This window comes from Stieleria tagensis, from assembly GCF_024129865.1.
GTDB lineage: Bacteria > Planctomycetota > Planctomycetia > Pirellulales > Pirellulaceae > Stieleria > Stieleria tagensis.
Window position 1 is genome coordinate 57,672 of the sequence record NZ_JAMYFE010000060.1, and the last position, 57,671, is coordinate 115,342.

General features: G+C 55.1%; 32 protein-coding genes (2 of these 32 cut by a window edge). 20 read left to right on the forward strand and 12 right to left on the reverse strand.

What is annotated here, in order from left to right:
* Window positions 1-1,914, forward strand: partial view of a PVC-type heme-binding CxxCH protein gene (locus NHH03_RS15210; RefSeq protein WP_253157540.1) — the 3' portion only. The gene continues 1,248 nt to the left of window position 1, outside the view; 1,914 of the gene's 3,162 nt are visible here — the last part of the coding sequence; its start codon lies off the left edge, out of view; the stop codon is at window positions 1,912-1,914.
* 76 nt (window positions 1,915-1,990) lie between these two features.
* On the opposite strand, the gene NHH03_RS15215 is transcribed toward NHH03_RS15210, so the two are convergent.
* Complete coding sequence (locus NHH03_RS15215) at window positions 1,991-2,779, reverse strand: lysophospholipid acyltransferase family protein (protein ID WP_253157543.1); 789 nt, start codon at window positions 2,777-2,779, stop codon at window positions 1,991-1,993.
* A 278-nt stretch (window positions 2,780-3,057) separates the two neighbouring features.
* Here NHH03_RS15215 and NHH03_RS15220 point away from each other — a divergent pair, with 278 nt between their 5' ends.
* The gene (locus tag NHH03_RS15220; RefSeq protein WP_253157546.1) at window positions 3,058-3,840 is read left to right on the forward strand and encodes a carbohydrate-binding family 9-like protein; all 783 of its coding nucleotides are present in this window, start codon (window positions 3,058-3,060) and stop codon (window positions 3,838-3,840) included.
* Window positions 3,841-4,139: 299 nt separating this feature from the next.
* Window positions 4,140-4,445, forward strand: a complete 306-nt coding sequence (locus NHH03_RS15225) for a cation transporter (protein WP_390895573.1) — start codon at window positions 4,140-4,142, stop codon at window positions 4,443-4,445.
* 234 nt (window positions 4,446-4,679) lie between these two features.
* Here the strand turns inward: NHH03_RS15225 and NHH03_RS15230 are convergent, their stop codons facing one another.
* The 7 genes from NHH03_RS15230 to NHH03_RS15260 form a co-directional block, all read right to left on the reverse strand.
* A complete protein-coding gene (locus NHH03_RS15230; protein WP_253157551.1) occupies window positions 4,680-4,868 on the reverse strand; it encodes a glycogen/starch/alpha-glucan phosphorylase in 189 nt (62 codons plus the stop codon).
* A gap of 55 nt (window positions 4,869-4,923) precedes the next feature.
* On the reverse strand, window positions 4,924-5,799 hold the full coding sequence (locus NHH03_RS15235; protein ID WP_253157553.1) for a hypothetical protein: 876 nt from the start codon (window positions 5,797-5,799) through the stop codon (window positions 4,924-4,926).
* A gap of 117 nt (window positions 5,800-5,916) precedes the next feature.
* The gene (locus NHH03_RS15240) at window positions 5,917-6,810 is read right to left on the reverse strand and encodes a V-type ATP synthase subunit B (RefSeq protein ID WP_253157760.1); all 894 of its coding nucleotides are present in this window, start codon (window positions 6,808-6,810) and stop codon (window positions 5,917-5,919) included.
* On the reverse strand, window positions 6,708-7,259 hold the full coding sequence (locus NHH03_RS28190) for a hypothetical protein (protein WP_253157556.1): 552 nt from the start codon (window positions 7,257-7,259) through the stop codon (window positions 6,708-6,710). Before NHH03_RS28190 ends, NHH03_RS15240 begins: the two co-directional genes overlap by 103 nt.
* Window positions 7,260-7,266: 7 nt before the next feature.
* Entirely contained in the window at window positions 7,267-10,350 is a 3,084-nt protein-coding gene (locus NHH03_RS15250; protein WP_253157557.1) for an efflux RND transporter permease subunit, read from the reverse strand.
* Between the two features lie 88 nt (window positions 10,351-10,438).
* The gene (locus tag NHH03_RS15255) at window positions 10,439-11,686 is read right to left on the reverse strand and encodes an efflux RND transporter periplasmic adaptor subunit (RefSeq protein ID WP_253157559.1); all 1,248 of its coding nucleotides are present in this window, start codon (window positions 11,684-11,686) and stop codon (window positions 10,439-10,441) included.
* A 15-nt stretch (window positions 11,687-11,701) separates the two neighbouring features.
* A complete protein-coding gene (locus tag NHH03_RS15260; protein ID WP_253157561.1) occupies window positions 11,702-12,988 on the reverse strand; it encodes a hypothetical protein in 1,287 nt (428 codons plus the stop codon).
* A 160-nt stretch (window positions 12,989-13,148) separates the two neighbouring features.
* On the opposite strand from NHH03_RS15260, the gene NHH03_RS15265 reads away from it, so the two are divergent.
* The 4 genes from NHH03_RS15265 (at window position 13,149) to NHH03_RS15280 (ending at window position 18,475) form a co-directional block, all read left to right on the forward strand.
* Window positions 13,149-13,820, forward strand: coding sequence for a mechanosensitive ion channel family protein (locus NHH03_RS15265; protein ID WP_315861459.1), 672 nt, complete (start codon window positions 13,149-13,151; stop codon window positions 13,818-13,820).
* 172 nt (window positions 13,821-13,992) lie between these two features.
* Window positions 13,993-14,388, forward strand: a complete 396-nt coding sequence (locus tag NHH03_RS15270) for a rhodanese-like domain-containing protein (protein WP_253157565.1) — start codon at window positions 13,993-13,995, stop codon at window positions 14,386-14,388.
* A 263-nt stretch (window positions 14,389-14,651) separates the two neighbouring features.
* A complete protein-coding gene (locus NHH03_RS15275) occupies window positions 14,652-15,938 on the forward strand; it encodes a DUF1552 domain-containing protein (RefSeq protein WP_253157568.1) in 1,287 nt (428 codons plus the stop codon).
* Window positions 15,939-15,946: 8 nt separating this feature from the next.
* Window positions 15,947-18,475 carry a DUF1592 domain-containing protein gene (locus NHH03_RS15280; RefSeq protein WP_253157571.1) on the forward strand — a complete coding sequence of 843 codons (2,529 nt, stop codon included), beginning with the start codon at window positions 15,947-15,949 and terminating at the stop codon, window positions 18,473-18,475.
* Between the two features lie 89 nt (window positions 18,476-18,564).
* Here NHH03_RS15280 and arsB read toward each other — a convergent pair whose 3' ends face one another.
* Together arsB and NHH03_RS15290 are read right to left on the reverse strand one after the other, a co-directional pair.
* Window positions 18,565-19,632: an ACR3 family arsenite efflux transporter gene (gene arsB / locus NHH03_RS15285; protein ID WP_261364295.1), complete on the reverse strand. Its 1,068-nt coding sequence runs from the start codon at window positions 19,630-19,632 to the stop codon at window positions 18,565-18,567.
* An 83-nt stretch (window positions 19,633-19,715) separates the two neighbouring features.
* Window positions 19,716-20,060, reverse strand: a complete 345-nt coding sequence (locus NHH03_RS15290) for an ArsR/SmtB family transcription factor (RefSeq protein WP_253157574.1) — start codon at window positions 20,058-20,060, stop codon at window positions 19,716-19,718.
* 178 nt (window positions 20,061-20,238) lie between these two features.
* Between NHH03_RS15290 and NHH03_RS15295 the strand changes: the two genes are divergently transcribed.
* The 11 genes from NHH03_RS15295 to NHH03_RS15345 all read left to right on the forward strand — a co-directional run bounded on the left by NHH03_RS15295 (window position 20,239) and on the right by NHH03_RS15345 (window position 28,650).
* Window positions 20,239-20,889 (forward strand): protein-tyrosine-phosphatase, encoded by a 651-nt coding sequence (locus tag NHH03_RS15295; protein ID WP_253157576.1) that lies wholly within the window; start codon window positions 20,239-20,241, stop codon window positions 20,887-20,889.
* A gap of 240 nt (window positions 20,890-21,129) precedes the next feature.
* A complete protein-coding gene (locus tag NHH03_RS15300; RefSeq protein ID WP_253157579.1) occupies window positions 21,130-21,612 on the forward strand; it encodes a Na+/H+ antiporter subunit E in 483 nt (160 codons plus the stop codon).
* Window positions 21,609-21,890, forward strand: coding sequence for a monovalent cation/H+ antiporter complex subunit F (locus NHH03_RS15305; protein WP_253157582.1), 282 nt, complete (start codon window positions 21,609-21,611; stop codon window positions 21,888-21,890). Before NHH03_RS15300 ends, NHH03_RS15305 begins: the two co-directional genes overlap by 4 nt.
* Before the next feature lie 83 nt (window positions 21,891-21,973).
* Window positions 21,974-22,222, forward strand: coding sequence for a cation:proton antiporter (locus tag NHH03_RS15310; protein ID WP_253157585.1), 249 nt, complete (start codon window positions 21,974-21,976; stop codon window positions 22,220-22,222).
* On the forward strand, window positions 22,219-22,767 hold the full coding sequence (locus NHH03_RS15315) for a DUF4040 domain-containing protein (protein WP_253157587.1): 549 nt from the start codon (window positions 22,219-22,221) through the stop codon (window positions 22,765-22,767). Before NHH03_RS15310 ends, NHH03_RS15315 begins: the two co-directional genes overlap by 4 nt.
* Window positions 22,764-23,201 (forward strand): Na(+)/H(+) antiporter subunit B, encoded by a 438-nt coding sequence (locus tag NHH03_RS15320; protein WP_253157590.1) that lies wholly within the window; start codon window positions 22,764-22,766, stop codon window positions 23,199-23,201. Before NHH03_RS15315 ends, NHH03_RS15320 begins: the two co-directional genes overlap by 4 nt.
* Window positions 23,198-23,647 (forward strand): sodium:proton antiporter, encoded by a 450-nt coding sequence (locus NHH03_RS15325; protein WP_253157593.1) that lies wholly within the window; start codon window positions 23,198-23,200, stop codon window positions 23,645-23,647. Before NHH03_RS15320 ends, NHH03_RS15325 begins: the two co-directional genes overlap by 4 nt.
* Window positions 23,647-25,128, forward strand: coding sequence for a monovalent cation/H+ antiporter subunit D family protein (locus tag NHH03_RS15330; RefSeq protein WP_253157596.1), 1,482 nt, complete (start codon window positions 23,647-23,649; stop codon window positions 25,126-25,128). The genes NHH03_RS15325 and NHH03_RS15330 overlap by 1 nt, the downstream gene beginning before the upstream one ends.
* Window positions 25,125-26,639 (forward strand): monovalent cation/H+ antiporter subunit D family protein, encoded by a 1,515-nt coding sequence (locus tag NHH03_RS15335; protein ID WP_253157599.1) that lies wholly within the window; start codon window positions 25,125-25,127, stop codon window positions 26,637-26,639. Before NHH03_RS15330 ends, NHH03_RS15335 begins: the two co-directional genes overlap by 4 nt.
* 30 nt (window positions 26,640-26,669) lie before the next feature.
* Window positions 26,670-26,939 carry a hypothetical protein gene (locus tag NHH03_RS15340; protein WP_253157602.1) on the forward strand — a complete coding sequence of 90 codons (270 nt, stop codon included), beginning with the start codon at window positions 26,670-26,672 and terminating at the stop codon, window positions 26,937-26,939.
* A complete protein-coding gene (locus tag NHH03_RS15345) occupies window positions 26,929-28,650 on the forward strand; it encodes a Na(+)/H(+) antiporter subunit D (RefSeq protein ID WP_253157604.1) in 1,722 nt (573 codons plus the stop codon). Before NHH03_RS15340 ends, NHH03_RS15345 begins: the two co-directional genes overlap by 11 nt.
* Window positions 28,651-28,730: 80 nt before the next feature.
* Here NHH03_RS15345 and NHH03_RS15350 read toward each other — a convergent pair whose 3' ends face one another.
* The gene (locus NHH03_RS15350; RefSeq protein WP_253157605.1) at window positions 28,731-29,381 is read right to left on the reverse strand and encodes a hypothetical protein; all 651 of its coding nucleotides are present in this window, start codon (window positions 29,379-29,381) and stop codon (window positions 28,731-28,733) included.
* Window positions 29,382-29,914: 533 nt separating this feature from the next.
* On the opposite strand from NHH03_RS15350, the gene NHH03_RS15355 reads away from it, so the two are divergent.
* Window positions 29,915-31,537 (forward strand): DUF1254 domain-containing protein, encoded by a 1,623-nt coding sequence (locus NHH03_RS15355; protein ID WP_253157606.1) that lies wholly within the window; start codon window positions 29,915-29,917, stop codon window positions 31,535-31,537.
* 163 nt (window positions 31,538-31,700) lie between these two features.
* Window positions 31,701-34,163 carry an arylsulfatase gene (locus NHH03_RS15360; protein WP_253157608.1) on the forward strand — a complete coding sequence of 821 codons (2,463 nt, stop codon included), beginning with the start codon at window positions 31,701-31,703 and terminating at the stop codon, window positions 34,161-34,163.
* A gap of 112 nt (window positions 34,164-34,275) precedes the next feature.
* Here NHH03_RS15360 and NHH03_RS15365 read toward each other — a convergent pair whose 3' ends face one another.
* A protein-coding gene (locus NHH03_RS15365; protein ID WP_253157609.1) for a CARDB domain-containing protein crosses the window boundary here: on the reverse strand, window positions 34,276-57,671 show its 3' portion. Its footprint extends 7,276 nt past the window's final position; only the last 23,396 of its 30,672 coding nucleotides appear in the window; its start codon lies beyond the right edge, outside the window; it ends in the stop codon at window positions 34,276-34,278.

The window sequence follows — 57,671 nt, forward strand, 5'->3', positions numbered from 1 at the left end:
AAACTCAATTGGTCGGATTTATCCGCTTTGGATCTTGCTGCATTGCTGGACGATGCACGACCGGCGGTGCAACGACGAGCAATTCAGGAACTGGCGAACCGTGACGCCGCTGCAATTGGCCCGCTCAGCGACGTGTTGAGATCTGGCAAGCGTTCGGAGACCTCGCGCTTGGGCGCGGTCTGGGCGTTGACGCGAATCGATCACCGGCGGGCGCGCGACACCGTCAGAATCGCGTTTGACGATCGTGATCCGACCGTGCGGCAAGCGGCGATCCATTCCGCTAGCGTGCACCGTGATCCGGATGCGTGGAAAGAACTGGTCGAACTTCTGCAAAGCGAATCGGCACACAACCGACGCGCCGCTGCAGAAGCACTGGGCCGTATCGGCAACAAGGCTGCGGTCCCCGCCTTGCTGGCGGCGGCGGGCCAAGCGAATGATCGCATCAGTGAACACTCGTTGATTTTTGCGCTCATTGAAATTGCCGATGCCAAAGGGACTCGCGATCAACTCACATCCGGAAACGCTGGCTCGCGGAGTGCCGCCTTGATGGCGTTGGATCAAATGGACGGTGGCATGCTTCAGGCAGCCGATGTCGCGCCACTGCTTTCCAACCGCGATGCAACTCTGAAAGAAACCGCTGACTGGATCGTTGATCAACATCCCCAATGGGCCGCGGAACTGGCTCCCCACTTTCGCAAGCAAATCCAAGGGTTCGAATCGCTCTCACCCCAGGAATTGAAATCACTGCAAGCGAGTTTGTCTCGCTTTGCAGTGACCGATTCGATGCGTGAATTACTGGCAAAAAACCTGACTGACGATCAACTGCCCAGCGGCGCCAGGCAACTTGTGTTGCGTGCGATGTCGCAATCGAAACTGAACGAATTGCCGTCGTCGTGGGTGTCTCCACTCGCGAGTCTGTTGCGCCGCGACGATCAGACCCTGGCAGCGGAGGTGGTCAGTGTGCTACGGAACGTTCCCGCCCCAAAGACCGGAGCGGATCAGATCGTGGATGCACTGGTCCACATCAGCGCCGATCCCAAATGGCCCGATCATCTGAGACTGGAATCGCTGTGGGCGGTGCGTGAACGCGTCAGCGTGATCAACGCCGATCAATTCGATTTCGTTGCGAAACGAGTGGACGGCTCACTGCCGGTCGACACACGTGCGACGGCTGTCGAGATTCTAGCCAACGCTCAACTCGATCCCCAGCAACTGACACGGCTGACGGCACTGTTTGAAAAAGTGAGTCCGCTGGATATCAATCGGTTGTTGGCTGCCTTCGGACGATCGCGCGATGAGCAGGCCGGATTGGCGTTGGTCGAATCACTGGAACGGTCACCAGCGCGGTCGGCGCTCGATTTAGAAACGCTCAAGCGAATCCTAAAGAATTATCCGTCATCCGTTCAGCAGCACGCTGGCAAACTTTACACGTTGATCGAATCCGAAACGGCTGAACAGAGCGCTGAACTACAAAGCGTTCTAGCGTCATTGCCTGCGGGGAACGCACGCCGCGGTCAGGAAGTGTTTCACAGCGCTAAAGCGGCCTGCTCCGCCTGTCATGCGATTGGATACTTGGGTGGTCGCGTGGGACCCGACCTGACTCGCATCGCGCGAATCCGCAACCGTCGTGATCTTTTGGAGGCCGTGATCTTTCCCAGTGCATCGATGGTCCAAAACTACGAGTCCGTCACGGTGCTGACCCTCGATGGACAAATTTACAACGGACTGATTCAGCGTGAGACCGACAAGGAACTCGTACTGGCCACCGGTCCCGACAAAGAAGTTCGAATCGGCACAGGTCAGATCGAAGAAGTCAAACGGAGCAGTGTTTCCATCATGCCAACCGGCTTGGACAAGCAACTGACTTCGCAGCAACTGGCTGACCTTGTTGAGTTCCTGACGACTCGGAAATAGATCTGACGCAACAAACGAAACGCCCCATCGTTGTCGAAGGCTCCTGTTGTGCGCGTGGGATCTTTGGCAAGATCCACTACGCGAAGGTTGCATCCCATTGCTCCAGCTTGGACTGGATAAAACGGATGACCTCTTGATGTTGTTGATCCCCGCGACCTTGGAGATCGAGCGCAGGACCGAAAGCAAATCGAACGGTCTTGCTGGAATCGATCGGCCCCAGATCCTTGATCAGTTTTCCGTTTCCCCAGGCATCGGTTCGCAACGCCAGCGGGATCACCGGCACTCCGGCACGTGATGCCAGCTTGACGCCGATCGTGTTGAATTGCGCCGGATCAAAGGTTGATGCGCGCGTGGTTTGAGGAAACACGACAATCGAGATCCCGCTCTCAAGACGCTTGACGCCCTCGGTCATGACCGTCTTGAAATCCGATCGCGGGTTGTCGCGAGTAACCGCAATCGGATCCCGAGATCGAACGATGTGGCCAAAGAACGGGTAATCAAGCAAGCTTTGCTTGAGGACAAAGGTCACATTGCGAATCGGTTGAATGATCGCGGGCAACACGATGGTTTCCAACATGCTCATGTGATTGCCGACAAAAACACAGGGTGTCTTTAACCGACGAACGTGCTCGATTCCCTCGATCTCAAACCGTACCCCCACCGCCTCCAGCGCTTGCATGACTTGAAAACTGCTGCGACTCCATTCTAGCGGATCATATTTGCCTCGCTTGGCCGTTCTGCTCGACCGAAAAACGTTCGCGCAAAACTTCGAATAGAACACCGCGGTTGGAATCATCCGTTCCAGCCCGTTTGTCTTTTGTGTCGGTGTCAGGTAGTGGTCGTCTTGGTAAGCGATCAGGTCCATCGATCAATTCTGTCTGTTAAATTTACAAGCCGTCGATCAGCGTAGGCGCGATGGTAGCGGACACGCCATTCGACGTAAATGATTCCTGTTCGCTGCGAGCTTGGCGTCGCTCGCAAGTTCACGCGGCCTTTTTCTCCATTTATGATCGGCAGGCTGCGAGACGCCTCCGCTGAGATAGAATTGCGACGGTTGTTTGCGAGGACGTAAATCATCGCAACCGTCCCTGTCATCCATTCACTCGCCTGCAACCGTAAACGCCCACACAAACGGAGCCCCCAATGACGTCTTGGCCCACATGCATCCGACGCAATTTTCAACGACTTTGCGCTACGCTTCCTGTCGCCGCAGCCACGCTTGTGTCGATCGCGTTTTCGGGAATTGCACCGGCAGCGGATCCTCCCTCTCTGATCGTGCAAAAGTGCGACGACTTCGACGTGTCCGGCAAAGGAGATGCCAAGGCCTGGGAAACATGCGACTGGGTTTCGCTGAATCGTCGCGGCGACGGACAACTCGATTACACAGCTCAATTCAAAATCCTGTATTCGGACAACGGCATCTACGTCTTATTTGACGGCAGTGACAAGACGCTGACGGCAACCATGCAGGAAGATTTCCTGGACCTGTGGAACGAAGACGTCTTTGAGTGTTTTTTCTGGACCAACCCAAAGGACCCTGTTTACTTCGAGTACGAAATCTCACCACTGGGATACGAATTGCCAATCCTTGTTCCGAATCTTGGTGGAAAATTTCTTGGTTGGCGACCGTGGCACTACGATGGTGCAAGAAAGATCCAAAAGAAGGTGTCTGCTACGGGAGGCCAGAACAAGTCAATGGCGAACGTCACCGCATGGCGTGCCGAGGTCTTTATTCCGTACGCCGTTTTGGAACCGCTGCGGAACGTGCCGCCAAAAGAAGGAACGCAGTGGCGAGCCAACTTCTACCGAGTGGATTACGACGATCAAAAGGACACGGGCTGGGATTGGGCGCCGGTTGGGCCAAGCTTTCACGATACGCAAAACTTCGGCACGCTGACCTTCGGCAAGCTTGTGGAATCCGACTAGTCGGACGACTGGAACAAGGCGTTTCCGCTGTTCGAAACATTTGCAGTCAGGGCGGAGTTCTTCATCAACCGAAAGATTGGCGGCCCAGCGGGGGACGCTGTTTGAACAACGGAGAAGAGCGGTCAATGAATCCGATGTGGCATTGTCACACGTTTTAGCTTCCTGTTAGTTGCCGTTGCTCGGTGCTGCGCACGATGCCGGTGCGTGGTTGAGTGATGCGATTCCCTGGTGCCTTTCCAATAAGGAGATTTTGCATGTCAAACTTGTTTCGTAGTTCTGGTCTTGTGATTGCACTGATGATGCTGGCCATCACTTGCTTCGACAGTTCGTCTGCCCAGGCGGCGGAGGTTGAAAAATCAAACATCGTGATGTCGGTGGGTGAGATGTGTGGCGGTTGCGTGAAGAAAATCAACAAGCGTTTTGAGGGTGTGAAAGGTATTGCCAAAGTGCAGTGCAGCATCGAAAAACGCTCTGTCACTCTTGTCCCCCAGCAAGACGTTCGGCTAAGTCCGAAGGGTGTTTGGGAAATTATGGAGAGCATTGGCAAAACGCCAATGAAAATGGTGACCCCATACGGCACGTTCACTTCAAAACCGAAAAAATAGTTTCGTGCGTCGGGAGTGGGAGAGACAAGAAATCGCCCTGTCTATTTCCCGCCCCCGCGATCAGCGCTACCATTGGCGAATCGGACTTCCCCGAATCGATCGATTGGCGCCCATCGAGTCAGGCGATGCGTTGGACCGCTGTCTTGCGCCGTGACGCCTCCGTCCGGATCAGGGACACCGTCGATCGGGGAGCATGCCGCCCAACCGTCTCGGTCAATCAAGCGTTTTTAGAACTCAATCGACCACGCATGGCGCAGCATTCCAGATTTCTGCGGCATATTCAGCGATGGTGCGGTCACTCGAAAACTTTCCGCAACACGCGACGTTAATGATTGCCTTTCGCGTCCACGCTTCGGTGTCGGCGTAGAGCACGCCCAGTTTTTCCTGCGCCTCTGTGTACGACCTTAGGTCGGCTAGGTGCATGAAGAAATCTCCCTTCTCCAACAGCGCCTCTCGGATGGGCTCAAAGAGTCTCGGTTCATCCCACGCCGCCGCCGATCGCTTTCAAAAAGGCAGCCGACGGGGCCGCGAAGCCCACGGCAGCGAGCACTCCACCGCCAACCGCGGCAGCCCATCCCCATGACGCCAACCCGTCGCGCCAGTCCGCGTAGCGTCGAGCATCCATCACATTGGCCAGCATCACATGGGACGCGCCAACCAGAACGGAAACTCCCATCATCATCCGTGAGTTGGTCATGTCGAGCAGGTGGAGATGGCCGAGCAGGGAATCCGCTGGCGGTGTGAGACCGAAATAACTGCCGACCAAAACGCCATAGACGAGAGAGGTCACCGCAATCAGAAGCAGCATCGGCCGGAACCTTTGTCCCGCCGTTTGCTGCGTGACCGGTTCCCCTTGCTCCAAGTCGGCCGCTTTTGTCAACCGCGCATCTGCAGTCGTCGGACGGCCTAGCTTTCGCCACATCAATAGCAGGCCCACACTCAGCAACGCCGCGTAGCCCGCGTCAGCCAAAATCATCGCAAAGAAGATGGCGAATGAGACGAAGATGATCGACGACGGATCCCAAGTCCAATAGCCCGGCGTCATGTAAAAATTCACAAGGTCCTCGCCCGCCTCGACACGCGGCGTGTTGCGCATCAGCGTCGGTGGGTTCTCGTCAGGGGCCGGCGGTCGGCACTCGAAAATGAAACCCTGCTGTTTTGCATAGGCGGCAAGTTCATCGACATGCTCGCTCGGGGCCCAAGCTTCCATCGCAAAGATGGGGTCGCAGTCGCGGGTCTGACCGGCCGCACCGGCACGAGCCGCCGCGTCTTCCAACATCGCTTGACTGCGCGCAAACAACAGACACCATCGCGTCAGATATGCCCGTTCGGCCTGTGCGTCTTCGATCGCCAACTCGACTTCCTGCTGCCGCAGTGAGCGATGGCATCAGTTTCTGATACAGCTTCAATTGCTGTTGCTGTTGCTGGAGCGAGTTTTTGCTTAGTCGAAGTTTGGCCATGATGCGTTACTCTAATTCACCGAATCATTAGCGGTTTTGGGGAAGTACTTGTCGACGAGTTGTTGTTTCATCAGCAACTCCTGCGGTTGGAAACACTCGGCCAATGTCTGCCAGCACAGGTCGAGTGCTTCGGTGACCCCCATGGAAACCCGAATGTCCATGAATCGCTCGCGGAACAATGCTCCGTATTTCAACAGTTTTTGATCAAATGCAGACAACTCGAACGCCATCGCTTGCTTGCGTTGTGCTTCGACCGCTTCGGAATAGAAACGGATCATCGTGTTCATGATTTGCGAGTGGTCTTCGCTTGTCGCTTTGCCGACGACGTGTTGCTTCAGTCGCGAGAGTGAACCGAACGGATCAATGATCCCACCGTGCAAATAAAACTGACCTTCGGTGATATAGCCGGTGTTGTCTGGCACTGGGTGCGTGACATCGTCACCGGGCATCGTGGTCACCGTCAGAATGGTGACCGACCCCGCACCCTTGAAGTCACAGGCTTTTTCGTAGCGCTGAGCAAGCTGGGTGTATAAGTCACCCATGTAGCCGCGAACGGCCGGAATACGCTCTTGTGCGACGCCGATTTCCTTCATCGCGTCGGCATACGCGGTCATATCTGTCAGCAGCACGAGCACGCGTTTGTTTTGTTCGACGGCGAACTTTTCAGCGACGGCAAGTGCCATGTCGGGGACGAGTAACCGCTCGACCAATGGGTCCGACGCCTGGTTCACATACATCACCGTCCTCCCAAACACGCCGTGCTCTTCGAACGCCGTTCGGAAGTAGTGATAGTCGTCGAAGATCAGCCCCAGTCCTCCGAAAACCAATACGTCGGCATCGGCTTGGAAACCGATCCGTGCGAGAAGCTCATTGTGCGGTTCGCCGGCAACTGAAAAGATCGGAATTTTTGGCTTTCGACCAGGCAATTGAACAAGTCGATCATTGGAACGCGAGTTTCAATCATTTTGGTCGGCATGACGCGCATGACCGGATTGACCGTCGGCCCGCTGACGTTCACGTGGGGGTCAGCCGACAGATCGGGACCGCCGTCCATCGGCTCACCCGAACCGCGAAAGATGCGGCCCAGAATGTTTGGCGAATAGACCACGTCGAGCGGCCGGCCGAGAAACTGAACGGTGGCATCCGTTGAAAGTCCCTTGCCGCCGGCAAAGACCTGCAGGCTGGCCAGATTCCGATCCAGCCCAATCACGCGAGCCAACGAAATCTCACCATCGGTGTTTTCAACTTCCGCCATATCGCCCAGCGCCACACCGGACGCGTACAGACGAATCACATCGCCAACGATTTCGTGCACGCGGGTGTGGCGAACCAGTTGTTGCAATTCAGAATTCATTGTCTTCTTATTGATTGGAGGGCACTTCTTGGCCGTCGGAGGGAATTCGGTACAACAGCGCGTACAAGGTCGGAACCATGACCATCGTTAACAGCGTGCCCACGATCAGACCAAAGAAAATGGTGACCGCCAGCGCAACCCAGAACACGTCCTGCAGCATCGGCAACACGCCAAGCACGGTTGTCCCTGCGGCATTCACGACAGGGTTCAAACGCGAGACAGCCGCCTCGACAACCGCGTTGTAGGGCGTCAGACCTTTGCCAAGGTTTGAATTCACTTCGTCCAACAAAACGACCACGTTCTTAATCATCATTCCCGACAGACTCATGGCGCCCAACAGCGCGATGAAGCCGAACGGTGTTTGAGTCATCAGCAAGCCGCTCGTAATCCCGATCATCACAAAGGGAATCACGCCGATACACAGCAGCATCGGGCGGAAACCATTGAACAAGGCGACCAAAATAAACAGCATGATAACGACCGCCGGCACGATGCCTGGCGCCAATGCTTCCTGCGACTGCTTGGCACTCCAATACTCGCCGTCCCAATCCAGACGGTAGCCAGGCGGAAGTTCGATTGCATTGAACTGGTCCACAACCGCATCGCGCAACGTCGGCGCAGTGACGTCATTCGGTGAACATTGCACCGTGATGGCACGCCGACGGTCCCAACGCCAAATAATGGGGTCTTCCCATGTGGTTTCGATGCCGTCGATCACCTGCGAAACGGGAATCGCATGTGTCGACAGCCTTGGCGAAATTTGCAGTTCGTCCAAGGATGCCGCGGCACGCTCACGTTCGGACACCATGTTCCGAGCCACAATGGGAATCAGATCGTCCTCCTGCCGGTACTGGCCGACAATCACGCCATCCGATGCACGCTTCATCACCCGAGCCATGTCGTCACGGGAAACGCCGGCCCAGCGAGCTCGTTCTTGGTTGTACTGCGGTGATAAAGCCTGCACACGTTCACGCCAATTGATGCGGACCTCCTTGGCCAGTGGCGACTCCCGAAGGATGTTGGCGCCCTCGGAGGCCAACCGCCGCAAGGTTTCAGGATCGGCATTTGCCGGGCCGCTGAAACGAGCTTCGATCTTCCAATCATCAAACGCCCCCACCGCATACTTGCGAACCCGCACCATCGCCTCGGGAACATTTTCCTTCACCCATTTGTCCGTGTCGGCGACCAATTGATTAACGCCGTCGAACGATTTCGTGTTGACGATGATCTGCGCGTAGGACGTGTAAGGGTCTTCGGCGCTGACCGGCAGATAAAATCTTGGTGGCCCCTTGCCGATGAAGGCGCTAACCGACGACGTCGCGTCATGCTGCTGGACAAACTCTTCAATCCGCTGCAAATTCGCGCTGGTTTGCTGCACTCGCGTTCCTTCCGGCGCCCAGTAATCGATCATCACCTGCGTGCGGCTTGAATCCGGAAAGTAGAGTTTTGGCACCCAACGGAAACCGAACACAGAAAGAGCGAGCAGACCGACCATGCTTCCCAAAAACAGCAAGCGGTAGCGGATGGTGACCGACAACAGCTTGCGAAACAAATTGTAAAACTTGCTCTGGTAGGGATCAGACATTTCTTGATTCTGTTTTGCCGCCGGCAACATGGCGATGCACAACAGCGGCCCGACAGTCTGGCAGAAAACCCAACTCAGAAGCAGCGAAATAGCAACGACCGTGAACAGGCTGCCGGCGTATTCTCCGGTGTCATAACTCGAAGCGAAAATGGGATAAAAAGCCATGCTCGCCACAATCGTGGCACCTAACAGCGGTATCGCCGGGCCGCTGGCCGCCTCAATGGCTGCCTGTTTGCGATCCATGCCTTGGGAAATACGGATCATGATGCCGTCGGTCACGACAATGGCGTTGTCGACCATCATGCCCATGGCAATGATCAACGCTCCGAGTGAGATTCGATGCAGGTCGATACCCATAATCGCCATCACGACGAAGGTTCCGAGAATCGGAAACACCAACCCACTGATGCCAATGATGATGCCAGGCCGAATGCCCATGGTGATCGCCAGCAGCGCCAATACGATTGCAACCGCTTCGATCAAGCTGACCATGAAAGCACGAATCGACTCGCTCACTTGGTCAGACTGCCAGGAGATGCGTTCGACCTTGATGCCGACCGGCAGATCGGCCAATAGCTCTTTGATTCGCCTGTCGACCCGCGTCCCGACTTCCACCACATTCTCGCCGGCGGCCGGTGCAATTGCCAATGCAATCGCTTGCTGTCCGTTGTGCCGAAGCATGTGACTGGGCGGATCGACGTAACCGGTTTTAACAGTCGCCAAATCGCGGATACGAACAATTTCATTGCTTCCGTTCACCACGCTGGTGATCGCCAGGTTGCCGATTTCCTCGGGCGTACGAAACTCGCCCGTCGGCGCGACACGCAGTCGCTGCGATTGGTAGTCGACCTGCCCCGCATCCACGACCAGGTTTTGCGACTTTAATGTGCCGATGATCTGGTCAGGCGTAAGGTTCAACTCAGCAAGTTGCGGCGAGGAAACCTCCAGGTAAATACGTTTTTCCTGCACTCCCCAAAAATCGACACGGGCTACGCCTTTGATCACGCTTAATTCTTTGCGCATGTCTTTGACATAGCGTTCCAATTCTGCGTAGGAATAGCCGTCGCTGCTGACTGCCAGAAGAAAGCCGAACACATTGCCGAAATCGTCGCCGACGTTTGGTTTACCAGCTCCCGGAGGCAATTCGGGTTCGATATCAGAAACCTTCTTTCGCAACACGTCCCAAACCTGCGGCAGGCGTTCGGACCAATAGTTGCTTTTAATGTCAACCTTGATGATCGAAAGTCCCGGACGCGAGTTGGAGTAGACGTTTTTTAACTCCGCCATCTCCTGCAACTTGGTTTCCAACCGATCGGTGACCTCCAGTTCAACCTGTTCAGCGCTCGCGCCGGGGTAGCTGGTGGTGATGACCGCCGTCTTGATTGAGAATTCAGGATCTTCCAATTGGCCAAGCTGGAAGTAACAAAAGATGCCTCCAGCAACAACCAGCGCGATGCCGAAATAGGTGATCGCGCGCTTTTCAATCGATATCGCTGCCAGATTCATTGACGTCTCGCTACTGCTTCGCGAATGCTCGCGGGGGCTAACTCGTGGTGGTTCCACTTGGTAGTGGTCGTGGTGGCAAATTCCAAGTTCACAACAGCTTCACTTCCTGTCCTTCGCGGAGCGTGTTTACGCCGGACGTCACGACGAACTCGCCCGCCTTGAGACCTTCGCTAATCCGTTGCCCCACGGGCGTCAAATCGCCAGTTTTCACGGCGCGACGCTCGACTGATTTGTTTGCTTCATCAAACACCCAGACGTACGTTTGCGAACCTTCGGCCGTGGTGAAAACGGCACTGAGCGGCACGACTAAATCTGCGGACGCTAACGGTTCACCTTCCTCCACATGATTCCGGACCGTCGCCGCCATGCCGGGAAGAATTTTGGCGCCGTCGGGCTGTTCGATCTCGACGGTCACTGGATAGGTGCGCGTCGTCTGTGACGCTTCGCGGCCGATCTTGGTGACGGTGCCATAAAATTCCTGGCCCGCAATCGCATCGAACCTGCAAGCAACCTTCTTCACCTGTGGCACGATTCCAATCAAGCTTTCTGGGATTTGTACCGTGACCTCAATTCGTGACACATCCAACAATCGAATGATCGGTTGCTTGGCTTGAACCGTCTGGAAATTATCGACAAACCGCGCCGCGACCTCACCATCAAACGGAGCGACCAGCGTCGCGTATTCCAATTGGTTCTTGGCTGCCGCGACTGCTGCGTCGAGCGCACGGATCTCTGATCGTTTGGCTTCCAAGTCCTCCTCACGAGCTCCGCTCATGCCAATATTGAGTGCTTCCTTCGCGCTTTTCACTTCCGCAACACACCGCTCTTGGCGCGCCAATGTGATGTCAAACTCCGACTGCGACGCAGCATCGCTGGCCATCAGCTTGACCGTCCGGGCGTGCTCGGCGGTTGCCTGCCGCAGCGACGCTTCGGCCTGGGACAAATCCGCCTTCAACTGCTCGATCTCCTCGGCACGAGCACCGCGTTCCATCGCCATCAAGTTTGCTTTGGCACGTTCCAGATTGCCTTGCGCGCTGGCAAGAGCCGTTTCAAAATCCCGCGGGTCGATGGCGGCGATCGTGTCGCCCTTTTTAACCGTGGAACCGACATCAACAGGCAGCGAAACAAGCGGTCCGGAAACCTGAAGCGAAAGATCCACCTCCGCCTTTGCAGTGGCGCGCCCTGGGAACTCCCGCCCCTTGGCCGCCAGCAAGTCACCCACCTTAATCGCGCGGACGGGCCGGATCGGATCAGGTTCGGCAGGCGGAGTGCCGCACCCAATGATTAACACCGCGCACACGACAACAGCCAACGGCGATCTAATTTTCTTACTCATTGGAAATGCGCTCTATCATGATTGTGGGCCTTGCGGGTCATCCAGACGCACCATCAACCATTGCTGCGTGGCACCGTCTTCAAAATGAACCAGCACAGGAACTGAGTCCTGAGTTAGATTTTGGATGCCAGTCTCCATCAACGGTCGCGTCTTGTCGACCACGTTCCAGGCAGAACGCTGTGACTCCTTGTCGACCATTCCCTCGATCGTTTGCGTGGTGTTGGTCGCAGTGTTGTTCAGCGTCCCGGCGATCACGCCTTGCTTACTGATCACCAACTGAAGGAATAGGGTGGGCTCCGGCCCGGATTCCTGGCCGTCAGGCGTCAATGCGAATACCCCAAGCGACATCCACTCACTCTGGTCGGCAGGAACGTCCGGCGCACTCGCAGCGATGGCCTCCGCCTGGGCCGCATATTCCTCATCGGTCGCGATCACCTCGCCTTCGTAGTAGACGGAACCATCTTCGTAATAAAGGTTTTCGCCATAGTTGTAGGGGATCGGATCAGTCCATCCATAATCCACCCAGCCGGTGACCCCGCCCCACGATGCCCAACGGAAGGGACGGGTGATCGCCCAAGCGCCCCACAGGGGATGATCCGACCAAAAATCACGGATCGGATGATCATGGACGTGGTCTCGAATTTCATCACGTCGATCAGATCGGATTTGTTGGCGTTGGCCGCGATCCTCAATTCGCTCCGGACGATTATCCACCAACGGACGGTCACCCACACTGGGACGGTCACCAACGCCAGGACGATCACCAACGCCAGGACGATCAGCGGGAAGATTTCCAGGCCGTGCGCCCGAATCACGCAAGAAATCAGCCGCTGCGCTTCCCGCCAATCCGCCGGCAACACCACTTGCAATATTGCCGGGTAAATTCGAAGGACGATTGGACGGCAAGGTGCCGGGCCGAGTACCGGTCGATGGGCCAACGTCCAGGAATTTCTTCAGGTCGCCAGCGCTCGGTCGCCCACCGGGTCCCGTGCCGGGTCTCGTGACGGCACCCGTTCCTGGCCGCACACCGGTTCCCGTGCTCGGCCGCGTCCCCACACTCGGTCGAGAAATACTCGGCGTCGAGACGCTGGGCCGTGAGACACTGGGACGACTCATTGAAGGGGCGCGGCTGACTGCTGGTGTGCGACTGACAGCCGGACGTGAATAACCACCCCCTCCACCGCCAAACAATCGCCCGCCACCCCCACCGCCACGACCGCCGCGGGCCCACACATCGCCCACGACCAACAGGCTAACGCCCAATACAGCCGATACGGCCAACAACAGATAAGCACGTTTCATGATGCACCTCCTTCCAATTGGATTGTTTTTCATTCAGGACGCTGGGCCATGCACGGTGCAAATGAAACGCTTTTGGCACCGGTCATAGCGACATCACTCACTCCGCCGCTTCTTGACGAACCACGATGACTTCATCGACGTTGGGCAGTAAATCGGCGGGATCAATCTATTCATGGATCGCCCCATTCGTGTCGGCGACTTCTGCCGCTTCGGAACCCGGATCGGCACCGTTCAGGAAATCGGCTTGCGTTCGACGCGTATCCGCTCTTTGGATGATACGGTGATCGCGATTCCCAATTCGACCTTTTCAACCATGGAACTGGAAAACTTTGCCAAGAGAGAAAAGATCTGGTACCACCCACGCATCCAGTTGGCGAAGAATGTCACACCAGATCAGGTCCGGTACGTCTTGGTGGAAGTTCGTAAAATGCTTTATGGGCACCCCAAGGTCGATCCGCAGCCTGCCCGGATTCGCTTCGTCGAATTCGGCGCGCACTCGCTGGATCTTGATATTTTTGCCTACGTCAATGTGACAGACTACGGCGACTATCTTGGCGTGGCCGAAGATCTTAATCTGCGCATTTTGGACATTCTCAATGAGGGTGGCGTGAGCCTTGCCGTGCCGGTACAGCGAACCGTCCTCGAGCGAGCCGCCCCAGCTGGTGAGGACCGCATCCAAAAAACGGAGGAACACGTTCAACATTGGCGCGAAGAAAACCAACTTTACCTTCCTTCGTTTCCAGAGGAAGTCGTAGAACAGCTTCGCAATACACTCCAATTTCCGCCCGCCGGAGCGCCGGCCAAACCCGCGGACCAGCAACAACCAAAATAAGAATCCATCAGGGCAGCGGATTGAGACAAGCCGGCCAACCCGTTACCAGTACAACAAGCAAATCTTGCACGTTTGCCCTCCAGGCAAGGTCGATTCTTTGACCAATTCCAGCGACCTTGCCACACTGATACCACCTATCCATCGAACCGTGACGCGATACAGGGAACCATCCATGCGATACGCCTTTCTCTTTCTGTCTGCCTCCCTGCTCCTCGGATGCTCGTCGGAGCCGACTACCAATCTGACTGAAACGGATTCAGCAACGTCAACAGAAACCATCGATCCGCAGACTGCCAGTGGACCGGTCAGCGAATCCGACGCGATCGTGATCGACGTCCGCTCTCAAGAAGAGTGGGACGATGGCCACGTCGAACAGGCGGTGCACATTCCCCATACGGAAATCGCTGATCGAATCGGCGAAGTCACGGACGATAAAAACGCAAAGATCGTCGTCTATTGTGCCGTGGGTGGCCGAGCGGGAAAAGCCAAAACGAAACTGGAAGAACTCGGTTTCACCAATGTTGAAAACGCCGGCGGCTATGACGACATCAAGCAGCAATACGAGTAATCGGCCGGTGTACCCCAGTTTGGTTTTCAGATTCAGACACACTCAGCAGCAGAGGCCGAGGTACAACCGCGAAAAATGCCAAAGACGCGAAAGACAACCCGTCCTGAACCAGCGCCACATCCGCTCATTTTCGCCTGTTTCGATTTTCGTTTCTTTCGCGGTTGATCAACTCTTTGGCTCGGTGGTTGGATCGGGAGTGTGTTTTTATGCTCCCCAGGCATGCTGTCTTGGAAAATTGCCGGGCGACCGGCTAGAATTACAGCATGTCAAAATCAAATAAACTGAGTCGCCGATTTGTGCTCCGGAGCGTTGCCGGATCCCTTGCCCTTCCTGGACTTCCTTCGCTGATGTCGAAGTCGCTCGGAAGCGAATCCGCAGTGCGTCAAACAGGTGGTGCGGGTGCCGAATCACGTCGATTCGTCGCGGTGGGCAATCTGCTTGGCTTTCAACAAAAGCAATTCTTTCCGGAAACGACCGGAAGCGAATTTGAAGAAACGACTCTCCTGAAGCCGCTGGCGGAAAATCGTGACCAGATCACGATCTACCGCGGACTCGACCACGGATTGCGTGGAGGACACTTCGCCGTTCACACCTTCCTTTCTGGCGTGCTCCACCACGAATCCAAAAATCGCCGTGATGGCAACGTCACTCTTGACCAGTTCATTGCCGACGAGATTGGAACGCAAACACGTTTTCCCTCGCTGACCGTCGGGTCCGAAGGAGGCATTCATGGTGGGTGCCAGATGTCTTGGACCAAGTCGGGCGTTCGCGTGCCGCCGATCACTGGGCCCGCAGAATTATTCAACAGACTGTTTGTGACCGAATCGAAAGAGCGACGGGCTCAACAGGTCAAAGAAAATTCGCTGCAGGCTTCGATTCTGGATTCGATTCGAGAAGAGGCTGGCTCACTTTCCAAACGCGTCAATCAAGAAGACAAGAACAAGTTGGACGAGTATTTCAGCTCGATCCGCGACGTGGAAAAACGGCTCGAAGGCCGTCGACGGTGGTCAGATCAACCCAAACCGAAAGCCCCGTTTGAGCAACCCGCCGACAGCAACACGGTGGATGATCTTCCCATGTTGTATGAGTTGATTGCGTTGGCATTGCAAACCGACTCGACACGCGTCGCGACACTGGAAATCGGCGGCAGCTTCCTCCCCCAGAACCTTGGAATCGACAAGTCGTATCATAGCCTTTCCCATCATGGCAATGACGAGGATGCGATCGCGGATCTGATTACGCTGGAGACGTATCAATTGGAACAATTTGGAAAGTTCCTGACACGTCTTGCTGGAATCCAGGATGGCCAGCAGAACTTGCTCGACTCGACAACAGTGCTGTTCGGCAGCGGAATGGGCAACGGCAGCTCTCACACCAACAGTGATTTGCCAATCCTGTTGGCCGGTGGCGGCTACGGCAACGGTCAGTTCAAAAAAGTCGCTTCCGACGGCGTCGGCAAGGTGCCACTGTGCAACCTGTTTATCGACATCGCTCAGCGAATGGGTGTCGAAAAAGACTCGTTCGGAACCAGCACTGGCACGTTCTCTTGAACGCGATCATGATGCATTCATTCAGGCGAATACCAACAACGGCGCTGATTGCCGCGTGGACGTTTTCCACTTGCATGAGCGCAGGGCCAACTGCCGTCGCGGCAGAAACGGACTCCAAACCGGAGACGAAACCTGGTTTTGCGGCAACTGAATTCGTCAGCCAATACTGCATCCAATGCCACGATGCTGATTCAGCCGAGGGTGAGCGTGAGTTCGACTCGTTTACGCTCCCCATTACTTCGCTGCAACAGCTGATCACGGCCGATGAAATCATCGATCAAGTGACGTTGAAGCTGATGCCGCCCGACGACGCAGATCAACCGACCGACGAGGAACGTCTGGCCGTCATCGCGGAACTGCGCAGCAACATCGGCCAGGCCCGTGACCGGTTTAGTAGCACCGGTGGCCGCACCGTGATGCGACGGCTTTCGAATCGTGAATATGAAGTCACGCTGGCGACCCTGTTCAATCGCCGCGTCGATACCCTAGGGCTGACAGCAGAATTCCCCAAAGACAACACCAGCCATCACGTGGACACGATCGGCGAGTCCCTGGTGACGTCGGGCTTTCTGCTGGACCAATACTTTCAAGCCGCATCGCGTCTGGTCGAAGCTCGTCTGGGTAAGCCCGCGACGGAGCCACAGTCGTGGCACTTCACTGACAATTTCCGGCAATACGAAGAACTGACTGGCTCTCACCAAAGCGTGTTCAAGTTCCAATTCCTATGCCTGTACGAGCAACCAAACACGGACACGCGACAGGGCGGCTACGGGCACATCGAGGACTTTCTTGACGGAGTGCCAGTCTCGGGACTGTACGACATCGAAGTCCACGCCCAGGCAATGCACCGCGACACCCATTACGACCCCAAGATTTTCCGCATCGATTTTTCCGAGCCCTTTCAACTGGCCGTCGTACCAGGCGACGTGACGAAGGGACACATCCATTATCCACAAGCGATCGAACCGATCTTGGGAAACACCGTCGTACCAGACGACCAACCCGAGTGGCTTCGCTTTCGCGTGTGGCTCGAGGCTGGACAGACGCCGCGTTTCACTTTCCCCAACGGCCCCTACGAATCACGGGCATCAGTGATCGAAACCAACAAGCGGTACAAGGATGAATTCAAGAATCCGAAGGAGGGTGTTAGCCGCTCCACATTGCTTCGCGAAGGAGCGCTGCCGCATATCCGAATCGGAGAAATCAAGATCCGTGGCCCGCTGGAGGAGACCGGCGGAGGAAACGAAGAACAGGCCGTTTTCGGAAGCGAGGGGTTCCAGCCAGATCATGCACTGGAACAACTGTACGCGTTTGGCCAACGGGCTTTCCGGCGTCCGCTGGATGAATCCGATCACAGGCGAATCGAGGCCATCTACCAAAAACGCTTGTCCGAAGACGCCACCCCGCGCCAGGCCGCCCTGGACACGTTGAAGATGATCCTTTGCTCTCCCTCCTTTCTGTACCTAAGCGAAATCACGCCGGAGGAAGAAAGCGAGCTACGGCCGTTCGATCTCGCTTCACGACTTTCCTACGCGCTCTGGTCAGCGCCGCCAGATGACACACTTTTCGCAGCCGCCGAGTCAGGGCGACTGAGCAAGCCTGAGGAATTGACGAAGCAAATCCAGCGTCTGCTCGACGATGATCGCTCTGGTGAATTCGTCAACGGCTTTCTCGACAGCTGGCTGAACTTGCGAGACATCGGCAATTTGCCGCCGCCCCGCAAAGAGGCATCCGAGTACTACGCCGAGAATCTGCCGGAGTCGATGAAGCAGGAAGCACGCCTGTTCTTTCGGAACCTGCTGGAGCAAAACGGATCGGTGACAGATTTCCTGGACGCCGATTACACGTTCGTCGACAAGAAACTGGCGAAGCTGTATCGGCTGCCCCAGCAGGACACAATCCGGCTGGCGGACGGTTTTCAACGAGTCAGTCTGGCTGAGAGTAAACAGCGTGGCGGGTTACTGGGAATGGCCAGCGTGTTGACCGTCAGCGCCAATGGCGTGGACACATCGCCCGTCACTCGCGGCGTGTGGGTTCTCGAAAACATCCTGGGAACCACACCTCCCCCGCCGCCCGACGAAGTGCCCGCACTCGATGCCGACGTGAGCGGTGCGCAGACGATCCGTGAAAAACTGGCGAAACACAGCGAGGACAAGACGTGCATTGTCTGCCATCGAAGCATTGATCCGCTGGGCTTTGCACTCGAAACATTTGATCCGATCGGTCGCTGGAGAACCAAATACCCAAAACCCAAGGGCAAGTCCAAAGCAGCTAGGATCGATGCGTCCGGCGAGTTTCCATCCGGCCAGACGTACGATGACTTTGCGAGTTTCAAAAAAGTGCTGGCCGAAGATCGCCGCGATGACTTCACTCGCCATCTGATCGAGAAGCTTCTCACCTACACAACAGGACGACACATGGAGCGGGCCGACCAATTCGAGATCGACGATATTCTCGCTCGCGTCAAATCCGATCACTCTGGACTGCGAACCATGGTGACCGAAGTTTTGACCAGCGAGATCTTCAGATCCCGGTAGTCCACCAGGCGATTCACGTTAGAAGCCTTGCGCTTGCGTGAGACGTGAGCCCTAGGTCCGAGCCGTTGTTGATCGATCGCGTCCCGGAATCAGGTTTCGCTCGTGGCTTCGAACTTCGAGAACCAACCGCGGGTTCGATTGGCATAGGCGACCAGGGCTAGCATCACTGGAACTTCGACCAGCACACCCACAATCGTCGCCAGCACGACCGGTGAAGATGCGCCAAACAAGGTGATTGCGACAGCGACAGCGAGCTCAAAAAAATTGGAAGCGCCAATCATTCCCGCCGGGGCAGCAACGTTGTGATGACAGTGAAGCCGATAGCAAGCTCCATAGGCCAGAAAGAAGATCAGCACCGTTTGGATAATCACTGGAATGGCAATCAGCACAATGTGCAGCGGATTGTCAATGATCACTTCGCCTTGAAACGAGAAGATCAAAACCAGTGTTAACAACAACCCTGCAATCGTGATGTTGTTGAACTTGGGGATAAACACATCCTGAAAATACTCTTCCCCCTTGGAGCGAATCACAATGTTTCGCGTGAGCACGCCACCGACCAAAGGCACAACCACGAACAGGACCACGGAGACGATCAGCGTGGTCCATGGAATCGTAATCCCGCCAATGCCAAGCAACAAAGCCACGATGGGTGTGAAGGCAATCAGAATGATCAGGTCATTGGTTGCCACTTGAACGACGGTATAGGCGGCGTTGCCACGCGTTAAATGACTCCACACGAAAACCATCGCCGTACAGGGCGCGGCGCCCAACAGAACGGCCCCCGCCAGATAATCCTTCGCCAGCTCCGGCGAGATCCAGGGCTTGAAGACAACATAGAAAAAGAACGCGGCAATGCCGAACATGGTAAACGGCTTGATCAACCAATTCACGACCCAAGTGACAAAGAGCCCCTTGGGATTCTTTCCAACGTTTTTCACACTGGCAAAATCGACCTTCATCATCATCGGGTAGATCATCAACCAGATCAAAATTGCGATCGGGATCGAAACGTTGGCATACTCAAACTTGGCCAGAAACGCAGGGATTTGCGGGAGGAATTTCCCGATCAGGACCCCGATCACCATGCACAGGGCGACCCAGTACGTGAGGTTCTTTTCAAAGAAGCTGATGGCGGCCTTTTCAGTTTTGTCCATGTCGATTTACTTCGAGGTTCATTGATTTGTAAACGCTGCTGATTGCAGCAGGTGCTTGTGGTCCCGGAGACGGCTTGCCACCACTACTTTTTCGCGGATCTACGCTTGGGACGACAATCCTCGATCGACTTTGCCAATGCACGGAACGCTTCCGTGAGATGCTTGTATCGAACGGCGTAAAAAACGGTGCGGCCTTCTTTCGTCGCGGTCAGAACGCCAGCCTTCTGCAGCAAACTCAGGTGACGTGACACCACTGAAAAGTCGACGGCGCAGCATTCGGTCAACTCGGTGACCGAGCAGGGGCGACCACATTTCGCCAAGCAAGAAAGCAGCTTCAATCGCGTCGGTTCCCCCAACGCCTTGAAAAGCTCGGCGTCCAGCAGGTCGTCGATCGGCCCGCAGCATTCAGAGGCCTCCTGTGGTTTCATGTCCAACCTTCTTTTTTGTGCATATTTGCGTCGACATGCAAACTTACCGACTTACACAAGCGAGGTCAAGCTGTTAATTTGACCGCGCTTTAAAGCCGAACGCACCGAGCAATCCAACAACAGAGACTGTTCTTAGGCGATCGATTTGTAACAACGTGAATCACAACAGGGACTTCCGATGCCCGTCAAGCAACCCGCCCCGTCAGCCAACTCCCTTTACCCCGAACTGCGGCGATATCTGGACGACCGAGCAGCGTCCTTTGATACGATCCCCAGCGATCGAAAGCCGGACCTGGCCAAGGTCGCGGACTACATTCGCCGACGCGGCACAAAATCCGAGCCCGCGAAATTGACCTTCATCTGCACCCACAATTCGCGCCGCAGCCACCTATCGCAGATCTGGGCACAGGTTGCTGCGGAATACTATGGCCAGGACAACGTCGTGACATTCTCAGGCGGCGCGGAAGCCACGGCGTTCAATCCCCGCGCTGTGGCAGCGCTGCAGCGGTGTGGATTGCAGATCACCGCCGACGAGCCTCAGTCGACGAATCCACACTACAGCGTCTCGACCTCCGACAACTCGACTCCGCAAGTTTGTTTTTCCAAAGTCTACGATGCAGCCCCCAATCCAACCGAGGGCTACTGCGCGGTGATGACATGCTCGGAAGCCGACGATGCTTGTCCGCTTGTGATGGGCTGCGACCTGCGCATGCCAATCCGCTACGAAGATCCCAAAGTCGCCGATGACACTGATCTGGAATCCCAGCGATACGACGAGCGAGCCGCCCAAATCTGCTGCGAAATGCTTTACATGATGTCTCTGGTGTAGAGCAACAAAGACCAGCCCCTCCCTTTGCCGTACCAACCGGTGCTGGACAGCGGACAGGCCAAAGCTGCAAATTACCCAGCATCTCTGCCGCCAGGCCGGCCCTTTCCTGACGGATTAGGTGAACCAGCGGGACGCTGCGGGCACTGCCCTTCTAGATCAGCACACACGGGGCTATATTCTGCGGCTTTGGTAATGCGAATCTTTTGGCGGGAGTTCGCCCCCCAAGGGCTGGAGACCAACTTGAAGTATTCGTTAACACTCGGCGCCGCACTGGTAATGAACTGGCTCTGTTGGTCGGGACACTTTGAGAGCCCTTTTCTGCTGACATTGGGACTGCTGTCTTGCCTGGTATGCCTGTGGATTTCATCGCGGATGAAAATCATCGATGAGGAAGGTGCGCCGATCCAGCTAGGGATCCGCCCCTTCACTCGATACGCGCCGTGGCTGATCAAAGAAATCGTGCGTTCGAATTTCGAAGTTGCCGGCATCATCTTGTCGCGTCAAATGAAGTTACAACGAAACATGGTGACCGTGCCCACGCGTCAAAAAACCGAACTCGGCCGCGTCATCCTGGCGAACTCCATCACGCTGACACCCGGTACGGTCGCCGTCCAGGTGGTGGGTTCTAAAATCAGGGTGCACGCTCTTTCGCTGGAGGATGCTGCCGAGGATCTGTCCGGTGAGATGGATGCCAGAATCGAACAATTGGAGTGCGGCGGATGATCACAACCATGTTGACCGCGACGTCGATCGCAATCCTGACCACGATGACGCTGGCGTTGATTCGTGCGATGCTCGGGCCCACTGTTTTTGATCGGGTGCTGGCGTTGAACATGTTCGGGACCAAGACAGTGCTATTGATCTGCGTCGTCGACTTCATGTCCGGCCGGGACGATTTTCTGGATTTGGCACTGCTCTACAGCTTGATGAACTTTATCGGCATGGTCGCGCTGCTGCGTTTTACCGAGCATGGAAGTTTTGGCGAGGAGACCGTGACATGACGCTGGTATTGGATGTACTGAGCTGTCTCTTTCTGTTAGTAGGATCCATTTTTTCCATCACAGGTGGAATTGGAATTCTACGGTTGCCCGAATTTTTCTCGCGCATGCATGCCGGCGGCATCACCGACACGATGGGTGCGGGAATGATCATGACAGGACTGGTCCTGCAGTCCGGGTTCACGCTGGTCACATTCAAATTGGTGGCGATCCTGTTCTTCCTAGGGATCACCAGCCCCAGCTCCTGTCACGCGCTGGCAAAGTCGGCCCTCACCCATGGTCTTCAGCCCATCTTGGATCACGAAACCAACACCGAAGAGTCCTCGCCGGAATGAACCTGATCGCCTTTGCCATTCTCGCCTTGCTCGCCGCCACAGCGGTCACGGTTGCGCGCATGCGCGACCTCTGGGCGGCGATCATGTTCACGGGGATCTATAGTTTCCTGTCAGCCAGCTGGATGTTGATTCTGGATGCCCCCGACGTGGCGTTCACCGAAGCCGCAGTGGGTGCCGGCATCGCCACCGTGCTCATGCTCAGCACGCTCGCATTGACCGGAAAAGAAGAACGAGCGACGACGCGTTCTCCCCTGATTCCATTGTTGGTGGTCACCGTCACCGGAGGCGCGCTGATCTACGGCACGCTCGACATGCCCCACTTCGGCGACCCAAGTGACCCGATCCACTTGTATCCGAATCCCTCGTTTGTCGAAAAATCTCAAGAGGACATGCACGGGCTACCCAACGTTGTCACCGCCATCCTGGCCAGCTACCGCGGCTACGACACGTTGGGCGAAACCACGGTGGTACTGACCGCTGGCATCGCGGTGATTTTGATTTTGCGACGTGATGAATCCCATCCCGAACAACAGGAATCGCCATGACGACGTTTCCGATCATTCGGGTGGTCACCAAACTACTGATCCCCTACATCCTGCTGTTCGCCTTCTATGTGCAGTTCCATGGCGACTTTGGGCCGGGAGGTGGCTTTCAAGCCGGCGTCATTTTGGCGTCTGGATTGATTCTGTACGGTTTGGTATTCGGACTGCCGGCGGTCCAAAGTGTGGCACCGCCGCGGACAATCGAACGACTGATGGCGTTGGGAGTCCTGATCTATGCTGGCACCGGCATTGCCACCATTCTGTTGGGCGGCAAGTTCCTGGATTACTCGGCACTGGAACACAACTTTTACCCACACTATTTCCCCAGCGGTCAACACTTGGGAATCTTTTTGGTCGAAGCCGGGGTCGGCGTCACGGTGACATCCGTGATGACGATGATTTTCTACGCCTTTGCCGGAAGGAATTCGGTCGAATGAGCATCGAACAAGTCGTCGGACTCTACAACTATTGGATCGTTGTTTTCCTGATGATGACGGGCTTCTACATCGTCATTGCGCGAACCAATTTGATCAAATCCATCATCGGGTTGAACATCTTTCAGACGTCGGTGTTTCTGCTGTACATCACGATGGGACGAATCAACGGTGGAACCGCGCCGATCATTCCAGCGGTGGTGGCAGACGCACACGCCCATGCTCACCCAGCCGATGCTCATGCAACCGATGGACCAGCGGGCCACTCGCTGCACGAAACAGCAGATGAACTGATTTACTCCAATCCGCTTCCAAGCGTGTTGATGTTGACGGCCATCGTGGTAGGAATTGCCACGACCGCATTGGCACTGGCACTGATCGTTCGAATTCGTGAGGAATACGGGACGGTCGAAGAGGATGAAATCTTGGAATTGGATCGGTACTCGTGATGTCGGATCATTTACCGATTCTGTTGATCGTCTTGCCGCTGATCGCGGCACCGCTTTGTGTGTTGGTGGGCAACCGCAAAGTAGCCTATGTCGTTGCGCTGGCCGCGGCGTGGTGCACGTTCGCAATCGCATTGACGCTGATCACACAAGTCACTCGCAGCGGACCGATTCACTACAACATCGGTGACTGGGCGCCGCCCTACGGCATTGAATACGTGGTCGATTCGTTCAGCGGTTTCGTGATGTTGTTTGTCGCTGGAATCGGCGCGTTGGTGCTGAGCTATGCGCCGCCGAGCATCAAGGCGGAGATCCCTCAATCAAAGCACTACCTGTTTTACGCGACGTACATGCTTTGCATGACAGGTTTGCTGGGCATCTGCGCGACGGGCGACTTGTTCAACGTGTTCGTGTTCCTGGAAATATCGTCGCTGTCGTCATACGCCCTGATCAGCCTGGGCCGCTCGCGTCGCGCCCCGCTGGCCGCGCTCCAATATTTGATCCTAGGCAGCATCGGCGCCACGTTCATTTTGATCGGGATCGGATTGCTGTATCAGATGACCGGCACCCTGAACATGGCCGACATCGCCTCGCGATTGGATACGCACCACGGTCCCCGCACGATGCTGGTCTCATTCGCGTTCTTGACAGTCGGCCTATGTATCAAGATGGCCGTTTTTCCGTTGCATCGCTGGCTGCCGGGCGCCTACACATATGCCCCGAGTGTCGTAACCTGCTTCATCGCCGCCACGTCCACAAAAGTCTCCGTATACGCTTTTGCACGTGTCGTGTTTGGAATCTTCACGCCGGACTTTGCATTCGAACAACTGTCACTGAATACCGGTTTGATGATTCTGGCATTGATCGGAATCTTTGGCACATCGATCACCGCCATCTTCCAAGACAACGTCAAACGCATGTTGGCATTTTCCAGTGTTGCTCAAATTGGTTACATGCTACTGGGGATTAGCATGGCGAACCAATCGGGACTGACCGCGGGGATCATCCACATGTTCAACCACGCGTTGATCAAAGGCGGGCTGTTCATGGTCGCCGGTTGTTTCGCGCTTCGTTTGGGCAGTGTCAATCTTTCGGATTGGCAAGGCGCCGGACGCACCATGCCGTGGACCTCCTTCGCCTGGGTCGTCGGCGGACTGGGGCTGATCGGAGTGCCGCTGACGGCGGGATTTGTTAGCAAGTGGCTGCTGCTGACCGCCGCGGTTCAATCCGAACTGTGGCCCGTGGCAGTGTTGATGCTGCTGAGTTCACTGTTGGCACTGGTGTATATCTGGCGGGTGGTCGAGAGTCTGTACTTTGCCGAGACGTCGCAACGGGCCGCCGACGCGGTCGACGCGCCGCTGCAAATGCTGGTCCCGACATACATTTTGATCGGCGCGATCCTGGTGTTCGGAGTCTGGACGACCTATCCATTTGACCTCGCCAGCGAGGCGGCAAGCACCTTGTTGGGAGCTCCCACGCCATGATTGCCGAGACCACCATCACAGGCTGGCTGACCGACCCCGAAAGCTTGATCGCGGCCGGATTGTTGCTGCCATTATTGGCATTGATCGCCATTCAACTTTTTGGCCGCTGGCCGAACCTCCGCGAGGCGGCGACGCTGACGGTTTCGACCGTTCTGTTTGCCGTCGTCGGCCGCTTATCGCAAATCGTGTTTGCCGGAAATCGACCGTCTCTGACGCTGGGAGAGTTTCTGCCTGGCTTTGAAATAGGCTTCGAAATCGAGCCCTTGGGGATGCTGTTCGCATTGGTGGCGTCAGGGCTTTGGATCCTGACCACGATCTATGCGATCGGCTACATGCGAGGTCATCATGAACAGCACCAGACGCGGTTCTTTTCATGCTTTGCGATTGCAATTTTTGCAGCCGTTGCCGCGGCGTTTTCGGCGAACCTGTTCACTTTGTTTGTCGCTTACGAAGTGATGACGATTTCCACGTATCCGCTGGTTGCCCACCACGGTACCGAGAAAGCTCGCGATGGCGCTCGCGTTTACTTGGGAATCCTGCTGTCGACATCGATCGCGTTTTTGATGTTGGCAATCGTTTGGACTTGGTTCATTGCCGGAACACTGCAGTTTCGTGCCGGCGGAATCCTCTCCGATGCCTTCGCCGCGGGAGACATCAGCCGCTGGCAGTTGGGTTTGTTGCTGGCCCTGTTTGCGTTTGGCATCGCCAAAGCAGCGCTGATGCCGTTTCATCGCTGGTTGCCGGCGGCCATGGTTGCGCCGACGCCTGTCAGCGCGCTGCTGCACGCGGTAGCAGTCGTGAAGGTCGGTGTCTTTTCCGTGTTGAAAGTGGTCGTCTATGTGTTTGGCTTGGATCTGCTTCAGACCTCGGGAGTGAATCTTTGGCTGGCCTACCTGGCTGGATTCTCGATCCTGACGGCTTCACTGGTCGCGATGACCAAAGACAATCTCAAAGCCCGACTTGCCTATTCAACGATCAGCCAACTTGGTTACATCACATTGGGGGCCGCCATCGCGACTCCGTCCAGTGTGGTCGGCGGCGGAATGCACATTGTGATGCACGCGGTGGGAAAGATCACATTGTTTTTCTGTGCCGGTGCGATCTATGTGGCCGCACATAAAACCGATATCAGCCAAATGCGGGGACTCGGACGACGAATGCCGTTCACATTCGCCGCTTTCCTAATCGCCACCGTCAGCATCATCGGATTGCCTCCCTGCGGGGGCGCGTGGAGCAAGTGGTTTCTGGCGGTCGGGACCGTAGAATCCCATCAGTTTATTTTGACTGCAATTTTGATGATCAGCTCGCTATTGAACATTGCGTATCTGATGCCGATTCCTATGCGTGCCTTCCAAACGCCGGAAGGCGATGGCGACACGAGCGGATCGACGATCCAAGAAGCACCCCTGTTCTGCGTCGTCCCACTGTGCATCACCGCACTCGGCAGCATTGCATTGTTCTTTGCAGGTCAGTGGATCTACGAAGTCTTGTTGCCGATCACAATCCCGTAGTTTCCCAAAGGCGCCGCAAAGCGAGTATCGATGACCGAAACACATCAGACATCCACGTCCGATTCCAGTTGGTTTGAGCGGAAACGCAATCTCCATGGAATGATCATTGCACTGGTGCTGGTATGCATCGCACTGGTCGTGGCTGATTTGTTTTACACCAATCCACACCCGCATTTCGAAGCGGAAACATGGTTGGGGTTCCAGGCTGGTTTTGGATTCATCGCTTTCGTGGTGATTGTCTTTTTGGGCGCTGTGCTGCGTCAGATCGTGGAACGTCCGGAGGACTACTATGATCGTTGATCCGCCTCCCGGAATGCTGATGATCGTGGGGGCAATCCTGATTCCGTTGCTGGGTCGGTTTCAGGCCTACGGCGCGCTTGCGCTGGCGTCACTAAGCCTGCTGCTGTTCTACAACACACCGATCGGGACAAGCGGACAGGTGGAACTGTTCGGCGCGTCACTGGAAATGGTACGGATCGATTCACTCAGCCGTATCTTTGGTTTTGTTTTCCACCTCGCTGCGATTCTTGCGGCGATCTACGCGCTGCATGTGCGGGACACGCGGCAACACATTGCCGGCCTGATTTATGCGGGCGCCGCGATCGGTGCTTGTTGCGCAGGCGACCTGATCACGTTGTTTGTGTATTGGGAGTTGACGGCGATCTCGAGTGTCTTTTTGATCTGGGCGAGTGACAACGAGCGTTCCTATCGCGCCGGGATGAGATACTTGATCATCCAAGTCGGCTCGGGGGTCCTGCTGCTTTCGGGCACTGTATTGCAGTATGTGGAAACCGGATCGCTGTCGTTCGCCGACATGACAACCGTTGATTCATCGGCGATTTCGGCGGCGTGGGGATTAACACCTGCCGCAACGTTGATTCTGATTGCCTTTGGAATCAAATGCGCGTTTCCGTTACTGCACAATTGGTTGCAAGACTCCTATCCGGAATCGACACCAACCGGCACGGTGTTTTTGAGTGCGTTCACGACCAAACTTGCGGTCTACTCCCTGATCCGAGGCTTCGCCGGTTTTGAGCCGCTAATTTGGATCGGCTGCGTAATGACACTGTTTCCGATCGTGTTTGCGGTCATCGAGAATGACCTCCGCCGAGTCCTCTCGTACAGTTTGAACAACCAACTCGGCTTTATGGTCGTGGGCATCGGGATTGGGACCGAACTTGCCATCAACGGCGCGGTGGCCCATGCCTTCTGTCACATCATCTATAAATCATTGTTGTTCATGTCGATGGGCGCGGTGCTGTACCGGGTCGGCACAATCAAAGCAACAGAGTTGGGGGGGCTTCACAAGTCGATGCCGCTGACGACCATTTTTTGTTTGATCGGTGCCGGCGCGATCTCCGGGTTTCCGTTGCTGAGCGGTTTCATCAGTAAATCAATGATCTTGTCGGCCGCTGCAGAACAGCATCAGTTGATCGTCTGGCTGGTATTGTTGGTCGCGTCAGCCGGTGTGATGGAACACTCCGGAATCAAAATCCCCTTCTTTGCGTTCTTCGCACACGATTCTGGCAAACGAGTCCCCGAAGCCCCGTGGAACATGCTGACGGCGATGGGAATTGCTGCGCTGGCCTGTGTTGCGCTGGGCATTGCATACCCGCTGCTCTATCGGATGCTGCCGTACGATGTTGAATACCATCCCTACACGGTCACACACGTCGTCACACAGTTGCAATTGTTGATGTTTGCCGCATTGGCGTTTGTCGTGTTGATGCAAACGGGACTCTATCCGGCGGAACACCGCGCGACCAACCTGGATACCGACTGGGTTTATCGGCGAGCATTGCCGAAACTGGTCGGGGTGGTACGAACATCAGTTCAAACCGTTGACCGAGCGATGCGACAAAACACGGTAGCGTTCCTCCAACGCGCAGTGACTGCCGGATCACGAGAACTGAGTGAAACGGGAACACTTGGCCGCACGTGGTCGACCAATTCGATGGCGTTTTGGGCCACCCTTTTGTTGGCCCTGTGCCTGCTGATGTATTACTTCTAGTCCGGCAATCATTTCTCGCCTGCTGCGACCCCGGGCGGCAAAATGCATCAAAACGCTGACCATGCACATGCATCCTTGGGTCACGCTGTCGCCGCAGGCAGTGCATTGCCCTTGGATTGGAACCAACACTCTAGCGCCGCCACGGCCAGGAAATAGTACACGTAGAGTTCGGACGTTTCTTCGACAAGCAATTTTGCTTCTCGCAGCGCTGTGCTCTGATCAAAGGTTTCCCACAGACCAGCGCTGTCAAAGAGCTGACAAAGAGAAATCAACAGGATTCCCGCAGTCACAAAGATGCCAAACCATCGGGCTGCGATGGCGTGTGACAGATCGCTGACAAATTCATCTCGACCGCGACAAACCAAGAAGAAGACTAACAACGCGAGTGGGCCTCCCGCGACGTATTTGTAGGCATCGTCAAAGAGGAACGATTCGAGAAACGAGTCACACTCCTTTGCACCCGCATAAGCCACGACGCAAGCAAGCACCCCGAACACAGTGGCACCCGATTTGCCCATGAAGTAGACCCGGGCAAAAACACCTGCGGTGCAGAGTGTCAAACCAACCTGCATCCACTCCAACATCCCATTTTCGCTTGCCAAAGCGATGACGCCAACCGAATTTAACTTCCAAACAATCACTTGTCCCAACGCAAGCGACAGAATTCCATAGATGGCGAATCGGACTAAGACGCCGCCCAGCGACTCATTTGCACATGGATGGTGGGACACGGCGGCACCGGTAAAGTGTGAATAGACGAGAGGGAATAACGGACCGGACCTAGAACATCCAAATGACAAGGTCAGGGTTGCAGCCACACACGACGCCAGGGGTCAACCACGGCGATGATGATTTTCAGGCAGTGTATCCGAAATCTTAACAAAGTGGGAATGTCGCGATTCACCGACGAGAAGCATCAGCAACCCCATCGACCAGTCCACACCCGCCGCCCGGTCAGCTCGCTGGTTTTATTCGCCGGATTTGTGTTTCAGTCTCTCGCCCTTTCACAAGTCCGAACAAAAGATGAACTAGGATGGCAGCGTCAATCTTTAGATCAGCTCCAGAGTTCCAGAGAGACTGAAGTCCAACTGGGTGCAAACACTGAACAAACGCCTCTTTCCGCCGGCGCGTTTCGCTGCAGCAACCACCACGCTCTGGGACAATCGCTATATCATGCCGGATGTCAAACTGCTGACTGATACGACGATGCCACCGGTCACTCCAATCCACTGCTCCAAACCACTGCTCCAATTCCGAAATGAGAATGAAAATGACCAAGACTCGAATCGCCCACAGATTTGTTGCGGGTGCTTTGTTAAGCGCCTTCGCGGCGACTTCTGCCCACGCTCAATCGGCGGTCCCCGCATCTGTCACCACGCCCGATAAGGTCGAGACCCGTCTCGGAACGCTCGAATTCAATGACGGCCAACCCAATCAGGCGACCCTCGAGAAAGTCTATGACAACCTGGATTTCATGCACGCAACGCGCGCGTTTTCGGACACCCTGCAAGGCGTCAGCATCCACGCCCTCCGCGAGGGAATTGCGAGCGTCGGTGTCAAGGACAACGAGGTCATTGTCTTCTCCGAGCTGATGGATGCCAAGTCACTCTTCCTGACGGCCAACGCCGACACGATCTACATCATCGGCGGCCTCGATCTCTCCAAGGGTCCGATGGTGATCGAGGTGCCACCACAGGTTCTTGGCACGGTTCAGGACGCATGGTTCCGCTGGGTCATCGACATGGGACTGCCCGGTCCGGACCGCGGTGAAGGCGGCAAGTATCTGATCGTTCCCCCGAATTACAAAGGCGCTTTGCCGGAGGGTGAGTTTAATGTTGCCCACTCCAAGACCGTCCACGGCATCTGGTTCGCCCGCGCGTTCCTACAGGACGGCAACGATCCCAAACCCATCGTTCAGCGGATCAAAAAGTTCACCAAGGTCTACCCATACAATCCCGGCGGTGTCGGCACCCCGATCGCCGAATTTTTGGCGGGCGAGGCCAAACTCGGTCCGATCAGTTCTCCTCCGGCGACCGTGTTCCATGAAGGCAGCGGCAAAGTGATGAACACCCTGCCGCCGAATGACTGGACCTACTACGAGATGCTCAACGAAGTCGTGCAGCAGGAACCGGCCACTTCACTCGATCCAGAACTGATGGGTCCGATCGCCGCCATCGGCATTGTCAAAGGCAAACCGTTTGCACCTGACGCGCGGATGAAGAAGATTCTCACGGAAGCACTGGCTGTTGCCAATGCAACCTCGCGCAGCTTGTTCATGAACCCACGCGATCGTTCCTGGTACTACTATGCGGATGCCAACTGGCAGAACATGCTGTTTGCTACCGGCCACGAATTCGAGACGCCGATTCCCATGATCACCAAAGAGGGCGTGAAGCCGTTCCCGACAACCGGCTATCGAAAGCTCGACGCGCGCCGCGCCTTTTTCTACGGTGTCACCGGGATCACGCCGGCGATGGCAATGCGTCTGCCCGGCATCGGATCGACCTATCTGTGGACCATGTTGGATTCCGATGGGAACTACTTCGACGGTGCCAAGACCTACAAGGTCACGCTGCCCAAGGACGTTCCCGCCGAAAAATTCTGGTCGTTCACGCTTTACGACACCATGACCCGCTCGATGCTGGACACTCCGCAGCGCTACCCTCGCGCAGGCAGTCAAAGCTATCCCTCGCCGGCCGCGATTCACAATACGGACGGTTCCACCACCATTTATTTCGGCCCAGAGCAACCTGACAACGTGAAACGCAGCAACTGGATCCAGACGCTTCCCGGCAAGGGCTTCATCCCCTGCCTGCGCCTTTACAGCCCGCTTGAGCCATTTTTTGACAAGAGCTGGCAACCGACCGAGGTCGAACTGGTGAAATAGAATCCCTCTTGGTTTGGTAACACGCGGGTCGCCTCGCCGAGAGGCGGCCCGCACATTCCCTACGTCGGCAAATTTGATCCGAGCAACTGCAGCACAAACAAAGAAGCAAACCATGAACACGAACCGGCGGATTTTTCTGAGCAGGATTTTTGTGGCTGCCTTGATGGCAATCGCACTTCCTGTGCAAGCGCAGACCATCAACGGCAAGCCCGGTTCCCCGAGCGCCACCACGACCGTCGATGGCAAACAACTTCCCGCGCCCGACCCCAAATTTGGTGGAACGATCGAGAAGAACGCATCGCAGTCGAAAGCTTGGTGGGCGCCGCGCACGGTGCCGCCTCAACAGGCCCCGAATGTGTTGCTGGTCATGACGGACGACGTGGGATTTGGCGCACCGAGCACCTTCGGAGGCGTGATTCCCACGCCGGCGCTCGATCGCATCGCCAACAACGGGCTGCGTTATACGAATTTCCATTCGACGTCACTTTGCTCACCCACGCGCGCTGCACTGATCACAGGGCGGAACCATCACTCGGTGGGCTTCGGAGTGATCTCCGAACAATCAACGGGCTTCCCCGGTTACAACAGCATCATCGGCAAGGACAAGGCCACGATCGGTCGGACGCTGCTGGATAACGGTTTTGCGACAAGCTGGTTCGGAAAGGACCACAATACGCCCACCTTCACCGCCAGCCAGGTCGGTCCCTTCGACCAATGGCCGATCGGCATGGGGTTTGAATATTTCTACGGATTCGTCGGCGGTGACACCAGCCAGTGGCAGCCCAACTTGTATCGCAACACGACGCCCATTTATCCCTACCTGGGCAAACCCGAGTGGAACCTGACCACCGCCCAAGCCGACGACGCAATCGCCTGGTTGAATCGCATCGACCAGATCGATCCCAGCAAACCGTTCTTCTGCTATTACGTTCCCGGCGGCACGCATGCTCCGCACCATGCGACGCCAGAGTGGATCAAGAAGATCGAGGACATGCACTTGTTCGACGACGGTTGGAATGAACTGCGTCAAACGATTTACGCCAACCAGAAAAAGCTCGGCGTGATTCCCCAAGACGCCAAACTGACACCCTGGCCGGACGACCTGTTGAAGCAGTGGGAAGATCTGACGGTCGATGAAAAGAAATTGTTCATCCGCCAGGTGAATGTCTACGCCGCTTACCTTGCCTATACCGATCACGAAATCGGTCGGGTGATTCAAGCGGTCGAGGACATGGGCAAACTCGATAACACGATCATCGTTTACATTAGCGGTGACAACGGTGGCAGCGTCGAAGGCACGCTGCTGGGAACGCCGAATGAAGTCGCCGCGTTCAACGGAATCGATGTTCCTGTAGACGTGCAGTTGGAAAAATTCTACGACGTGTGGGGCAGTGACGAAACCTACAACCACATGGCCGTGCCCTGGTCGTGGGCACTTAATACGCCGTTCAAATGGTCAAAGCAGATTGCATCGCACTTTGGCGGCATCCGCCAAGGGATGTGTGTCTCCTGGCCAGGTCACATCGATGACAAAGGGGGCATTCGTCATCAGTTTCATCATGTGATCGACGTGGTGCCAACCATTTTGGAAGTCTGCGGGATCCCCGCGCCACAGGAGGTCAATGGCATTCCACAAGCACCGATTGAAGGCGTGAGTTTTGCCTATACCTTCGCGAAAGAAAACGCCGATGCGCCCTCGACCCACAAAACGCAGTACTTTGAGATGATGGGCGACCATGCCATCTATCACGACGGCTGGATCGCCAGCACGAAAGTCATTCGCCCGCCATGGGAGATTGTTGGGCCGGTCAACCAAGACCCTTTCGGCAACGTGACCTGGGAACTGTTCGACCTCAGCAAAGACTGGACGCAGTTCAACGACGTGGCTGCCGAGAATCCTGACAAGCTTGCCGAGATGAAGAAGCTGTTCTTGCAGCAAGCGGAAAAGTACCAGGTGCTGCCGCTCGATGCTTCGGTGGCGACACGATTGGTTTCACCGCGACCGAACATCACCGCCGGACGCACCGAGTTTGTCTACAAAGTGCCGATGACAGGCATCCCCCAAGGGGACTCGCCATTGATCTTGAACACTTCCTACACGATCACGGCGGAAGTCGAAATTCCCGCTGGCGGTGCCGAAGGAGTACTGCTGACCTCTGGTGGACGATTCGGCGGCTACGGGTTTTACCTGCTCGACGGCAAACCCGTGTTTCTCTGGAATCTAGTTGACCTGGATCGTCTACGCTGGGAGGGCAAAGAAGCGATCGCACCCGGCCAACATACGATCGAGTTCGATTTCCAATACGACGGTGTGGGTGCCGGCACGCTGGCGTTCAATAGCATGAGCGGCATCGGCCGCAGCGGCACAGGCGTGTTGAAGGTCGACGGCAAAACAGTCGCCACACAAAAGATGGAAAAGACCGTGCCGCTGATCTTGCAGTGGGACGAAACGTTTGACGTCGGTAGCGACACCGGCACGCCCGTCGATGATGCCGATTACAAGGTTCCGTTCGAGTTCACCGGCAAGCTGAACAAACTGACGCTGAAAATGGATCGTCCGCAACTGTCACCGGACGACATCAAAAAGCTCGAAGCAGCAACGCGGAACAATCGAGCGAGCGAGTAGCAACCACTCGACGAGCAAACTTAAACGGCATCGCCACGGCGGTGCCGTAACAACAGGTGCGCCCGGCAACCTGGCGGTCATCGATGCATCAGTTTCCCTACCGATTGCCTGCTTACGCCTCCACCATCTCGCCGATCAATGCCTCCAGTGCCTCGTCAAAAGCCTCGGGTTCGGCGGTCTGTTGCTTGGCGATTTCGTTGATCACGCGCAATGCATCGAGCGGCGTGATGAACCCGTCACCGTTGACATCATAGAACGGCGGTGGTCCAACTTCATCGGTGATCTCGAACAGCTTGTTGGTAGACCGATGATGGACACTGGCACGCGCCAATTCATTCAGGACCACCAATGCATCAAGCGGCGACATCGTGCCGTTATCGTCAACGTCGAATCGGTCGACCGGATTTTGCCATCCATTGGACGCTTCCAAGAGAATACTACTGACCTGGACCTGACTCGCATCTTCACCAAATCCGACTAAGTCAAACATCAAGGTTGCAATCTCCGCACTGGATTCCGGCGGCAGATTAATCACAACATCGATGGGCTGGCTTAAGTCGACAACGTGTCCATTGCGGCGAGCCCCCTCGACCGTCACCCCATCGGCAAAGTAAACCGTGCCATCGGCCTGAATGCTCAACAACGCATCACCACCAGGCAATTTGGAGATTTCGCCCAGCCAGGATGTAGTTTTTTCGTCCAACAGAGCGACTTCAAAGACCTCGGGCGGATGAGCAGCATTTCCGACGCTTGAACTGCCGACATCCATGGCGATTCCGCCGATCGTAAATGACAGGGTGTTGATTCCGTTGGGAACCACAAACGTCTGGGACAGACCTGAAATCATCCCGACGTCTTCAGAGATCGTTGCGACACCCGAACCGACGGCAATACCACCAATCGTTTCCCAGACAAAATCGTCCGCCGACATCGACGTAACAGCGAACGCCTCGTTTTTAAGACCAATCATCGACGTCGTTGTCGCATCATTCATAACAAATTCCAACTCCGGTTCGATGTTTAATTCCCCTGAGCTAGTAGACATTTGAGTCGTTCTCTCGGAGACAAGCGAATGGGAAATCGGTTCGACCGTAGTCAAAGCAAGAAATCCACTCGGATTCAATTCATCGACCGCCAAACTTTCGATGGGGTCATCAAGGGGGGAATCATTGTCAATAATGACAACCTCAACTGAGAATGGCTCCACTTCAATTCCGGCCGGCAAATTTGTGATCGAAACTTGGATCTTAAAGGACTCGGAAAATGGCTCGTAGATGTCGTCGTCGAGCACCAGATGATTTAGGTCATAAGTAACAATTGGCTGCTGGATATTGTTGATATCGGGCACCGAAAACTCGCGAATTTCCATAATGAAATCTTGCCCTTGGATTGCTTTTTGCTGTGCAAACCGCCCGGCCTCCTCGACTGATTCAACGACAACACGCGCTCGCGCCGCGTCCGCAGGATCAAGGTCCAGGAATTTACTAAGCAGTGCTTCTATTTGTTGACCCGTCGATCCTTCTGCAACCTCAATTTTTGGCGGGGCGAGCACCACCGGTTTTACAAATCCACAATTTGCATCAATCATCGGCGGGGACCCAAACAGCACAGACTTATGCCCACTCGGATGGATCGAATAGGGGCCAAGAGTCTTTTCGGTGGATCCCAGAAATATCACTTTTGCGCCCACTGCGAATGTGGCACATGCTTCAAATGTTGACCAAGACTCATTAAGGCTTGGATCGACAATCGTTACATTTCCGTTTTCCAATACAGCACCAAACCCAGCATTGAGCTGAACGACCTGCTGCGCATCCATTTGGAATCCGGCTCCTAGGGACGCGACAACTGGGATACCACCTTCGACATTGACGCGCGCCGTACCCTGAGCAGTACCCACGAAATTCAAATAGGTACCTTCCTTAAGCAATTCGACGCTGTCATCGGAAACTTTGAATTCAATTCCCGCTGACCATTCGCCTGCGATACTCGCTTCAAGCTTCCCCTGTACATCACCAGTTAATGGGACTGGGACTCCAAAAACGGGAACAACAGTCGCCCCTTCCGCCAGCGTAAATTCACCCGACGAAAAGGAGATCGGGTCGAATACGAAAGGACCTACATCAATGTCACCACCGATCGGACGCAACGACAGTCCGTCGAGAACAACCGCACCCGTATACTGGCTCGAATTTAGGTCGAGAACTTGGTTGATGATTTCAGAACCAACCACCTTGATATCCAAAACGGCTTGTTTGGGTACCAGGCGAGGATTAACTGAAATATCCAGGGGAACAACGATTTCGCTACGGATACCGGCCTCCACATACGTCGCTGCGCTTTCACCGAAGAGTTCCATAAGCAACGCGGGAACACCACCTGATGATTGCGGAAACTGCGCATTCGTCGGAACGGTTGTCGCAATCTCGTACTGAAGCAAAGACTCGTTGAAATTGATTTGAGTTTCATCGCTGGGCGTCAGCCAAGATGGCAACTGGCGATTCGAGATTGCTTCTGGGGAACTGAACACTTGGTCGCCAGCCATGACAATGAGCGTAACATTGCTGGGCAGTGAGATCACGTCCGCTTGGATCGGGTAAAGTCCCAGTTCGTTCGGAGCATCTAGAAAGCTGTAGTGGTTTCCCGATTCCTGATCGACGACATGGAGTTGTTCGAAATACTGTTCTGGTTTATCGACACCAGAAAGTCTCGCGACAAGCTGCGTATTTTCCGGAAAATATCCTGCCAAGAAACTGTTCGCTTCCGCATCCACAAGGGTGCCGGACGGTAATTGGTAGAACAGGTCAAAGTTAATACGATCAACCACCTCAATGTACCCAGTTCCCACACCGGTTCGTGCTCCACCGCTGAACGTGCCCTGGTTGGTTGGCGTGGTCTCAAATCCTGCGATATGAAATGGTATTCGACCGGTATCGAGCGATTCGACGTCTAGCTCCAAGCTGCCGGCTGAAACGGGCGACCAGCTGTTTCCCCCAACTCGACCGAGCATGTAATCAAAGTCAGCGGAATTACCGACATCGATTGAAACAGTCCGGGTCAATCCGTGGAGGAAGGGCCCTAGCTGTGGCGAAACAGTTAAATCACGGAATGGAAATCGAGCATTGCTAACGATTCTTGCATTTTCGGAAAGTTCCTGCGATTCGCCCTCTGCACCTGAAACGAGATTCGGCTGGCGTGATACCACGCCAGTTGACGGTAGCGTTGGCAATCCCCAAGGGCCAACGGGTGTCAACGAAGTAGATTCACCCTCCAAAGGCCCCCCGGAACCACCGGCCTGGGGATTCGATCCTGAAAATGGAAGCGATTGCAGCGGGCCGGTTGTCAACACCACAGGTGTCGTTCTACCGTAGGCCTTTTCATCGAGCAGGAGCGAGTACTTGTACCACTGAGACAATTGTCCCGTTCTGGATTTTGCATTTTCACTACTTGCAGAAATGTTTGGAATGTAGGAAATGCTATCGATTGCTTTCGCAAGCTCAGTGTCAGACGCTCCATTGCTGAGAGCGACGACAGCGGATTCATACTTATCCAGACGCTGAGATTCCAACGGAAGAACCTGGGGATAGCCAGCCATCAACCCTTCATCATCCAATCGCCCGTAGTACGAGAGCCGACTCAACTCCTCAGGTGTAAGTGTGGCGATTGAGCCTGTGCGGTCTTGAGATACCGCGTCGAGGCTACTCTTGGAGTAGCCATCATAGAGGCCAAAGGCATGTCCAGATTCATGAGCGACGACATAACTGAGAAGATACCCGAAGTCGAACCAGGTTGTCATCTTGTCTGGATTGCGCAATGCGCGTTCCTGAATCGCGTCAAGCAATGCCGGAAGGTAGACTTTAACGGGATTTGAAGGATTGACCAGCGCACCTGCGATCGCGTGTACCTGTTCCCATGGATGTTTGTCCTCCAGCCCTGTCTTTAATTTCGCAGAAAATTCTGAGGTCAGACCAATATTGGCAGTTCCGAGAACGCCGCGTTTTTCAACGCTCGAGCTATTGACATAATAGCCGGTTTGGTAGGAAACATTGGTTGTTGCGCTGTTACCCGGTTCTTTGGAGATTGAAATATTTGTGCGGCCGAAGTTCTTTTCAAACATGGCCAACATTGCGAGTTCAACGATACGACTAGTGCTTTGGCGGATTTCGGCGGGATCTGTGACACCAAGCTGGGCATCGAGTGTCGCGACGAACGGATTATTGTTTGCGCGCAAACTGTCGATCGCAGAATTAAGCTGAGCAACATCATAAGCAATCGACCGAGGCGCTAGGGTTTTCCCCGTAACCACAATCGAACCAATCTCTTTTGTGAATGCTCCCCGAATCTTTGCACTAAAAACAAACCTTGATGCGATTGGATCGCTCGATTTCTGTTTTTGACTGATCCGATACTGGTATTGTTGAAAATCGAATTTCGGTTCGCTCTGAATTGTAAAATCTCCCCCGGACATCTCTGCAATCCATTTGGTGTCGATGGCGGGCGATGCAGCCATTCGAATGAATCCAGTACGTTGCTCGTTTTGACGGACGGGCAGGAGTTCAAGTATTAAATCATTGGATTTTTGATCGTAGGTTGCAATCGTTGCGGGGTGGGCAACTTCGTATTCCGGCCCTGTGGAGCCACCCCCAAAGACAGCACCAAATTCCGCGAGAAATATTTCCGCGTTTGCCAAGTCCAGGATTTCAACTTCTGGATTGACCAATCCATCATGGGTCACATCTATCCCAACAGTCAGCGTGCCGTTGATTGTATTCAGCGGAACCGGGAGAGTACGCACTGCACATTGCGCCACGGTCACGCCGCTTCGCTGGGTCGCGAATGAGATCGCATCCGCCGTTCCAATGAGGATACACTTGTTTCCATTCAACTCATGTCTAACCGACTCGTTATCTACGATATGTGTGTACGTAGCGGCGCCAATTGAAAATGAAGTGATGAATGAATTCGCCGAGAGAAACACTGCATCAAGCGTCCGTTGCCCACCGCCCGGCACCGAGATTGACAGGGGCCGAATCTGTTCTCCTTCGACATTAGAAGGATCGCTTTCGGCATTTTCAGGGCTGAGCAAGATGATTCCATCATCGGCGTCGCCGGTCGTATCGAGCATCAATACGCCACGGTCCAGTTCGACTTTGTCCAGAAGCAGGGAACCTCCGGAAACCGTAAACGTGAGTGAGTCGTAAGCTCCGCTCATTGCATACGGGACATAGATTTCTTCACCGAGTGTGGTCTCGAGTTCTGACAAGTCTTGTGTGTATACGGTTGTCGATTCTCCATTTTTTTCCACTGTGACAACAAGGCTTCCGGACGCAGTTTCAGGAAGAATCAAAAACCGAATACCGTGGGTATCGTTAGCCGCATAGAAGCGGTTGTGCCGCAGTGTTGAATTTGCGGAAGACAATCGCACCGACGTGTTGCCCGTGTCGGGATCAATCACCAGATGCTGTGTCGCAATATTGCCGGGTTCGGAGGCGTCGCCGTGGTGGAAGGACCAACCTGGAATCGCCCAATAACTCGGAAATCTTCGCTCGGTGCCTTTGAAATTTTCTTCTTTGTGGTTGTAGCGTTCCAACCACAAGGTTCCCGACTCAAAGTCTCCGTTGAAGAGAGAGGGTACCGCGTCACGAACGGTTGTGTCGCCGTAGTCGTCCGGCAATGTATTGTCATAGGTGATCGGGACGCGTTGGTTACTTGATCTACGCAGGTCGTCGCCGCCGCCCAGGTCACTGAAGAACCAGCCGGTTCCAATTCCCTCGGTGATCAAAGTCGGTGTCGGCCCCACTACACTGGACCCCTCGAGTGCTCGGTACCAAGGCGTCTCGTTGTAGTCGACTGGCAACACACCGTCGGTCAGATCACGTTCATAGTTGGCGTCAAACAATCGACGCCAGATCCGTTCATCTTCAAATTCTTGAAGACTGACATCGATGGTTCCTGCGTACCATTTCCAGACTCGACTGTGTGGGCCTGCCAATCCCCCATACCCGGCGTCTCCCGGGCCGTTGTTGATGAAGTCGTCCTGCGTGAAACCCGCTCGCCCCGGAACGACATCTCCGCTTTGGTCGTCATGCAACCGCAGATTGATGTCCGCGGCCGGAATCGAATAGCCGTTCGGTGTAACGGTATTTTCCAACCTGCCAAGGTCTTGGAAATAATTGTCCGCAAACGTGATCGTATCCCAAACCTGTACCAAGGGGTCGCGAAAATCGGCGTAGTGCAGCCATTCCAGGCCGACCTTCGTCGCGGCTGCATTGGCGAGTCCTCTCGCGATTTCGGTCCCACTTAGGAAGGAAAGGAAGGAAGTCGTCCAGCAAGCAAAGCGACTTTTCAGCGTTGGGTTTTCAGCGTTGCACGGGGAGATCTCGGTGCTGTTAAACGACCGTATCAAATCGAGCAAATCAGCCGTTTTAAGATCCAGAGACGGCTGTGGGACATCGTGGGCGTCTAGCGTGGTCATGTGGATGTCGGACGATTTCAGGTCATACCAGCCCAGTCGCTGAATGATTTCGCTGTTGACAACCGTCCCACGACTGTGACCAATGAAGTGCATTGGGCTGGCAAAGACTTTGCCTTCAAGCTTTTCGTCGAGTTTGACGATGGCAGCCAATTCCGCGTCCGCCGCTGCCTCGGAGAAACCGGAATCATTGATGCTGGACTCTTTCACCCAATCAGAAACGAGTACTAGCGGGCGACCGGGGATCGGCTCACGTCCGTCTAATGAAATGAACTCACCTTTGGTGCGGTGATAAACCATCACCACACCATCGCCTCCGGATTGCGCGATCAGTCTCGCAATATCGATGAAGGCACCGGGCACACGATCCAACGCTTCATCGGTGAACCAACCGTAGGGATCGGGCGTGAATCCGTGGGTCAACACCGTGACGGTGTTGAAGCGATCCGAACTTGTCGTTGATTTTGGGTTAGAAACAAACGGAGCTGTGCGGCGTGAACGCCTGCCGTTGGTGTCGACGGATTCGACTCCCCAGTAGTAGGTTTGTCCGGATGTCAACTTCGAAGTGGCAGGCAGGGTGTAGGTCGCGATGCCATCCTGGTCGGACACGACTTCGACACCGCTGACAATTCGATAAGGGTTCAGATCCGTGATGCCTAGGTCGTCAGGAAACAATCCATCACCTGCTGGAAAAACACTGACGTACAACCGGCTGGTGCCGGATGGAACACCGGTTGACCACTCAAATGTCGGCAGTTGTTCATCGAGAAACGCGCTGACCGGCGAAATCAAAGTTAGTGTGCTGCCGATTGCATCGACGCCTCGGATGGCGCTAACCGGATCGGTCGAAAGCCGAGTGACAAGCAAACCCGTATTCGGCCCAAATAGCTCAATCGCGGCAGCCTCAAGCGGCTGGCGATCCAACGGATAGCCCGATGCAAGCCCTTCTTCGACAACTTCCAAAATGGAAGGTATGTCGTAGGCAAGTAACTCCTTGGTACCTTGAAACGCAACCATCAAAGTTTGATTGTCACCCGAGATTGTCAGGCTGTCGGGGAACGATGCAAAAACCTGTTGGGTTGCCGCGACTAAATGGGGGCCCTGCTCGGTCAGCCCCAGTGGATCGGCAACAACACCTAAGTTACCACCGGCTCGAACCACTGGATCGTTTTCGAATTTTGCGTTGAAACCAGTCACAAAACCAAAATCCGTCCGGCCCGGAATTAAAACGATGTCGTTAAGGTTTTCGACGTCCAGAGGATCGCGAAAATTCAGTTCCAAATTGACCGGCTTGCGATCGCCGAGAGTGGATTGAAAGCTGCGAACACTCCACTCTCCTACCGAGTTACGCTCCAGGATGTTGTAGCCGAGCCCCTCTTCGGCCCGATCGGTGAACAGCACTTTGTTGGCGTTGCCCGTCGCGGTCACCCCGTAAGGTTCAGGACCAACGACACAGACATGAGACACGGTCCAAGCGGGACGAATCAAGGTGCCCAAGGATTTTTCACTATTGGTCGGTTCCAATTGTGCGTTCTCTTGCAAATCAATGATGATCAGGTGCCCGTTGCCCAGCGGCGTTTTGTTTAGCGGTGAGCCTGGCGCCGCAATCACAAGTGAGTCACCGTCTGCGGTCACGGCCAAGCCACGGTATCCGTGTGGCGCATAACCAGTCTGAATCGTATGGACGATTTGGTGATAGGTCGGGGAGCTGGGGCGAATATCGATCACGTAGATCGCATCTCGAAACGTATCACCGGCATAGAGGAACTGATTTTTTTGATCGATCGTCATGCGATCGATTTGTTCTCCCCTTTGAAAGACAATTAGATCATCGATGGCATCTCCGATTCCGTCGGAATCAACTGCTGCATCGCCGTCCGCGTCGATACCGCTCAAGGTAATCGCATCAAACACGCCGATCGCAGAGGGGTTCGACATGCTGACATACAACCGGCCACGATCTGGCGACAGCAACGTATTGAGCGGCCTTGCCCCGGGAATCGTGGGCTTGATCTCGGTAACGAGCTCAACGGTGTCGACACTTGAACGCGTGAAAACCGGTATCGTTCCAGCTTGTGGCGCAGCGGCAAAGGTATACGCACTTTCAACGTCAACATTGAACGGTCGTGAGACCTTTTTCGCCGGAACGGTTTTTTTCCCTGAGAGTCTTTGCAGGAACGGACTGGCAACTTCAAGTACCATCGAGTTGCTAGGAATCGAAGCAGGAACTTGAAAACGAATGGTGTTCGGCGTTGACGTATAGTCCAACTCAAAGTCGCTGCCGGATAAAATGATGTCGCGGATTCCGCTGACTGCTTCGTCGCGATCGTCCAGATCCGTGTCTTTCCCGCCAGCAATGATTCGCAGTTCGACTCCGCTGGGATTGACGAGAGCCGTTGGAACAAAAAAGTTCTTCCCTTTGATGATAAACGTGCGAGTGCTGCCCGACAGATCGACGACGCTGCGATCAATCTCAACGGATTCGATCAGTGGTGTTCCGCCATCGGCAGTTGCCAGTACTGGATCTCCATCGAGAACGAATTCGAGTTGAGTCTGGAAGGCGGGGTTATAGACCTCCGACACCAATCGCTCCGCGACACCGTCACGACGAACCCAGATGTCGAACTGGGTTTCCACCGGAGGTAAAAAGAGCGTCAACTCACGGGAATAGAGCACTTCTGACAATGGTGAGATGACCGATTGCCCAAGGGGACTGCCGTTAAAGACGGGCGTGGTGACAATTCCGTAGTCAAAGTTTGTCACGTCCGCACGAATGATCGTCAAGTCTGCATCAACCTGGACCATCGCCTGGTCATGAGCGGTAACGATGAACTGTCCGCTGTCCCGAACACCATCGGAAGGTGGCGAAGAGGTTCGCGCGATTCGGTCGTCTCCGACGATTCCGAATTCGTCTTGGGCCCAAGCCTGAATCACGTTTCCATCGTCATCGGTCAACGATTCGGCCCGATAGAAAAACACAGTGGTCCCGGGCGCTAAAGTGGGCGTTGGAACAGCGATCTGTACGGGTTGTTCGAAGTGATCGGTGCCAAAATTCAGCTCAAAAGCCGCCGCGACCGTCGTGCCATTTGGTTCGGGCGGCAAAGCGGTGGGGTCAAACGCTTGCAGTGTGACCGTTTGGTCATCGAGCAGTTGGCCCGGCGCAATCGCAACCCATCCGCCAGTAGATGATTCCACGATCCCGCCGTTCTCGTCGATCAGGCTGCCCGAGGGTAGCAGTGCCCCAATCGAAACGGGGACGCGTACCAGCCCAGCCCGGTAGATCACAACAATCTCTGTTTGGCCCGCCGCGACCGCTGTGATTTGCCCGTCGCTATCTACCGTTGCAACATTAGTATCAAGTGAAATGAAAGTCGCGTTTTCGTCGTCACCGTATTCACGGATCGGCTCCCCGGCCATCGATACAAGCAATCCCCGACTTTCCCCGCTCGGCATTTGAACGTGTTGAGGGTAAACATCAATTCCAAGTAATCCGCTAACAGTATCTTCGACATCCTCTGGGACACCGACCAGAACGGCGGCAACGACAATGTTCCCCGAGGCGTCACCGGTCAAGGTGGACACGCCGTCTGTGATTCCCTGAATGTAGTTCCCGCTCACCGTTAAAATGTCGGGTGCAGACGAAGTGAATTCGAATTGACTGGCGTCGATTTCGATTTCTTCTCCGTCGTCATACGTGGCAATCACCTCAAGCCGGGTAGGCTTTCCTGGATCGATTAGAAAGCGGTCCTGCTCCAGACGAAGCTGAACCAATTTTGCTGTCGATGGAGTCACCTCCCAAATTTCGTTGCCCGATCTTGAAACCCCATCGTCGAATACGATGTCAATGTTCGAATCGGCGTCAAACTGTGTGCCCACACTGATCCGTAGTGTTTCGCTGACGGGTTCGACACTCGCATGGAGACCCGAACCGGTCGTTGCAATTCGCGGAACGATGACATCTCCTTCCATGTCTTCCACGAGATCAGCCAAAGGGATGGAAAGTGTTTGGCCGGGACGAATTGAAATCGACGAAACGATGGGTATCGGAGTTTGATTCGCAGTCGTACCGAATGCGGCGTGCATCGCAGCGACGTCGATGTCATCAACGACGCCATCTCGATTAAAGTCGGTTGCAACTTGATAGTTGGCATCACCGGAACTACTGCCGACTGCCAACTGAACCGCCATGCGATCGGTGTTGTCGACAGTGTGATCGCCGTTTACATCCCCAACCAAATAGATCGAACCAGTATAGGAATCATCCGTGCTCCCCGAGACGCGAACGATGAAGGTGCCTGGATGTTCCAAGGTATAGGTTCGAATTGAACCGGCCGAATCGGAAACGGAAGTTCCCGCAGGAACTCCCAAAATTTCGCCTTCGGCACCGGAAACGTCCAACCCGATCAAGACCTGTCCCGTCGGGCTGCTCCGTAGTTCGCCGGCAGTAATCACAAACGCGTAGTCATGGGGTTCCTGCCCGACGGTCCCTGAGAACGGAGAGACCGTTGCAGTGCGGAGAGTTCCAAGATGCGGCGCGACTTCGGCTGTGGCCAAGAGAGATCCGTCGACTGCGTACTCGAACGTCTTTCCGATCCCATCTGTCGGGGAAACCGCTTTCAATCGTGACAGATGATCATAGGCATAGAATTCACGCTGACCGCTTACCATGTCAACAACGCCGCTCATTCGCCCGGATGAGTCATAGTGATAGCTGAAATGTTCACCTGAATTCCCGGTCAATTCAATCAGCCGTCCACTTTCATCCGTCCGAAAGCTAATTCGTTGACCATTGGGTGCTACGATTCCGCTGTCGGTCACTCTTAATGAGGTTGACGTGTCGGCCGAGACAATTTGTGAGAGCTTAAACTCAGCCCGATCTGCTTGACCGTGACGAATGAATCGGTGCTGTTGACCGTCTGGTGAAACAAGTGTGAGAGCGTTGCTGCCGATCCCTAGCGAGGCGGGGTTGTACGGCAATCCGCTACCAATAACGTAGTAGCCGCCAGCAGCATTACGTAATCGTGCGTCATAGCTTCTTAGATTCCAGGTGACACCTGGGTCGGCAGTCCATGCAGGAGTGAATGTCTCGATCGCCCCCACCGAATGAATCGTTGGGGTAAATGTAAAACCCACACGTTCGCCATCGGGCAAAGTCAGATAGACCCGCGCGGAGCTGGTCATTGCGGAAAATGCATCGTCAGAATGTACGCCGTCATCCAACGACAATCTTGGCTGGAGTAGTGGCCACGCCCAGTGGCTGCCAAAATTTGAGTCTTGGGGATTCGTGGTCAGCGGATCAGCTACCCGAGTGATGTCGATCGAGATTCCATCGAGCAACGCAGTGAAGTCTGTGATGGATTGGTGAAGAAAGTCTGACTTCGAAAGCGAGTTGATTTCGATTTCGTGTGTCACGTGACTTGTCAATCCACCAAAATCACTGGCCGTGACGCTCAAGCTGTAAAAACCATTGGCAAATCTTCCTGGATCGATTTCAACGCTTTGCGTGATGCTGGTGGTCCCTTGCCCGATCGGGATTGCTGTTCCACCCCCTCGAGGAATCAATTCAATCGAGAACTCAGCCAATCCGGTGTCGGAGATATTGACGATCAGTTCTCGGGGCTCGGTGATCTCACGCGGATCAAGTTGCAATACGTCGATGAGGGGCGCGTCAAAATCCGCGGGGTTACGGACGAACAGCGAGTGTTCAACGACGGTGGTCCGACCTTCGGCGTCGACCACCGTTGCCTTCGCTGTAAAACGGCCAGGTGCTGCCGCAATAAACGTCGCTCGGCCCAATTCATCGAGCGTGACTGGATGACCATCGATTTCCAATGAAGTGTTTTCAATTGCGACATCGCTGTCTGCAATCGGCTCGACAATGATCGCTTGACCCGGTGTGGCCGGGAAACTTGGGGTCGTTATGATCCGCAAATCGGGACCATTGGGTTGAAGCGATGCGACAAGTGTTAACAGGTGATTTGTGGTCAAATCTCCGTCGTCTGCTGTCAAACGAATTGGAAAAACGCCGGCTTGAAAACTTGCCGCGGACCAGCGCAATACATTGTCACTACCCAACGTTGCACCGTCAGGCAGATCTTTGGCAGACAACGCCACCAAATCACCATCAGGATCGGATGTTCCGATAGTGATTTCCAAAGGCTGTCCGATCTGGGCATTACGAAACTGAGGTGCCAGGATCGTTGGCCGACGGTTGGTCGCAAACACCTGGACATCCACGTTCATTGTCGCGGTCGCCCCCGACGGATCTGTCGCTACAAACGGTAGTGAATAGATTCCCGCGGAATCATAGTCAACATCCCAAACGACGGTGCGAGCGACCGGGTCAAATGCGAATCCCGTAACCGATGGGCCTGCGTAATGGTAGAGCAGTGGCTCACCGTCCGGATCGCCGGCGTTGATGGTGAAGACTAATTGGTCGCCTTCACGCGTGTACAAAGTCGGCAGCGAACTAAAGCTTGGAGTCTGATTGCTATTGATTACATTGACAACAACATCTTCGCTTCGTGCCCCCGCACCATCGGTCACCGTTACACGTAGGTTGTAGGTGCCTGCTTGGGTTTTAGAAGGAGTCCAGTGGAACTCGCCGGTAGCAGCATCCATGACAGCGCCGCTGGGCAATCGTTTGACGACACCACCAGATACGAGTGCGGCTGAGAAAGCAACGGTATCCCCGTCAGGATCGTTTGCGACTCCGGTGAAGCGCAACGTGTCGCCTTCGAGAACGGTTTGCTCTCCGATCGGATCGAGCGACGGGCGGGCGTTGTTTTCACGCACCCTAAGTGTGATCGTTCTGGTTTCCGAAAGGATGTTGCCAGCGTTTCCACTCCCGCTGTCTGACACTGTGAAGGTGATGGTGTGCAGGCCTAAATCGCTAGCCGTCGGCGTCCAATTGAGTCGGTGCTGTCCGTAGACCCCAAGATCGACCAACTCAGCACCAGTTGGCATTCCCAAAGCTGCGATCGTCAATGCGTCTTGATCGTCGTCACTGATTCGCAGATCAAGAGCCAAAGGCTGGCCCACCAGGACGACATGATCGAAAATGGGATCAAAAACCGGCGGTTCATTGTCGCTCGTGATTTGAAGCGTAAACTGCGTCTGCGATTCCAATGGTGCCGTGCCTGTTGTTTCTCTCGCAAAAACGGTCACTAGAAGGTCGTCACGATCGCCCGGCAGGGGTGAAATTGACAAGAGCCCCGTGCCGTCGCCCAAATCACTCAATTGAGCAAAACTTGGAAGCTGAGTCCCATCGCCGAATTGAACACGGAGCGAGAGTGGAGCCCCTTCAAAGTCGTTGGCCGAAATTGGAATTTCCAGGGTCTCTCCCACGGCAACCCGTTGTAACGGGATCGCAACGATCTCTGGATTGAAATTTGCGTCGCGAACGGAAAGTGTCACCTCCACTGTATCGCTGGTGGGCGTTCCGGTTCCATCGCCATCATCGGTAGCCGTGAATGTGATGGTGTACCGTCCGGATGCATTGAAATCGGGCGTCCAGGAAAAAAGTTGACTCGCCGCATCAAACTGCGCGCCATTTGGCAACCCGCTAACCTGATATTGAAGATCCGGTCGCAGCGATTCGTATTCCACGAAGAACTCGTTGGACAAAATCGACGCCCCGGCCGCTGCATAGGGAACATCGGGGTCAAAAGCAGCGACCCGAAGTTGCAGCGGCTGACCTTCGAAAATTTCCAACACGTCGAACGCAGGAAATTCGACCTGTCCGTTCAAGTTATTAACGGTCAACGCTACAGTAGCTTGAGTGACCGCCGAGCCATCGTCAGCAAAGAAGATCAAATCGTAATCGCCATGCTGATCATACCCGGGCGTCCACTGGAACATGCCACTGGATGGATCAAGTGAAGCCCCCGGTGGCAGATTGGGCGCTCGGTAACGTACAAGGTCGCCGTCCTGGTCGTCTGCTACGAGCTTGAATGTCAGTTCGTCGCCTTCATTGATCGTTCGCGATGGGATCGGGAAAATGATTGGCGGAACATTTTGATTCGCAACAACGATCTCAAACGCAACACTCGACTCAACAAATCCATCGCTCACGATTAGAGTCACATTCTCGTAAACTCCAGCATCATCGCCTTCGGGTCGCCACCGCAACACTTGAGAGACATAATCAAAGACGGCACCGGCAGGAAGATTGTCAGCGAAATAGATCAGGTCATCGCCGTCCGGATCGAAGCCGCTGATGGGGATCTCGATCAGGTCACCTTCTGTGGCCAGAACGTCATTCACCGGTGAGATGATGGGCGGGCGATTGGCACCGGTCACGTCAACGATCCATGTTTGGCGTTTGTGTGCGCCTCGCGCATCATAGGCTCGTAATTCGAAGTTGGCCTTTTCTGAAACCTCTCGTCCTGGCACCCAATCGACGATTCCAGTCGCCGGATCAACTCTCGCACCGCTCGGTGCATTGGCCAACACATAGGTGATCGTTGCACCGTCTGGATCGGCGGCGGCTGCCGCGTATTCATACTCTGCATCGACGGCTGCTGAGAGCGACGGAGTGCTGTTGAAGATCGGCAGTTGATTCGGCGGCAAGGTCGCTAGAATCCGAGTCTTGAATGTCAAATCCAATAGATTTGGATTCGCGATCGTAATCGTCTGGGCGATCGAACTGTCACCGGCCTGCAAAACAGTCCCATCGGTGAGAATCTGGTACCCGTTTGATCCGGCGGGGGCAAAGTCATTGTCGAAGAAAATCACAGAGCTGTCGCCAAGATCGTCGAACACCACATTGATCGGTCCGGCGATATCAAAGTCCGCCGAGTTCGTCACGATTACATCAAACAGCAACGTACCATCGGCGCGGTTGATGCGTGTGTTGGCATAGGAAACGCTCGTCGAAATCGAAACATCTTCAAACACGCGGAACGTCGTCGCGAATCCTTCGCCCCCGATTGGAATGCCCTGCTCGCTCTCCACCGTGGGCGAAACGGTCAACCGGTATTCAGCGGGAGGCAGTGATTCAAACAGCAACACGGACGATCGCGCACCATTGTCGTAACGGACCGCGCCGATATTGACCAATTCGCCGGTCTCGTTGTTTTGCAGCGAATAATTCAAGGGGTTGTCACCGCCAGACGGATCGTCTGCATCGGTCATTAGCGCGACGTCAAAAATCAATTCCGCGCGGTGGGTGCCTTCGGCGATTCGCGTTTCAATCACGCGGGGCGCAGCGACGGTGAAGAAAATATCAATCTGATCCCCTTGAGTTGTCAGGAATCGTCCACCCGAGATCGGTTGAATGCCTTCGACACGCCCCGTTCCCCCGGAAGCGATCGTTGCGGTGCGCAATGACAATGGATCCAGCACCGTGATACGTCCGCCGGATTCGTGGCCGACCAGGATGGTGCCTTCGAGCAAGGATCCCGACGGTCCAAACGCGATCGACTCGGCACCACCGGCGAGGGTTGCAATTTTTTCGGCTCGTCCACGGAAATCAAAACGCAGAACTTCGCTGCCGGTCGGCCAAGCGGTACCGTAGAGTGTGCCATCTGCGGAAACAGCCAGCGAGTCGACACGGATGTCACTGAACGGAATCAATTTCCGCGTCGCTGTATCAAAGCGACTGATGCCTCCCGTAGTGGAAACATAGAGAGCCGTTTCACCCGGAATCGCTGCGATCCCAAGCGAGATTCCTGCGCCGATTCTGTCGAGGACCGCACCGGTACCGGGATCGAGCTGTAGCAGCCCTTCGCCACCGGTCGAAGCCCAAAGCTGGCCAGACGCATCGAATGCGAGTTCATAGATCGGCGCAGACACCGAGTAGCCTGTCATTTCTATCGGCTCACCGGATCCCGATCCCGGACTGATGCGATACAACTGATTCCGTCCAGGGCCGCCGGACAGATAGACCGCCCCATCGGGACCAACCGCCATCGCAAGTGAACCGATTCCGGCACCGCTTTCACCCGAGATCGTTGCAAATTGCTCTGCGGCCAGAGGGCGAATCACACGGCTGAACGCGCTCGGTTGAGTGGTGCTGGTGCGTGAAGGAATTCCAAAGGCGGCTTCTTCAAACAATCGGTCCGCGACGGTACCTGGCTGGGGTGCAGCCTGTGGAATCACCACAGGCTGTACCACACTGACCATCGGCGCGTTTCCGAGATTGATCTCGGGAATCAGTCTTGGAACTTGGACTCCGTCAGCAACCGGTTCAACGTTTCCGGCATTGTCGATCGCACGAATCAGGAAAAGGGGCTGTTGGCCGGCCGATGCCTGGTAGGTGTATGTGGTTTCGTCTGTACGATACAGCACGCTCCGGTAGCGCGTTCCGCCATCGTTTGAAACGAGCAATGAATACTTCGCGACACCGCTTCCTCCGACGTCATCGGTGGCCGACCAATCCACTTGGAATTGGTTCCCACCAATCGCAGTGGTGCTCACGGTGCTTGTCGGGGCAAATGCATCGAGAGTCGAGAACGAAACCTGACTATCAACCTCGACGCCGCCGTCGATGATTGAACGGGCCGTCATTTGAATTTCATCGCCCGTGGCAAGTGGATTGTCGTCTCCTGCGGCGACGACGTTGTTGGCTGCTGCCCAAAAACCGACAGTGACTTTTTCGCCCGGTTGCAACAATCCGATCGCGGAATCCACTGGTGGCAATCCATCGCGTCCGTCAATCGCGCGCAGCAAATACGACGCGACGCGCGTGTTGGCATCCACACCGGCCGTGACTTGCAACACATACCCGTCGCTGTCCGTCAAATCAAATTCACCGACGAAATTGGGCCGCCCCGGTGGCAAGGCAATGGAGCGCCGCCCCAATTTGATATCCGCAACCTGGAAACTACGTTCATCAAGGGTGTCGTCGAGCGGGACCAGGATACGAATCTCGCGCGCCGCATCATCCGTGTCGCTATCGTAGGTTGTTTCGACGGTGTACGGCAGTGGCGTGGCCACGGGAACAAAGTTCTGATCGCCGAAGCCAGTCGGTCCGACCAGCGATGTTGAATCTCCGACTTGGTTGCCAAGGTCGTCCAGGTTGAACGCAATTTCGTCGGCGATGACACCCGTTTCGAAACGAGGCGGTGGCCCGGCTCTCAGGGTGAATGTGACGAACGACGTCGGACTTGCAAGTCCCTGATCAAAATCTTCGAACAGACCCACGTCGCCGCCACCTGTCGCGTCCGGGGTGTGCCCGTAGTATTCGCGGATCAAATCGATGAAGCCCATCAGATTTTCGTTCGCGGTGAACGGTTCCGTCGCTGCGTCGTCGACGATTCCCGAACCTGCCTCCCCGCCGAACAAACCGCCGAGGACGGTAAAGAACGAGTTGATATTCTCGGCTCGTCCGTCAGCGATCGGCGGTGAGTCTTCGGGACGCAACAATCCGTTATCAACCAAAGCTTGCAGATACAAACTGGTGAAGGAATCGGTGTCTCTTGCCAACGCCATCAGCGCCGAATGGGCTCTTTCTTCAAACGAAGACGAAGCCGCGGATGTATCGCCAAGAATGGCATCGCGAAGCTTCGCCGCTTCACCGCGTTGGAATGCTAAATACTCCGCGGTCGTCATCGGAGTTGCGGCCGCGGCGACATAAAAATCGAAGCCCAGATCCTCCAATTCAAACGGACTGAGTTCTTTCAAGAAATTGGGATTGGTCTCCAATAGTTCGCGCAGTCCCGGATAGATCGTGATAGCAGATCCGACCTCGGTGACGCCCTGGTTCGGCAAATCGATTGCCACGCCGCGGGCTGTCAAGACACCGTCCAGATTCAGTTCCGGCGTGACACTCGAAAAGTCAAACGTACTGATTGAATCAAACAGAGGTGCAACGGTTGTCGCGTCCCCACGCAGGCCGCTTGCAAATTCGATCGCCGGCCCTGGAATCAAATCCGGTCGACGGTTCTTTGCGTTGGGAAACGCGTATTCGAATAGGGTGTAGGGCGCGTCAACATTGGCGAGATTTTGAATCGCAAACCCGTATCCGCCCGTGGCGCCCAGGTCGATTTGGCTGGGACCGCCCACGCCGACATTGACTTGCAGTGGATCGGCCGATTCGACTTGGAACCTGTACGGATCGATTGCGAGACGCCCATCGGGATGCAACACTTGAATGTCATACAAGCCATGTGGGGCGTCACGCAAATCGAAGACCGCAACGATCTTGGTGGCGTCGATCCGTGAAACCGATACCGGCGCAAATTCAGCAAGCGTCGGTCGGACCAAACGAACGGCCGCTTGATCGGGGAATTCGGCGCCTTGAATCGTGACAGTGACATATCGATCATCACCACCTGAATCGGGCGTCACGTTGGTGATGCCAAACGGAATCCGAGTCGCGTTCATCGAGATCGGATATTCGACGCGCGCCATCGGATTATTTTCTTCGATGTCGACCCGAACCCCGCCACGGGCAAGCACAAAGTACCGTCCACCGAGAGTTTCGGGGATAGTCATGGTCTGGTCAGCGGACAAGTAACCCTGGTAGGCTGCATCAAAGTCAAAGGAGGATGGCAATCGTTCGTGGGCGGCGTAGAGCTCGTGCCGTCCGATGTCATTGGCGCTATCGAGGTCAATTTTGATCGTTTGGCCAGGCAACACATCCAACTGAAATAATCGGCTGACGCCAACGGCCATTTGGTCGTCGAGTGGAATATCCAGCCGCAACAACGGAACCGTGATATGGACTTCGTCGGTCGATGCGGATTCATTGTTGCGATTGTTTTCGCCTTCGACCACGTCATCAAAGATGTCGGTGCGAACAATGATGCGGTATCCGTCAGGCAAGACAGCAGGCACTTCAAAATCCAAGCTCGCCGAATAGGATTCTCCCGGATTCAGGGTTCGAACCGTTGAGGGTTCGACGCGACCGAGTAACTTGTCACCGATGTCCCATTGGCTGTCATTCGACAGATAAACCGCGTCGGCGATACGAGACTTTGCTTTTTCGTCACCTCGATTTTCAACCGTCCAAGAAACGGACAAGACGTCACCGACATTGCCGGTCGAGGGTGCTGCGATATCGATCACTTGCAAATCCGACGGAGGCGGTTGAACGATCAGAACCGGTGTCGCCGAAACAGTGATGTTGTTGTCTTCATCTATTTCGATGACTTCTCCATCAGGTCGTGCCGTTGCCGGGAAATCGGTGGCAACGATGATGAAATAGTCACCGACGATTCCGCGAGGCAACCTCGCTGTTTCAGTGATCGTACCGGTTTGCCCCGGCCCAACCGCATCGGTGCGTTTGATCTGTTTGACGTACAGATCGCTCGATACATCCAGCAATCGATCGCGAGAAAGATAGACGCGATCGATAAACGGGACTTGCGAATCGGGGATCCGACCGCCGTCATTGGTGAATGTGTAGGTGAACGTGATATCATCGCCCACCTCGACGACGTTTGTCGCGGGAATCGATGGGCTGACGAAGTCGACCGAGTCGATGGATAGGTCGGGTGCCGGAACAAATTGCACATCCAACAGCACAGACGCGAGATTGTCGCCCTCGTCGTTGAACTCCAATACCTTGTCGCTCACGCCTCTGAGCCGTGTTCGACCTTCTGCGATTGGATAGGGCAATGAATAAAGTGCTGCGGCGCGATCAGCGAAGGTTGCATCGGTTTGCGCAATCACATGGAATTCACCGCCGATATTATTCGGCACGCGAACTTGCAACGCGACTTGATAACTTTCACCGATCCCGAGCAACTCGTTGCGATCCAACTTGCCGAGCTCAATGTCATAGGCATCCGTTGACGTGTCAGTCGATAAATAGACTCTATCCGTCCAACGATCGACCCGCGTTTCCCGAGTCCCCGAATTGGTGACCGTAAACGTCACGTCCATCAACGAACCGCTGTCGGGACTGGTTGGGATCGCAGAAAGATTCGAAATCACCAGATTGGGTTCGGCATACTGTATGTCGATCTTGTCCGATGATGCAAAATTGTCATCTTTGTGGCCATCTTCCCAGGTTTGATCGACGAACGCCTTCGCCCAACCTGGGAACGCGCTTTTGGAATAGGCGGATAAGACAGGCTTGCCGCGATACAACGATACATTGGCAAAAACGTGCGCGTACCAATTCCCACTGCTGCCTGGAGGCGACGACACGATCATGCTGTCGTTGTACGAATCGTTCGGCTGGATTACGTCGCCCAACACCTTCACATGAGACCCCACCAGGGTTGCCCGACTTGCATCAAAAATTGGATCTTTCGACAGGTAAACGTATTGTTTGACCGACTTGGTCACTTCGTTCGTGGCATAGGGGCCCGAATTGCGAACGGTCCAGGAAACCGTGATCGGTTCTCCGGACAAGCTACTTGCTGATGCCGTTACATTTTCGACCGTGAGATCGGCAACCGCGTCGACAACGGTAGCATTGACGGCGCCGACATTGTTGTCATCGAACGGTCCCTCATACACCTCGACCAATTGATTTGTCGGACCGGCCAAAATCTCTCGCAACTCGCTTTGCGAGAACTTTTGCAAGTCACCGATTTTTGTTTCACCGATCGGCTTTCCTGTTGCCGTTTCGATTCGTTTCAAGACGGCGGCTACCTCGGCCAGAAACTTTGCGTCTTCGGTCAATGCGATCCGCGGATCGACGTTGGTGCGAACCAATAAATGACTGCCACGAGCGGTTGGCGGAAGAGTGAATTCAACGTCTTGTGAATACTCGGCACCGGGCTGCAGTCGGCCGGTGTGAGGAATTGCAAAAACCAGTTGGTCACCGGAATCATAGACGTTGTCTTCCGAGACATAGACCGCATCGGCCCAGTTTTCGCGATCGGTTGCGACCGTTCCAATATTGTCGACGATCCAGTTGAGCGAGACTTTTTGCCCACCGATGATCGGCTGATCGGTCGCAACATTGACCTCGCGTACACGCAGATCAGACGGCGGTGTCAGCAACACATTGATCGGAGTGCTGGCATAGTTATTGCCTTCGAGATCGTTCGGCGCATCCGAGTTGGTGTTCTCGGCGAACGAAGCCTCGTAGACACTTCTGCCACCATCGGCATAAACCGTTAAGAAATACTGGCCGGTCAGTCCTTTTGGAATCTTGACCGATGTCTCGACTTCGTAGGACTCTCCGACGTCCAGAACCCCGCCGTGGCGATACGATCCAATGTAGCGATCACCACGCGACGAATTGGGGCCGTCCAGCCCCAGAGTCAGCCAGATTTGATCCGTCCAAGATCCGGGCTCGGTGACGCCGGCGCCACGATTGGATACCTCATAGCGCACCGTGATCGTGGAGTCGTCAAAGGTGTCACCAGGGCCGGCGATGGTCTCTGCGACTAAGTCTGGCGGTGAAACCGGCCTGGCATCGATTGCAATCGCTTGCGCCGCCAGGTTATTGCCTTCATTGGGATACTCGTCAACTGCCCCCTTCGCATCGGCGGTAACCACTATGAAGTAATTACCAACGGCCGTCCTAGGAATTTGGAAACTTGCCGAACTGCGGTACTCGGTCGCTTGCCCCGACGTTGTCCCAAGGAAACCAAGCGCCGATCCATTTCGGAGTTCTCCGAGCAGGATGGCGCCAGAGGTACTGCTGGACGACGATGATAACCAGACCCGGTCAACCCATCGACTGCCGGCCGATGGAGTGTCGGCCGTGCCGGCATTGCGCACCGTGAACTCAACGTCGATCGTCGTGCCAGCGGTGACCAATGAAGGGTATTCGCTGGTGACGTCAACTCGCAAATCGGGACGCGGTTTGTAGTTGATCTGAAACGGATCCGAAAAGCTGGCGTTGTCCAGTTCATTGGCTTCGAGCACACGGTTGGTGACGTCGGTTTGAACGTACAATCGAAATTGCCCGGTTTCCTTCGGCAGCTTGATCAGCTCTGTTCGCGTCACTGACTTCCCCGGTTCCAGCGGCTCGGCAACAGAAAAACGATCGAGTTCGATGATTCTTGAATCGTTCGTTGGGATCAAATAAACCCGGTCGGTCCAACCGCCTTCTGTAATCCCGCCAGGATCCAGAGAATCGTTTTTGACGGTCCATGAAATTTCGATGTTGCTCTGGTCCTGAAAACCCCCTGGGGCGTCCGGCAAGAGGATCGAGCCATCTTCGACGATCAAGTTGGCGGTCGGTGGCACATACAACACGTCGACCGCATCGCTACGGCCTTGGTTTCCACCGGTTGCATCGTTACCGCCATACAAGAATTCATACGGTCCGCCGGTGCGAACAAAGACGTAGTACAGCCCGTCCAAATCACGCGGCAAGTCAAACGACTCGGTTCGCGTGTAAGAACCATCAACCGCAATCGCGCCGCCATGCGTACTGCTACCAATCAAACGTAAGTTGCTTCCGTTTTCTTTGTCACTGATATAGATGTAGTCAGTCCAGGTATCACGATCCGTCGTTGCGATCCCACGGTTGCCAACCGTCCAGTTCAGCTGCAGTGGCAATCCCGAGGTGGGCGATTGCCCGCTGCTGACCTGCACGGAGTCGACAAACAGATCGCTGTACGGTTTGGTTGTCACGTCGACGTTGTTTGACGTCGAACTCATGTTGGACGCATCACCAGACATTTCGTAGACAACGTCATCCACATCGGTCTGGACAAACAGTGTGAATCGGCCGCTGGTTCGGGCGGCAAGCGGAATGATCTCGGTTCGCGTGTAGGACTGACCGGCTGGTACGGCACCAAAGTGCTCGAAATCGCCCAGCAAGATATCGTCGTTGTTACCTAAAACGTCGTCCCTGGACATCACGACACGATCAGTCCACGCGGACTGGCGTCCAGGACCGGCACCGACATTTTCCACGGTCCATGACACTGTTAAATCGACGGGATCGCCAATCAACAATTCGGGCGCAACGACTTCGCTGACGGTCAGATCAGCGTAGGGAAATCCGGTCACATCGATTTCCAAACTCGCAAGTCCCGTCGGTTCACCTGCCCCTTCGTTGACCATGTTCTCCGCATCAGGAAGGACCAACAAATACTTCGTTCCAGATATCCCGTCTGGCAGCGAAATATTCAAACTACGATTGGATTGGGCAGCAACGACCAAGTCCGAGGAACTGC

Bases quoted from the DNA above. Each gene is read 5' to 3' on its own strand.
- NHH03_RS15215 (WP_253157543.1), bottom strand. From the start codon at position 2,779: ATGGACCTGATCGCTTACCAAGACGACCACTACCTGACACCGACACAA.
- NHH03_RS15220 (WP_253157546.1), top strand. From the start codon at position 3,058: ATGACGTCTTGGCCCACATGCATCCGACGCAATTTTCAACGACTTTGC.
- NHH03_RS15225 (WP_390895573.1), top strand. From the start codon at position 4,140: ATGCTGGCCATCACTTGCTTCGACAGTTCGTCTGCCCAGGCGGCGGAG.
- NHH03_RS15230 (WP_253157551.1), bottom strand. From the start codon at position 4,868: ATGCACCTAGCCGACCTAAGGTCGTACACAGAGGCGCAGGAAAAACTG.
- NHH03_RS28190 (WP_253157556.1), bottom strand. From the start codon at position 7,259: ATGAATTCTGAATTGCAACAACTGGTTCGCCACACCCGCGTGCACGAA.
- NHH03_RS15250 (WP_253157557.1), bottom strand. From the start codon at position 10,350: ATGAATCTGGCAGCGATATCGATTGAAAAGCGCGCGATCACCTATTTC.
- NHH03_RS15255 (WP_253157559.1), bottom strand. From the start codon at position 11,686: ATGAGTAAGAAAATTAGATCGCCGTTGGCTGTTGTCGTGTGCGCGGTG.
- NHH03_RS15260 (WP_253157561.1), bottom strand. From the start codon at position 12,988: ATGAAACGTGCTTATCTGTTGTTGGCCGTATCGGCTGTATTGGGCGTT.
- NHH03_RS15270 (WP_253157565.1), top strand. From the start codon at position 13,993: ATGCGATACGCCTTTCTCTTTCTGTCTGCCTCCCTGCTCCTCGGATGC.
- NHH03_RS15275 (WP_253157568.1), top strand. From the start codon at position 14,652: ATGTCAAAATCAAATAAACTGAGTCGCCGATTTGTGCTCCGGAGCGTT.
- NHH03_RS15280 (WP_253157571.1), top strand. From the start codon at position 15,947: ATGATGCATTCATTCAGGCGAATACCAACAACGGCGCTGATTGCCGCG.
- arsB (WP_261364295.1), bottom strand. From the start codon at position 19,632: ATGGACAAAACTGAAAAGGCCGCCATCAGCTTCTTTGAAAAGAACCTC.
- NHH03_RS15290 (WP_253157574.1), bottom strand. From the start codon at position 20,060: ATGAAACCACAGGAGGCCTCTGAATGCTGCGGGCCGATCGACGACCTG.
- NHH03_RS15295 (WP_253157576.1), top strand. From the start codon at position 20,239: ATGCCCGTCAAGCAACCCGCCCCGTCAGCCAACTCCCTTTACCCCGAA.
- NHH03_RS15305 (WP_253157582.1), top strand. From the start codon at position 21,609: ATGATCACAACCATGTTGACCGCGACGTCGATCGCAATCCTGACCACG.
- NHH03_RS15315 (WP_253157587.1), top strand. From the start codon at position 22,219: ATGAACCTGATCGCCTTTGCCATTCTCGCCTTGCTCGCCGCCACAGCG.
- NHH03_RS15320 (WP_253157590.1), top strand. From the start codon at position 22,764: ATGACGACGTTTCCGATCATTCGGGTGGTCACCAAACTACTGATCCCC.
- NHH03_RS15325 (WP_253157593.1), top strand. From the start codon at position 23,198: ATGAGCATCGAACAAGTCGTCGGACTCTACAACTATTGGATCGTTGTT.
- NHH03_RS15330 (WP_253157596.1), top strand. From the start codon at position 23,647: ATGTCGGATCATTTACCGATTCTGTTGATCGTCTTGCCGCTGATCGCG.
- NHH03_RS15335 (WP_253157599.1), top strand. From the start codon at position 25,125: ATGATTGCCGAGACCACCATCACAGGCTGGCTGACCGACCCCGAAAGC.
- NHH03_RS15340 (WP_253157602.1), top strand. From the start codon at position 26,670: ATGACCGAAACACATCAGACATCCACGTCCGATTCCAGTTGGTTTGAG.
- NHH03_RS15345 (WP_253157604.1), top strand. From the start codon at position 26,929: ATGATCGTTGATCCGCCTCCCGGAATGCTGATGATCGTGGGGGCAATC.
- NHH03_RS15355 (WP_253157606.1), top strand. From the start codon at position 29,915: ATGAAAATGACCAAGACTCGAATCGCCCACAGATTTGTTGCGGGTGCT.
- NHH03_RS15360 (WP_253157608.1), top strand. From the start codon at position 31,701: ATGGCAATCGCACTTCCTGTGCAAGCGCAGACCATCAACGGCAAGCCC.